We start from the raw sequence: 57,671 nt of genomic DNA on the forward strand, positions 1-57,671 counted from the left end.
CTTTGCCTTGTTCCAATACCGGTTCAACCGCCGCATGAATCTGGTCTGCCTCATCACCGGCACTCTGCGCCTGGCAGCAAGATCGGCACAGCGACCCCTGAGGACCCTACGACTGGCTGATTCTCCTGCGTAATCGGGAATTTGTTTAGTTGAAAGAAAAATATAAATCAATTTCAAAATGAATAAGTTTTGGTTTTTTACTGTCATTCCGTCACCAACCCCTCTATCTCTATAGTTATCAAAAAGATCCACCACTTTGAAAACTGTCACCAGACCGTCACCAGTGACGGTTTTTCCGTCACCTTTTTGCATCTGGCGGGGATTTTAGGGTACAAGAAGGGGAAGGCGAAGCCTTCCCCCCACACCAAACATCACATTGGTGACGATTTATCTGTCATCGGTGACGGTTTGGAAGCGTAAAACTGCCACCAGATCCTGGGCCTCCTGGGCCGTCAACATCAGTTGATACCCCAAACGCTTGCCTTTGTCGCGGACTTCTTCCAATCCCAACTTCCCCTTCTGTTGCAGGTAGGCGATGACCTGGTTGCTGGTGGATGACAAGCCCATCTGCTTCACCATCGTCCGCAAGGTGGACGGTTGCACGTGGACTTCCTGGCCCTTGGTGCGATAGCTGATGGACCCTACAGTGCATAGATCCCCGAAGCGTGGATCCGCCTTGATGTAGTGGCCTTCCTTCAAACATTCCCAAAGGTCCAAGGCTTCCCGTTCCACCACTGTCTGGGACAGGTTATACAATCGTCGTTCTTCATCCGTCACCGGCACGCGGATCCCGTAGCGATACTTGCCATAATCGGGATCTTGTTGTAATGCTGTGAAGACCGCCTGTAGTTCTGTCCGCACGTAGTGGCCCAGGCGTTCCTTGACCAAGTCGGGAAAGTTTCGCGTCCTGGTGGGCAGGGGCTTCAGTTCCATCACAAAAAACTGATTATTGGTTTCGTCCAGTTGCAATTCGTCGGCTTCCATTTCCATCGGCTTCAGGTTGTTTGTGGTCAGAATCACGGACAGGTTGCGATCCACCTGATGCTTCAATCCATACTTGTTGTTCACGACCAGTTTGTTGTTCCCACCGATCTGCTTCACGGCCTGATACAACTTCTTGCCGTCCGTCGATTGTTCGTCGATATACCAAAGCTTGCCCTTGAACGCTTCGGTGAAGTGTTCGTAGTCCGTGTCCCGGCTGTGCAAGGGTTCGTAGATACTACACACAGCCTCGGCGAAAACGTTCTTGCCCGTCCCACGTTCCTTGGAATACAGGATCAGCACGGGCAGGGGGATGTAGTTCGTGTAGCAATACATCGCCAGCCACTGCTTGATGAAGGTCGTGTGGGGACCGAACAACTGGACCAGCCAGGCATCGATGAAGGCGTTGTCTTCCTTGCCGGCACGCAGTGCTGGATTGCGACCGATCAACACATCCCCCTTCCACAGGTAGTCCGGGGTGTCGATGTCTGGGTTACCTTCCTGATTGAAGCGAAGTTGACTGATGGTGTGGGCTTCCCTGGCCAGTTCACCCAGCAGGGGTTCCCGGATCTGCGGTAGTTCATCGATGGCCCGTGGGCACACCTTGCCGATGGACACACTGTAGGGTTCGACATCCTGTTGGATGGTCACCCGTGCCAGCTTGTCTTCCAAGTAGAAGTAGTCGGCGTATTGGATACGCAGGCGATCCCGCACAAACAACCACGTGTCGTTTTTGGTGATGTTGTAGACGCCCTGCAAGGACGTTCCCCCGCTGGAGTTGGCCTTGCAGGAACTGCAGAAGACGATCGGCAAGCCTTGGGGGTTTAACTGGAATGTGGCGTTGGCCTTCCCAGGATTTCCGCGGTGCGGATCCTTCCCGCAACAGGGGCACAGGAAACGTTCAGCGTCTTCAGGATGTAATGAACCCAATGACGCAACCCGTCCATCTTCAAACTCCACCAGCGTCGCCTTGGGCAAGTAGACGGGTTTGGTTGTTTTTCCAAGCTTGTTGTTGTTCACCTTCACCGTGGCAAGGTCGCGGACTATCCGCTTGGCCTGGGTTTCCAGCAATGCTTGGTGGGCCAGGTTCAGCAGGTCATCCACCTTCAAAGGTTGGCCTTCCTGGAACACCGTGGGAAAGTCCAGCCTTCCAGGTAGAATGCATCTGGCACGGTCCCCAATGTTGTCGGAACCGGCAAAGTGGGTGTCTTGCAGGTAGTTATAGATCAGGTCGAACTGCTGGGGATCGGTGACCTCCCGGTCCAACAGGAAGAAGGCGTGGAACTTGTGTTTGTTGGTGTTGGGATCGTGCCCCCGCGAATGGTGTAGATAGTAGGTAGGCTTCCGATCCTTCCAGAAGGCACCTTCCCGAAGACGTAGCCGTAGACCATCCACGGTGGTGACTTCTTGACCTTCCTTGTTGTCGAAGTCGAAGGCCAGGATCTGGCAGGAAAGCCAGTTTGCTTTGTCGCGGATCCCGTCCTTGTAGATATGGGGACTGATCAGGCAAGGACCGCAGGTGTGCTGGTCCAGGGATGCCTGGGTCCACAGTAGGTCGATCGTTTGGAATGGGTCTTTGCCTTTGCTGTGGTGCTTGACCACGTCTGATTTCGTTTGTTTGTCTAATTTGTGCGGGGTATTCTTCAGAATATTATCATAAACACTTGACAATTTCGATTTTAATTCGTATAATTTCATATGGTAATCCTAACAATTTCATATAGATTTCTTTCAAGTAAGTAGTTTGGGGTATTAGCCTACCCCGATCCCAGATCGCAATGTCACTAATAGGTAAAATATTCATCGTGCTATTCCATCCGTCCCCCCTTTCCCTGCACGTGGTCAACCAGCAAGTTGACTTGTTGCCAGTTCAGGCCAAGTTTTCGTCCAATGGCACGCTTGGATGCCCCAAGCAACACGGCCATCTGGACGTGTGTTAGAAGAAGCTGATCGTTCAGCAAGGTTCTTGTGGGACGATGTGGATAAATGACGGTTTCTGATAACATAAAATATTTCCTTGATTGTGGCTTGATGCCATTTTATCAAATTATAATAACAAATTGTCATATTGTCAATAGCGGAAAATATAAAATGCAAAATATTATAATAAAACATCGAAAGCCCCATCTGCGTTCAATGGGGTTTCATCACCATAACCCCGAAACACCCACCAACGACGCATCACGGCACGCCCCCAGTTCCCAAGACAAGCCCTTCCGCGATCTGGCGGAATACGATCGGGCCTGCGAGCAATTCTATCGGGACCACGCCTTCAGCACCAGTCGGGATTGATCTGGGTCTGCCCCACCTCGGCGAATTGGGTAACTTTCGATGTCCCCAAGTGTCGGAAGTAGCACAGGCTGGGCACTTCCTCTCCTATTCCACATAACTTATCTACCTAATCCATATGCCTTTCCATCTTTGGCGTAATTTTTGCATTCTATAGGAACGTCGCGTCCAGCTTATTCAAATGATCAACACAACAGGGGGTCCAAATGAGAACCGTGGCAAAACTCTGTTTTTACACAACAACAATGTTATTTTTGACTGTTTGCTGTTCTTTCGCTCAATCGCAAGCTGGAAGTGTAGTGATTTGGGGTTCCAATACTTATGGACAATTAAATGTGCCTCATCCAAACAGAGATTTTATATCTATCAGCACAAGTGGTGCACACGTAATTGGCTTAAAATCAGATAACACTATTGTTGCTTGGGGCGAAAATTCGTGGGGTCGTGCTACTGCTCCCGCTGATAATGCAGACTTCGTAGCAATTTCTGCTGGGCATTGTCATAATTTGGCATTAAAATCTGATGGTAGTATTGTTGCGTGGGGATATAATGCATATGGGCAATGTAATGTCCCTGATCCTAATTCAGATTTTATTGCAGTAGCTGGCGGTGGTTATCATTCACTTGCTTTGAAGAGTGATGGATCAATTGTAGCATTTGGGCAAAATTATAGTGGATGCAATGATGTCCCAAATCCAAATTCAGGATTTGAGAAAATCTCGGCAGGATGGGCACATAGTGTGGGAAAGAAATTAGATGGTACAATAGTTGTTTGGGGTGACAACACATATGGTGAAAATAATATCCCAGATCCAAATAACTACATTTCAATGGCAGGTGGTGGAGGTCATTATTTAGCTTTACGTAATGATGGATCTATTGAGGCTTGGGGAAATAATGATTGTCTGCAGAGCATTGTCCCATCCCCAAACCAAAATTTCGTTGCATTAGATGCAGAGGGCCGTGGATCGATAGCATTAAAGCACGATGGGACAGTAATTTATTGGGGTTGTTATGAGGCACACCCAGATATGCCAACAGGTGTACCAGCCGAAGCCAATGGAGCTTTTCTTGTTACAACTGGACTGGAATGCAGTGCGGTTTTAGTGCCATTCCAAGGAGGTACTGTAGAGGCTAATTATACTCCTTCAACTATTGACCTGAAACCCGCCTATCCCAATCCCTTCAACCCTTCCACATCCATCGACTTCACCCTGGAGCAGACGGACAAGGTCAAGTTGATCATTCACAACATCAACGGTCAGCAGGTTGCTGTCTTGCAGGATGGATTGATGGAAAGGGGCTCCCACACCGTGGACTTCACTGCGTCTGGATTGGCCAGTGGTGTGTATACATACACGCTGGAGGTGGGTAGTTTCAAGCAAACCAAGTCGTTCACCTTGGTGAAATAGGTGTGATATACAAGAAAATCACCTATAATGAGTTCGTCTTAAGGGCGAAGCTGTATTTGTTCCAAAGATCTGGAATGTTGTTAGGTAAAGGAAGATTAGAAGATTGGGATGATGAGTACGATTTGATGGTGCAGAAATTGTTCGGTTCGACCAAGATTAACTTCGACTGGTTCTTGGATGTGTTTGAAGATATCTTAAGGATTAGGGATGAAGGCATACCTGAAAAACTTTTGATAAAAGTTCTACAAGAACGCAATGACAAATTTCGCCAACTAATGATAGATATTATTAAGGGAGATGCATAAATAAGGGGGCCAATCGGCCCCCTTCCCTTATCGCCTCCCCCTTGTCAGGATCCACACCAGCACATCCAGAACCGTCGACCAGAAATCGTTCTTATGCTTCACCATTGGTCGCATCCCCCGGATCTTGGTAGTCGTCCTTGACCACCGTGGCCAACGCATCCTGCCAGGTCTCCCGCACGGCTTTGATCTGGGCCAGTTCTTCCTGGGTGATCAGGCGATCCACACTCATCAAGACCTCTGCGTAGCGATAGGGCGGGCGTTGGATGTCCTTCAACTCGAACCGCGTCCTCACAGCCAAGTAGGGCACCTTGCTTCTGGCGAGCCGTTGCACGTAGCGGTGCCACTGCTTGATACTGGTGGGTGACAGAGGAAAGACCCACAGGGCAGGCTCCCCGTCTTCACCAGGGGCCAGCACCAGCAAGCGAACCTTGGGCTTGCACTTGCTACCAAAGCCGTTCAAAGGGCATTGGTCGCAGGCAGAGGCTTGTGGGACATCTACCGTGGGCTGGCCATTGACGGATGCACACACGGGCAGGGTGGAGCCTTCTTCGAAGACTGCACGGATGTGCTGGTGGGCGACGACAATCCCCGACAGGCTGTTGCCTTCCAATGGAACAAGCAGATCGTCGTCATCGATGGTCGGCCCAAGATCCAAGAACAACCTGTGTTGGCCACTGGGGCTGTGTTCGACGCGAACCCTGGGCAAGGGCATATGCACACCCTCGGTCATTCGATCCAGTTCGGCCTGCAGATCAAGGTCCAGTGCAGGCAGGTTTTCGGTGATGGTGGCTGGCGTATTCATATGGCTTCCTTCAGTTGTGTCACGAGTGCTTCCAGGCGGGCGTGTGATACACGGGCGTCGGATGCGGATCCTCGGCAGGTGTCTGCGAAGGGGCAAGTGCCACACTTCAACGGATCAGGTGACCTGGGGAAACATCCTGACTTGATCATCTTGGCCACGGCAGAAACATCGTCCTTCAAGGCCCGCAATTGCTCCAGGGATCGTGTGGTGCTGATGCGGGGATCGCCCCTCTCTTCCCCAGCAGACTTCCCATTAGTCGCCCGCTTGTAAGGGATGTGGTGACGCAGGAAGTAGACAGTCAGGCGATCAGGCAGGAGATGGGGTTGTTGCAGGCTCCCGTCCACCAGGAGCGTTCCAAACCGCAGGGCATAGGCGTAGATGGATAGCTGGTAGTCGATCGCCACAAAGGCGTCTGGTGGCGTTGTACGCCCTGTCTTGAAGTCCACCAATTCGATGGATCCATCCTGGTTCTCACGCACCTGGTCAATGGTGCCCGTCAGGGTCTGCCTGCCCATCTTCACCGTGAACTTGGCCTCGGCCATCAGCACCCGGCACGACCGATTGTAGTCCTTGGATCGATAACCCTCCAGCATCGCCACAGCGTCTGCCAGGAAGGCTTCCCGTTCTTCGACATCATCCTTCCAACGCACAGGCAGGTTGTTGTTCTGGCCGTGTGACACCTCGTGATCGAAGGCCTCCGCGTAGGCTTCGCGGACATCCATCTCCCACTCCCCCGCGTGCAGACGCCGGATCAGCTGATGGATCACGGTGCCGTGAATGGCGGAGGGATGCCGGAAGGTCTGGGTGCTTGGGTCGGTGGTCTTCAGCAAGTGTTGGTAGGGACAGCGTAGGTAGGAGTAGATGGTGGATTGTCGCAGGGGTTCCATCGTCACCCCCTCGCCCGGTCAAGAAAGTACTGCGTGACCCTGCGGTTCGTGTGCTCCGCACCAAAGGTCTCCTGCCTCGTCAGCACGTGGGTGAAGGCGTTGTAAAGATCCCACGCCCGGTTGCCCTCCAGTTCTTGGAAGACATCGGCAACCAGTGGGCGTGGGGTTTCCAGCTCGTGGAAGACACGCTGGATGCCTTGGATGGACAACTTCTGGCGGGTCATCGCCTGGAACTTCGGGGCCAGCAGGTGGACGTTGGTTGCCAGGGCCATCAGGCGTTCGACGGCCTGTTCCACTTCCTCATCGAAGATGTCGCCGTGGCTGTGGTTGTGCTTGAAGCGGAAGCCCCCCAACAGTTGATCAACAACCATCCCGTTGGAACAGATCAGACGCTGGAGATTGAAGGACAAGCCGAACCGCGTGGAGCCGTCGTAGGAGTTGGTGGCATCCAAGGTCAAAGCAACGATGTCCTCCGGTTGCACGTCGAAGGACTGCTGGGGAAGGATCCAGCGTTGGCGAAATCGCCTGCCGTCGAAAAGAACCTTGTCGGGAATGGCCTGCAGGGATCCAGCTTGTATCACACGCTCGGCGGTTTCGACGACCTCCCGGTTTTCCACCAGGTTGTAGTCTTCAGTGACAATCCCCGCTTCTTGGGCTTCCCCAGTTGGATCCAGCACAATGGCGTAGCGACTGGATTGCAGGCCTTGGGGCGTCAGCAGGGGATGCTTGGCAATGGGGGTGAAGGGATCCGTCACAGTCAGGGTTCGTGGTCGCATAGGAATGTCCTTTCCGGTTGAACAAGGGATGTGATCATCACCTGTTCTTATGCCAGAAAGGCGGAGGAAATCACGCTGTGGTCAGGGGTCGATTAAGCCTGTCAGGCGATCCACGACCTGCTTCAGGTGATATGGGGCGAGGTGGGCATACTTCTTCGTCATCTCGATGGACGCGTGCCCCAGCAACTTGCTGACGTTTTCGATGCCCACCCCATCCATCACCAAGTGGGACGCAAACGTGTGACGCCATCTATGCACATCACCGACCAAGCCCACTTTCTTCAGCGTCCGTTGCAAGGCCTGATAGATGCGATCCTCGTCCACCATCGCACCCTTGGGGCCACTGAACACATATGGATGCTTCGCAGACTTGGGCTGTCGTTGTAGAATGTCGATCGCTCGTTGGTTCAAGGGCACATTGCGGATCTGCTTGGTCTTGGGTCGCCAATCTGCTTTTGCACAAATGCTGATGCTGGGAGGATTTGTGTCCAGGTGGACATCGTCCCAGGTCAGGTGGATCAGTTCACCCTTGCGAAGGCCAGTGTGGTAGAGAAACTCGAACAGATCCCGCCAACCCGCTTCCGCTCTGCCTAAAATGCTCTTGACTTCGTCCTTCGTCCAGTATGGCTGGGTCTTGTCCTTGGGTCCCTTAAACGCCTTCAGCCGTACGGCTGGACTGGAAGGCAACCACCCTTCGGTTACCGCCTCATTGAACAAGGCTTTGGTGAACTGGATCTGACCGTTCAAGGTCTTGGGCTGTTGGGGCGATGTTCCACGCTGGATCGTGCGGGTTGACTTATTCTTGGCCGTGGCCTTTCCCGGTTCCTTCCGCAAGGCCGTGATGCATTCGTCCAGGTGTGCCTTGGTGATCTGGTCGATGGTTTTCACTGTGGGCAGGTGGGTGACAAAAAAATCCACAAGGTGCCTGGCGTAGATCCTATAGCGTCGGATCGTGGCAATTGATACGTGACCATCCAAGCCTTGCAGGAAAGCGTCCACCAGGGCCTTGAGGGACATCGCCGGGGGCTTGGGCTTCAGACCCGCCTGTTGGTTCTGCAGGTCGTTGAAAATCTTTGAAACCTGCTTTTCCGCCAGGTCCTTTCGCGGGCCAAGTGTCAAGCGTTTTCGTTTCCCATCGACGGTGAAGTCGGCGAAGTAAGTCCATTTTCCGCTGGGGAGCTGGCGTTTTCGCAGGGCGGGGACTTTGGTCAGTGGCATCGGCGTGTGCCCGTTTCTGTCAGGATCCTGGGCACATAATAGGCACACGTGCTGAAAAACAAAAGCGGATCGTCCTGAAGTTCAAGATGATCCGCTAATCTAACGGAGAGGGTGGGATTCGAACCCACGGTAGGTTTCCCTACACACGCTTTCCAAGCGTGCACCATCGGCCACTCGGTCACCCCTCCAACAATACAGACCCGGGCTCCTTTGGGCAGCCAAAAGTTTAGGGAACCGTCAGGGCTGATGCAATGGAAGCGGCCGCCCGGCGGGGCCAATCCTGTTGTCTGGTTGGGGCTGGGGTGATATGCTTGGTCCATGAAGGAAACTGCTGTAGCCCGCCCGGCGGCGGAGTTGCCGGCGGATTGGTTGCGTTGGCGCCACGCCCTGCTGGGCCGGGCCGATCCCCGCTCCATCCACGAGTTCCGCCGCTGCAGCCAACGCCTGCTGGCCACCCTCGACCTGATGGCGGCGGACGGGGAGCTGATCCGGCTTGTCCGGCGCGCCGCCCGGCGGGCGGCCCCCCTGCGCGACGCCCATGTGCTGCATCTGCTGGCCGCGGAGCTGCTCTCCGGCTGGCCCTCCCTGCCGGATTTCCAGCGATGGCTGCGCCCGGGCCGGAAGAAGGCGGCCGCCCTGACCGCCGCCCTGCGCCTGATCCCTCCCTGGCAGGTGGCGGACGGGCTGGATCCATCCCACCTCCTGTCGCCCGGCGCGGCGGCCCGATTGGAGCAATGGCGTGATCATTTGGCGCTCGGTTTGTCCACCGGCCTGCCCATGGAGATGGAGGCCCTGCACCAGCTGCGGCTTGCCCTCAAGCGCTGGCGCCATGCCCGCGACCGGCTCGCTGCCGCGGGCGCAGTCGTCACGCCGGCCCCGGACAGCGCGACCCGCCTCCAGAGCCTGCTGGGCGCCCTCCACGACGGCGATGTGCTGCAATCACGCCTGGATGCCTTCCTCGCCCGCCAGGGTGGCCCGGCACCCGACCTGAGGCCCATGACCAAGCGGCGGCAAAACTTGCTGGCGGAGGCCCGCGCCACCGCCGTCATCCTGGCGCGGGAACTGGCTGAGCCTGTCGTCGGCCCACCCGTGTCAGTGGAGAAGGAGGTTTTTATCGTGGAGTGGATCCTGCTGCGTCACGGTCCTGCCGGCAAGGCGGCGGCGGACCCGGGCGCCGATGACCGGGAGCGGCCCCTCACCCGCCCGGGCCTTCAGGTGGTGCGCCAAGTGTGCCGGAAAGCCGTGCGCCAGGGCTGGAGGGCGCCCCTCGTCCTCACCAGCCCCCTGGCCCGCGCCCTGCAGACGGCGGAAGCGGCGGTGGAGGCGCTGGGACCGGGCACGCGCCTGGAGCTGCTGGCGGAGCTGGAACCGGACGGGGGTCTGCCGGAGCTGGTGGCCGCCCTGGCCGGCATTTCGCGCCGGGAAAAGGCGGAGCGCCTGTGGCTGGTGGGGCACGAGCCCCAGCTCAGCCGCCTCGCCTCGCTCCTCATCTCGGGCACGGTCCACGCCGGCATCGAGCTGCGCAAGGGCGGACTCATCCGGCTGGCGGCGGAGGACCTGCAAGCCCGGAAGTGCGCGCGTCTCCTGGCCCACTGGGAGCCCCGCGGGCGGTCGCGCCGCGTCTGAGGTCTTATCGCCGGCGCGGCGTGTGGAAGTGGGTGGCGTGACCGTAGAAGACCTCGGCCGCCTCCATCACCGTCTCGGCGCAGGTGGGGTGCGGATGGATGCTGCGCGCCACGTCGGAGGCCAGCGCCGCCATCTCCACGGCCAGCACCCCCTCGGCGATCATCTCCCCCGCCCCCTTGCCGGCGATGCCCATGCCCAGGACGCGCTCCGTCTCCGGATCGATCAGCAGCTTGGTCAGGCCGTCGGTGCGGTCCATGGTGAGGGCGCGGCCACTGGCCTGCCAGGGGAAGCGGGCCACCGCCACCTTCCGTCCCTGCGCTTTCGCCTCCGTCTCCGTCAGCCCGCACCAGGCCAGCTCCGGATCGGTGTAGACCACGCTGGGCATGGCGGCCGGGTCATAGCCGGCGCCCTTCTGCCCCGCCATGTCCTCCACCGCGACGCGGGCCTCGGCGCTGGCCTTGTGGGCCAGCATGGGCTGGCCGGCCAGATCGCCGATGGCCCAGACGGCGGGATCGGCCGTGCGCCGGCGGGCGTCCACCTGGACGAAGCCGCCCGTGTCCAGTTCCACCCCCGTGTGCTCCAGGCCCAGGTCCTCGCTGTTGGGACGCCGGCCCACCGAGACGAGCAGCTGGTCGAAGCGCTCCTCGCTGGCCTGGCCCGCGGCATCCTCCAGCGTCACCTTGAGGCCGTTGCGGTTCTCCGTCACCTGGGTGACCCGTGTCCCCGTGCGCACGGCGGCGAAGCGCGGCAGCAGCCTCTTCTCCAGGACGCGCACCAGGTCGCGGTCGGCGCCAGGCAGGATCCCGGGCAGCATCTCCACCACCGAGACCTGGCTGCCCAGGCTGGCATAGACGCTGCCCAGCTCCAGCCCGATGATGCCGCCGCCCACCACCAGCAGGCGGCGCGGCACCCGGGGCAGCTCGAGGGCGCCCGTCGAGTCCCAGACCCGGGGCGAGACCGGCAGGAAGGGGAGGACCACCGGCCGCGATCCGGTGGCGAGCAGAAGGCGCTCGAAGCCCAGCTCCGTCTCGCCGCCCTCCTCCAGGCTGACGCGGACACGACCCGGCGCCACCACGCGGCCGCGGCCGCGCAGCTGCGTCACTCTGCGCTTGGCCCGCAGGTCGCCCAGGCCCTCGGTCAGGCCCGCCACCACCTCGTCCTTCCAGGCGCGCAGACGGTCCAGGTCCAGGCGCGGCTCGCTGAAGGTGAGTCCCCAGCGCTGCGCCTCGCGGGCTTCGTTGAGCAGGGCCGCCACGTGAAGCAGGGCCTTGGAGGGGATGCAGCCGACATAGAGGCAGACGCCGCCCGGATTGGCCTCGGGCGCCACCAGGGTCACCTCGAAGCCCAGGTCCGCCGCGTAGAAGGCGGCGGCGTAGCCGCCCGGGCCGGCGCCCAGGATCAGCAAAGGGGTGCGGGTGGTCTCGCTCATCTCAGGATCCCTTCACGCATGGTTGACGACCGTGCTGGGCGACCCGACGGGTCCGGGTCGATTGGAATGGCCCGCCACCTTCCCCCTCCTGCCTCTTCCATCCACGCCGACAGGTCTCTTCGTCTACATCACCAGCAGGATGGGGGACTCCAGCGCCTGGCAGATCCAACGCGTGAAGCGCGCCCCGTCCGCTCCGTCGATGATGCGGTGGTCGTAGGAGAAGGAGAGGGGGAGCATCAGGCGCGGCTCGAAGCATCCCTTCGCCTCATTCCAGACCGGTTCGCGCCGGGCCCGCGACACGCCCAGGATGGCCGCCTCGGGGTGGTTGACGATGGGCGTGAAGGCCGTGCCGCCGATGCCGCCCAGGTTGGTCAGCGTGATGCAGGCCCCCTGCAGCTCCTCGGGGCCGGTCTTGCGCTCGCGGGCGCGGGCGGACAGCTCTCCCAGCTCGCGGGCCAGCTCGAGCACGCCCTTGCCGTCGGCGTCCCGGATGACGGGCACGAGCAGGCCGCGCTCGGTGTCCACCGCCACCCCCACGTGGCAATAGTGCTTGCGGATGAGCCGCTCGCGGCCCAGGTCCAGGCTCGTATTGACTTGGGGAAAGGCCCGGAGCGCCTGGGCCAGCACGCGGATGAGCAGGGCCGTCATGGTGAGGCGCGGGGCGCCGGGGTCCTGCTTGTCCAGCGCCTTCTGCTGGCGCAGGCGGAAGGCCTCCAACTCCGTCACGTCGGCCTTGTCGAACTGGGTCACCCGCGGCGTCAGCAGCCAGGCCGAGGCCAGATGGCGGGCCGTCACGCGGCGCACGCCGGTCAGCGGCGCCTCCTCCACCTCGCCCCAGCGGCTGAAGTCGGGCAGCTCCACCTCCAGGATCCCGGCGGCGGCCGGGTGCCGCGAGCCGGCGGCCGATCCCACCTGCGCTTCGAGCAGGGCCTTGACGTGGGCCTTGACATCCTCGCGCGAGATGCGGCCGCCGGGGCCGCTGCCCGCCACCCGGCGGATCTCCACGCCCAGCTCGCGGGCCAGGCGGCGCACGGTGGGGGAGGCGGGCACGGGCGTGCCGGGATCCGGCTCCCTGGGGGCTTCCACGGAGGGGAGGGGGGGAGTCGATCCCGATAGCGATCCCGATCCCGATAGCGATCCCGATTCGATTTCACGTTCTGGGTTCGACTCCGCGGCGGCAGCGGATGGCGGCGCCGGAAGGGTTTCTGGTTGAGGCACGGTGGGCGCGACGGAGGCGGGGCTCTCCTCCTCCAGGCGCAGGATGGCCGCCCCCACTTCCAGGCGCTCACCTGGCTTGGCCAGCACGTCCGTCACACGGCCCGCCTTGCCGGCGGGCACCTCGATCACGGCCTTGTCCGTCTCCAGCTCCAGGACCGGCGTGTCGGCGCGGACCAGGTCGCCGGCCTTGACGAGGACGGCCGTGAGATCGCCCCCCGTGATGTTCTCGCCCAGGTCGGGCAGGGTGATGATGATCGCCATGGCTCCTCCGCTCAGGCGGTGAGGGGGTTGGGTTTGTCCGGGCGGATGCCCAGATCCCGGCGGGCGGCGGCCAACTCGGCCGGCTTGAACCGTCCGGCCCGGGCCAGTTCGCAGAGGGCCGTGTAGGCGATGTGGCGGGCGTCGACCTCGAAGAAGTCGCGCAGGGCGGCCCGCCCCTCGCTGCGGCCAAAACCCTCGGTGCCCAGCACGGCCATGGGCGCCGGCACCCAGCGGGCCACGCTGTCGGGCAGGGCGCGCAGGTAGTCGCTGGCCGCCACCACCGGGTCGCCGGAATCACCCAGCGCCTCCGTCAGGTAGGGCACGCGGGGCGGGTCGTCGGGATTGAGGCGGTTCCAGCGCTCGCAGTCCATGGCGTCCTGGCGTAGGGCTTTCCAGGAGGTGGCGCTCCACACCTCGGCGGCCACGCCAAAGCTCTCGCGCAGCAGGGCCTGCGCCTGGCGGGCCTCCCCCAGGATGGCGCCGCTGGCCAGCAGGCGCACTCGCGGCGCCTTGGCCCTCAACTTGCGCGGCACCGCCGAACCGCCGGCCTGGGCGGCGGCCGCGGCCTCGCGCCAAGCCTCCTCCGCCGTGCGGAAGCGGTAGAGGCCGCGCAGGATCCCCTCCCGGCAGCCCTCCGGCATGGGGGGCATCTCGATGTTCTCGTTCATCACCGTGATGTAGTGGAAGCCGTCCTCCGGCTCCTCGACGGTGCGGCGGATGCCGTCCTGGATGATGACGGCCAGCTCATAGGCGTAGGCCGGATCGTAGCAGCGCAGGTTGGGAATGGCCAGGGCCAGCACGTGGCTCTGCCCGTCCTGGTGTTGCAGGCCCTCCCCGGCCAGGGTGGTGCGCCCGCTGGTGCCGCCCACCATGAAGCCCCGGCAGCGCATGTCCCCCGCCAGCCAGGCCTGATCGCCGATGCGCTGGAAGCCGAACATGCTGTAGTAGATGTAGAAGGGGATGGTGGGCACGCCGTGGGTGGCGTAGGCCGTGCCGGCGGCGATGAAGCTGGCCATGGAGCCGGCCTCGGTGATCCCCTCCTCGAGGATCTGCCCGTCGCGCGCCTCGCGGTAGTAGAGCAGGCTGCCGGCGTCCACCGGCTCGTAGAGCTGGCCGACGTGGGAATAGATGCCGCTCTGGCGGAAGAGGGACTCCATGCCGAAGGTGCGGGCCTCGTCGGGCACGATGGGCACGATCAGGCGCCCCACGTCGGGGTCGCGCAGCAGCTTGGACAGAATGCGCACGAAGGCCATGGTCGTGCTCACCTCGCGGCCGGGCGTGCCCTCGAGGAATTCCTGGAAGACCTCGTCCCCCGGCGCCTTGAGGCGCGGCGCCCGCGGCAGGCGGCGGGGCACGGGGCCGCCCAGCTCCTGGCGGCGGCGCTTGAGGTACTGGATCTCCGGGCTGTCGGCGGGCGGACAGTAGAAGGGCGCGTCCTTGAGCTGGTCGTCGGGGATGGGAATGCCGAAGCGGGCGCGGAATTCCCGCAGCTCGTCCTCGTTCAGCTTCTTCTGCGAGTGGGTGATGTTCTTGCCCTCGCCCGCCTCGCCCAGGCCATAGCCTTTCACCGTCTGCGCCAGGATGACGGTGGGTTGCCCCTGGTGGGTGACGGCGGCCTGGTAGGCGGCGAAAACCTTCTCCGGGTCGTGCCCGCCGCGCTTCATGCGCCGCACCTGGTCGTCCGAGAGGTGTTCCACCAGCCTGAGCAGGCGGGGATCGGCCCCGAAGAAGTGGTTGCGGATGTAGGCGCCGTCCTCCGTCGAGTACTTCTGGGACTCGCCGTCCACCACCTCCTCCATGCGCCGCTGGAGGAGCTGGATCTCGTCGCGGGCGAGGAGGGGATCCCACTCGGCGCCCCAGATCACCTTGACCACATTCCAGCCGGCTCCACGGAAGGCCGCCTCCAGCTCCTGGATGATCTTGCCGTTGCCCCGCACCGGGCCGTCCAGACGCTGCAGGTTGCAGTTGATGACGAAGATGAGGTTGTCCAGCTGCTCCCGCGCCGCCAGGGTGATGGCGCCCAGGGCCTCCGGTTCGTCCGTCTCGCCGTCGCCCAGGAAGGCCCACACCTTGCGCCCGCTCACCGGCTTGAGGCCGCGGTCTTCCAGATAACGGTTGAAGCGGGCCTGGTAGATGGCGTTGATGGGACCCAGGCCCATGGAGACGGTGGGGAACTCCCAGAAATCGGGCATGAGCCAGGGATGGGGATAGGACGAGAGGCCGCCCCCCGGCCGCAGCTCATGGCGGAAATTGCGCAACTGCGTTTCGCTCAGGCGCCCCTCGAGAAAGGCGCGGGCGTAGATGCCGGGCGAGGCGTGGCCCTGGAAGAAGATCTGGTCCGCCGCGCCGTCCAGGTCGGCGCCGTGGAAGAAGTGGTTGAAGCCCACCTCGTAGAGTGTGGCGGCCGAGGCGTAGGTGGAGATGTGCCCGCCGATGCCGCTCTCCTCGCGGTTGGCGCGCACCACCATGGCCATGGCGTTCCAGCGGATGATGCTCTTGATGCGCCGCTCCAGTTCGCGGTTGCCCGGGTAGGGCGGCTGGGCCTCGGGCGGAATGGTGTTGACGTAGGGGGTGCGGGCGCTGAAGGGCAGGGCCACGCCCCGTCGCCGCGCGTGGGTCTGGAGGCCTTCCAGCAACTCCACCACGCGGGCCGCCCCCCCCTCCGCCAGCACGGCGTCCAGGGACTCCCGCCACTCTTGGTCTTCCATTTCACGGATGCGCTCGTCCATGCCCGCCTCGCTCGCTTGGATTCCGGCCGGACCCCCGGTCCTGGCCGCCTCAAGGTAGGGAAAGAATCGGCTCCGGGCAGTGGCGCCATTAATTTGCCGCTAATCTGAACGAATTCACCATTCCGCCCAGTGCCCACGTGATACTTTGATGGAATTCTGATCAATATTGCTGAAAACATGATGCTCGCCCGCAGGAAAAAGCAAGGGCCTCCCAGGGGAGGCCCAACGCATGTCGGTGGGGGTTGGGCATTTACTGCTTGACCGCCTCCAGGTGGATCTCGATGGTGACGTCATTGCCCACCACCAGGCCTCCCCCGTCCATCATGTTGCTCCAGCTCAGGCCATAATCCTGGCGGTTGATGGTGAGGCCGGTCTCGATGCCGATGCGCGTGCCGCCCCAGGGATCCTTGATGGGACCGCTCAGGGTGAAGGGCAGGTCGATTGACTTGGTGACGCCGTGCATGGTGTAGTCGCCGGTGGCCACCCACTGCTCGCCCTTCTTGGCGATCTTCCTGCTGGTGAAGGTGATGGTCGGGTACGTGTCCGTCTCGAAGAAGTCGGCGCTGCGCAGGTGCTCGTCACGCTTCTCGTTGGTCGTGCTGATGGAGGCGGCCTGGATGACGGCGCTGACGGAGGACTTGGCCAGGTCGGCGGCGTCCAGCTTGATGTCAACCTGGAAGTCCTCGAAGGAGCCGCGAACCTTGCTGATCATCATGTGGGACACGGTGAAGTTGACATCGCTGTGACTGCCGTCCAGCGTGTAGGAGTCGGCGGCGGGGGCGACGCCGACCAGGACGGCGATCAGGGCGAGGGCGGACAGGGCCTTCAAAATGCGCTTCATGGCGGTCTCCTTGTCTGTGGTTGATTGATCCAACGAATCAAGTTTGCACAAACGAACTTGGACTGGCAAGGTTCCTTGACCCCATCAAGTATTTATCTCCAAACAAGTCGCCACCAACTGGTGGACAACTGGAATCCAGGGTAGGAAGTGCTGGGTGGGCGTGGTAGGTTGCCGTCCCGAGGGCCATTCAACCCAAGGGACACCATGTCAACTGAATCCTCGTGCGCCGCCCGCCTTCTGTTGGAGAACGGGCGGCTTTTTCTGGGCCGCGCCGCCTCCCCGGGCGCCCCCGCGGTGGGGGAGCTGTGCTTCCACACCGGCATGACCGGATGGCAGGAGATGCTGAGCGACCCCTCCTACACGGGCCAGCTCCTTGTCCTCACCATGCCCCATGTGGGCAACACGGGCGTGTTGCCCGAGGATCTGGAGAGCGATGGGGTGCGCGCCGCCGGCCTGCTCTGCCGGAACCTTTGCCCCCAGCCTTCCGGGGCGCGGGGAGGTGAAGCCCTCTCCCCCTGGCTCAGGGAGCAGGGCGTGCCCGCGGCCGACAGCATCGACACCCGCACCCTGGTCCAGGTGGTGCGGGACGAGGGGGCGATGAACGCAGTCCTCGCCACGGGGCAGGAACCCTTGGCCGAGCTGCGCGAGCGCCTCGCCGCCGCGCCGGCCATGGCCGGCCTGGACCTGACCGGGGCCGCCGGCTGCCGGCGGGCCTGGGAGCTGCCGGCCGAGCAACCCTCCTTCCGCGTGGCCGTGCTGGACTGCGGGGTCAAGCACAGCATCCTGCGCGAGCTGTCAACCCGGGGCTGCGACCTGGGCATCTTCCCCCCGGCCAGCAGCGCCGCCGACCTGATGGCCTGGCGGCCGCACGGCGTCTTCGTCTCCAACGGCCCGGGCGACCCCGCCGCCGCGGCCGGACCCCTGGCCTGCCTGCGCGGCCTGCCCCCCGCGCTGCCGCTCTTCGGCATCTGCCTGGGCCACCAGCTGATGGCGCTGGCGGCCGGGGCCCGCACCCTGAAACTGCCCTTCGGACATCGCGGCGCCAACCACCCGGTGCAGCGCCTGGCCGACGGCGGGGTGTGGATCACCAGCCAGAACCACGGCTTCGCGGTTGCGCCGGACGGCTTGCCGCCAGAGGTGGAGATCACCCACCTCAGCCTCAACGACGGCACCGTGGAAGGCCTGCGCCGGCGCGACCGTCCCGCCTTCTCCGTGCAGTTCCACCCCGAGGCCTCGCCCGGCCCGCGCGAGGGGCGCGCCCTCTTCGACAAGTTCATCACGCTGCTCGAACGGCACAAAGGGGGAAGCCATGCCGGCGCGTACTGACATCCGGTCGATCCTGGTGCTGGGCGCCGGACCCATCGTCATCGGCCAGGCCTGCGAGTTCGACTACAGCGGCAGCCAGGCCTGCCGCGCCCTGCGCGAGGACGGCTACCGCGTCGTCCTCGTCAACAGCAACCCGGCCACCATCATGACCGAGCCGGAGCGGGCCGACGCCACCTACCTGGAGCCGGTGACACCGGCCGGCGTCGAGGCGGTCATCGCCCGCGAGCGACCCGACGCCCTCTTGCCCACGGTGGGCGGACAGACCGCCCTCGACTGCGCCATGGCCCTGCACCAGAGCGGCGCCCTGGCGCGCTGGGGCGTGGAGTTGATCGGCGCCACGGCGGAGGCCATCGCCCGGGCCGAGGATCGCGAGCTCTTCCGCGCCACGATGGAGGCGGCCGGCCTGCCCTGCGCCCGCGGGGGCTTCGCCCGCACCGAGGCGGACGGGGAGCGCCTGGCGGCGGAGATCGGCTATCCCCTCATCCTGCGGCCCTCCTACACCCTGGGCGGCGGCGGCGGCGCCGTCGTCTACAACGGCGAGGAGCTGGCGGAGACCCTCCCCCGCGCCCTGGCGGCCAGCCCCATCAGCCAGGTGCTGGTCGAGGAGTCCCTCCTGGGCTGGAAGGAATACGAGCTGGAGGTGGTGCGGGACCGCGCCGACAACGCCATCGTCGTCTGCTCCATCGAGAACATCGACCCCATGGGCGTGCACACGGGCGACAGCGTCACCGTGGCCCCGGCGATGACCCTCTCCGACCGCGAACTCCAGCGCATGCGCGACGCAGCCCTGGCCTGCCTGCGCGCCGTGGGCGTGGACACGGGCGGGAGCAACGTGCAGTTCGCGCTGGATCCGGCCAGCGGCCGCCAGGTCGTGATCGAGATGAACCCGCGGGTCAGCCGCTCCAGCGCCCTTGCCTCCAAGGCGACGGGCTTCCCCATCGCCAAGGTGGCGGCGCGCCTGGCGGTGGGCTGGACCCTGGACGAGCTGCCCAACGACATCACCGGCACGACCCTGGCCGCTTTCGAACCCGCCCTCGACTACGTGGTGGTGAAGGCGCCGCGCTTCAACTTCGACAAGTTCCCGGCCGCGCCGGGGGTGCTGGGCGTGCAGATGCAGTCGGTGGGCGAGGCGATGGCGATCGGCCGCTCCTTCCGCGAGGCGCTGCAGAAGGCACTTCGCAGCCTCGAGGAAGGACTGGACGGCCTGGAGCCGCGCCCGGCCCGCGGCCGGCCCCTGGACCTGGAGCGCCTGCGCTTCGCCACCCCCTTCCGCCTGCTCAAGCTGCGCGAGGCCTTCCGCGCCGGCATGGAGCTGGACGAGGCCCACCGCCTGACAGCGATCGACCCCTGGTTCCTGCGGGAGATCCTGGCCCTGGCCCGCCGCTCGCAGGAACTGGCCGGCCGCTCCCTGGCCGGCCTGGACGCGGCGGAATGGCTGGAGTTGAAGCGCGATGGATTCTCCGACGGCCAGATCGGCCGCCTGTGCGGATCCGGCGAGGACGAGGACGCCGCCCGGCTTCGGCGAGAGGAGCTGGGCATCCTCCCCTGCTGGCGGGCGGTGGACACCTGCGCCGGCGAGTTCCAGGCCCCCACGCCCTTCGTCTACGGCAGCTGGGGCGAGGAGGACGACGGGGCACCGCTGCGCCACTCGGCCGGCGCATCGCCCGTCATCGTCCTGGGCAGCGGTCCCAACCGCATCGGCCAAGGGATCGAGTTCGACGCCTGCTGCGTGCAAGCCGTGCAGGGCCTGCGGGCGGCAGGCATCCCGGTGGTGATGATCAACGCCAACCCCGAGACCGTCTCCACCGACCCGGACCTGGCCGACCGCCTCTACTTCGAGCCGCTCACCTTCGAGCATGTCCTCCACATCGCGCGGCGGGAGCAGGCGCGGGGCGTGCTGGTGCAGTTCGGCGGACAGACGCCGCTGCGCATCGCGGCGCGCCTGGAGGAGGCGGGCATCCCCGTGCTGGGCACCTCTCCCGCCGCCATCGCCCTGGCCGAGGATCGCGAGCGCTTCGGCGCCGTGCTGGCGGAGTTGGGCATCCGGGCGCCGGCCTGGGGCATCGCCCGCAGCGTGGCGGAGGCGAGGGTGGCGGCCGGGCGGGTGGGCTACCCCGTGCTGGTGCGGCCCAGCTGGGTGCTGGGCGGGCGCGGCATGCGCATCGTCTACGACGAGGCGGCGCTGGTCCGCTATGCGCTGGAGGCGCTTGAGCAGGAGAGCGGGCCGCTCCTGGTGGACGCCTTCCTCGAGGACGCCTTCGAATTCGACGTGGACGCCCTCTGCGATGGCCGCGAGCTGAGGATCGCGGGCATCCTGCAGCATGTGGAGGAGGCAGGCGTCCACAGCGGCGACTCGGCCTGTGTGCTGCCGCCCTACCGGCTGGCCCCCCCCGTGCGGGAGCGGATCGAGCGGTGGACGCGCGCCCTGGCCCTGCGCCTGGGGACGGTGGGCCTGATCAACGTGCAGTTCGCGCTCAGAGAGGACCGCCTCCATGTGCTGGAGGTCAACCCGCGCGCCAGCCGCACGGTGCCTTTCATCTCCAAGGTGCGCGGCATTCCCCTGGCCGCGGTGGCGGCGCGGCTCTGCCTGGGCGGCCGCCTGGCCGACGAGGCGATCGACTGGGAGCGCGCGCCCGGCCTGGTCGCCGTCAAGCAGCCGGTCTTCGCCTGGAACCGCTTTCCGCGCCAGGACATCTTCCTCTCCCCCGAGATGCGCTCGACGGGGGAGGTGATCGGCCTGGACCGCCACCTGGGCGGCGCCTGGGCCAAGGCCGCCGAGGCGGCCGGCCAGCCGCTGCCCCTGGCGGGAACCGTGCTCTTCTCCGTCAACGAGCACGACAAGGGGCGGGCCATCGAGCTGGCGCGCGACTTCGCCGAGTTGGGCTTCCACCTGCTGGCCACCGCGGGCACGGCGCAGGCCTTCAGGGAGAACGGCCTGGAGGCGGTGAGCGTGTTCAAGGTGGGCGAAGGCCGCCCCGACCTCACCGACGAGATGAAGAACGGCGGCGTGCAACTGGTGGTGAACACGCCGCTGGGGCGGCGCTCACGCTACGATGAGGAGGAAATCGGCCGCACCGCCGTGCGGCTGCGCCTGCCGCTCATCACCACCCTGTCGGGCGCCGCGGCGGCCCTGCGCGGCATCCGGGTGGGGCGCCAAGGGCGGCCGCAACCGCTCTGCCTGCAGGAGTTGCACACCCCGGTGTCAGGCATCATGCCTGACACCGGCGCTCACCGCAGATAGCTGGCGCCGTTGAGGTCGATGGTGCCGCCCGTCAGCCAGTCGGCGCGCCCGGAGACGACAAAACACACGGTCTGCGCGATCTCCTCGGCGCGGGCCACCCTGCCATGCGGGCTCTGGGCGCGGGTGGCGACACCGCGCTCCCCCTGCAGGGCCTCGCGCGCCATCTCCGTCTCCACGAAGCCGGGGGCCAGGTTCATCACATAGATGCCGTCCGGGGCCAGGGCCTGGGCCATGTACTGCCCCAGTCCATGCAGGCCGGCCTTGCTGGCGCCGTAGGCGGGGGCGGTGGGCTCGCCGCGGAAGGCGCCGCGGCTGCCGATGTTGACGATGTGGCCGCCGCCCGCCTCCGCCAGGAAAGGCCGCGCCGCGTGGATGAGCAAGGCGGGGGCCAGCAGGTTGACGGCCAGGATCTCCTTCCAGCGGGCCGCCCAGGTGGCGGCGTCCACTTCACGCACGGGATGGTCGCGGAAGATGCCGGCGTTGTTGACCAGGATGTCCAGCCCGCCCAGGGCCGCCGCCGCCCGCCCCGCCAGGCGGGCGGCCTCCTCCTCCACCGCGAGATCCGCCTGCAGCAGGGCATGGCCCGTCCCCGGGAGCGCGGCCAGCACCGCCTCCGCCTGTTCCCGGCTGGCGCCGTAGTGCAGGGCCACCCGCGCCCCGTCGGCGGCCAGCGCCAGGGCGATCTCCCGTCCGATGCCGCGCGACGCTCCCGTCACCAGGGCGCGCCGACCGGCCAGGGCTTGTCTCATCGCTCGTCCTCCTCTGCCAGGATCCGCTCCACCAACACCACGTCCAGCTATCGGCCGAACTTGCGTCCCACTTCGCGCATGACGCCCACTTGGCGGTAGCCGGCCCGGGCGAAGAGGGCCAGGCTGGGCGCGTTGGCCGCCTCGATGCGCCCCAGGATGACATGATGGCCGGCGCGCCGGGCGGCCTCCTCCAGGGCGGCCACCAGTACCCGCCCCGCCCCCCGACGACGGCGCCTCCCATCGACGAAGACGGAGGCCTCCACCGTGCCGCTGTAGGCGCCGCGGGGCGACCAGGCGGACAGGCTGGCCCAGCCGGCCACGCGCCCGTCCACGTCCGCCACCAGCACCGGGTGTCGTCCTGGACTGTGCCCGGCGAACCAGGCCAGGGCGGCCGTCCCGTCCCGCGGCTCCGTGTCGAAGGTGGCGGTGCCGCGGGACACCTCCTCGTTGTAGATGGCGGTGATGATCGCCAGATCGGTCTCGCGGGCGGCCCGCACCTGCATGTCTCCTCCCCGCTGTCCGCTCCCTGCGCCCCAACCCAATCTGACAAAGCGCCGCGGGAGAGGCAGGGCCCCGCTCGCCGGGCGAAGGGGGATGCTGCCACACACGACACGGGTGAAGGAAAAGTCACGTGATGATGCGGACAGGGGTCACGGGATTGAAGGGAATGGGGCAGGCCGCGCCCAACTCCCTGCCGCCCGCCTTGGGCAGGTTGCGCTCTACCGTCTGGAAGGCCTGCTCGACGGTGTCGGTGCCGGCCACCACGACCTGCACGTGTAGGTGGTCCTCTTCACCGGTGGAACAGGCACGGTGGGTCGCGAGGCTCTCCTGGCGGGCCTGGGCATTCGCCGCCTGGCCCGCCAGGACGACCTGCGCCAGGCCCTGCCCGCCCTGCGCTGGGCAGCCGGCGCGCCGCCGCGGGCCGGAAAATGGCTCAGGCGCCGCGGCGCCGGGCGAATCGGCTGCGAAAGAGGGCGCCCAGGTAGAGGCGGGCGTCGTCCACCCAGAGGTAGACCAGCGGCACCACGATGAGCGTGAAGAAGGTGCTGGCGACAAGGCCGCCCGCCATGGCGCGGCCCATGGGCGCATAGGGCATGCCCACCAGGGAGGCGTTGCCCACGGCCATGGGGATGAGGCCGCAGACGGTCGTCAGCGCCGTCATGATGACCGGTCGATAGCGCCGGCCCACTGCCTCCAGCAGCGCCTCCTCCCGCGGCACGCCTTCCCGCCGCAGGCGGGCCACCAAATCGATGAGCACGATGGCGTTGTTCACCACCACCCCCACCAGGATGATCAGGCCGATTCCCGCCATGATGTCGAAGGGTGTGCCGCTGAGGAGGAGGGTCCACCAGGCGCCGAAGAAGGCGAAGGGCACGCTGGCCAGGACCACCAGCGGCATGCTGAAGGACTCGAAGAGCATGCCCATGAGCAAGAAGACGAAGGCGAGGGCCAGCAGCAGGGCGAAGTTCTGCTGCTCCTCCTGTTCCTGGAAGCGGTCGAAGCCGCGGCCCAGGCCCCAGCTGTAGCCGGGCGGCAGGGCCAGGTCGGCCAGGGCGGAGCGCAGCCGGCCCTGGAAGGCATCGTCCCGGCCGCCCCTGTCGTAAACCTTGACGCGCATGAAGGTCTGGCCCTGGCTGCGCTTGACGTTGCCCATGCTGCGCCCGTGCCGCACGGTGGCCACCTGGCCCAGGGGGATCTTCCCCGTGGCGCCCGTCTGTTCCAGCTCCAGGATCTTGTGCAGCTGGTCGCGGTCCGTCTGGGCCAGGCGCAGTTGGATGGGCACGTCGCGGTCGGCCCGTTGCATCCAGCCGATCAGGTTTCCCGCCAGCGCCGTGCGCACGGTGCCGGCCACCTGGGAGGCGCTCAAGCCGTGGCGGGAGAGCTGGTCGCGGTCCAGGACCAGCACCAACTCCTCCTGGCCGCGCTCCGCGTCCAGCTCCGCGTCGATCACGCCCTCGACGAAGAGGAGGCGGCGCCGCACCTCCTCGGCCAGCTCCTTGAGGCGGTCCGTATCCGGTCCTCGCACGACGATGGTGGTGCCGGTCTCTTCGCTGAAGTCCCGCCAGCCCATGCGCAGTTCCACCCCCGGCACCTTGGGCAGCCGCTGGCGCAGGTCCTCCACCGCCTCGTCGCGGGTCAGCCAGTCCCGCCCGCCCAGGCCCAGGCGTCGCCCCAGCTCGTGGAGGGCGTGGGCGTACCAGCTCTGCCGGGCGTCCGTCTCCACCCAGACGTGGACCTGGCCCCAGGCCCGCGAGAAGCCGCTCGTCACGGTGCGGATGCGGTAGCGCTCCTCCTGGGCGTAGACGATCTCCTCCAGTCGGCGCACGAGGCTGTCCGCGTCGGTCAGCGTGTAGCTGGCCGGCATGTCGAGGATGACGCGGAAGTCGCCCACGTTGCCCTCGCCCTCCCCCTTCTTCTCCACCCGCTGCATGGGAATGGCGGTGGAGAAGAGGACGAGGAGGGCGACCAGGGTGGCGTCCCGCCGGTGGCGCAGGCAGAAGGCGAGCAGAGTGCGGGCATGCCGTCGCCCCATCAGGACCAGGCGAGGCTCCCGGTTGCTGATCTCCAGCGGCAGGCGGGCCGCCAGCTGCGGAATGAAGAGCAGGGCGACGAGCAGGGAGGCGACGAGGGCCGCCACCACGGGCATGCCGATGCGGGTCAGGAAGAAGGAGAGGGTGTTGTCGCCGCTCATCAACATGAGGGGCAGGAAGACGACGATGGTGGTGGAGGTGGCCACGATGACGGCCAGGCTGACCTCGGCCGTGCCGCGCACCACCGCCTCCCGCCTGGACAAGGGGTCGGCCCCCTTGGCTCCCTGCGCCGTGATGGCGATGCTCTCCATCACGACAATGGCGTTGTCCACCACCAGCCCGACGGAGATCATCATGCCCATCATCGTGATCACGTTGAGCGACCAACCCGCGAAGTAGATCACCGTCATGGTGATGAGCATGCAGAAGGGGATGGCCGCCGTGATGAGCAGGGTGGCGGACCAGCGGCGCAGGAAGAAGAAGAGCACACCCAGGGCGAAGAGGCCGCCCCACAGCGCGCTCTCCTTCAGGTTGTCGATGGATTCCCGGACGACGCGCCCCTGGCTGAACAACGTGCTGATGCGCAGCTCGCTCAGGGCGGGGTCGGCGGTGGCCCGGGCCAGCACCTCGTCCACCTGGCGGCAGAGCTGCTCCGTGTTGGCGGTGGACTCCCGGGAGACGCCCAGCATGAGCGCGCCCTTGCGGTCCACCCGTTGGACCCAGTCCGTGACCGGCACGTCCAGGTGGACGCGGGCCAGGTCGTCCAGGCGCAGGACCTGGCCGGCGCTGCGCACGGGCAGGGCGGCGATCTCCTCCAGATTCCGCCAGCGGGCGTCGGTGCGCAGGGCCAGACGCCGGTTCCCTTCAGAGACGGGACCCAGGGAGAGGGAGACGTTGTCCCGGGAGAGCGCTTGCATGAGGGTCCAGGCGTTCACGCCGTGGCGTCCCAGCGCCTCCAGGTCGAGGTCGATCAGCACCTCCTTCACGCCCCGGCCCCATAAATCGACCTTGGCCACGCCGTCCAGCCGTTCCAGCGGCTTCTGCAGCTTCTCCTCGACCAGGGCCCGCGCCTCCGACGGATCCAGCAGGGTGCTGATCCCCAGCCAGTAGACCTCCTCGTCGTCCATGCCCATGCGGCGCAGGACGACGCGCTCGATCTCCACCGACGATTCAGCCAGGCTTCGATCGATGCAGTCGCGCACCTGGCTCCAGGCCTGGTTCATGTCCGTGCCGTCGCGAAACTGCATCCACATCCAGCAGCCGTGGGCCTGGCTGTTGCTCTCCAGGTGCTTCAGGCCATGGACGGTGCGCAGGTTCTCCTCGAAGGGCCGGGCGATCAGCTCCTCGATCTCCTCGGGCGTGGAGTCCGGGTAGGGAACCCAGAAGCCCATGTAGGGCGACGAGAAGCCCTGGGGCATCATCTCGTAGGAGATGCGCTGCAGGGCGATGCCGCCCAGGGTCGCCAGCGCCGTGAAGAGCATGAGCACCGTGACGGGACGGCGCAGCGAGAGCTGCGGCAGCCAGCGGTGGAGATCCATCACGCCCCTCCGCCCGGCCCGCGCAGGACTGGCCGCAACCGGTCGAGGAGGCGCTCGACTCCCTCGTAGAGCACGGGGATGATGAAGAGGGTGAGCAGGGTGCTGGTGGAGAGGCCGACGATGACGGTGAGGGCCATGGGGCGGCGCAGTTCGGCGCCGTCGCCCAGCCCCAGGGCCAGGGGCAGCAGCCCCAGCACCGTGGTGAGCGTGGTCATGAGGATGGGCCGCAAGCGCTGGGCGCCCGCCTTGACCACGGCCTCGCGCCGCTCGAAGCCCTCGCGCCGGAAGAGCTTGATCGTGTCCACCAGCAGGATGGCGTTGTTGACGACGATCCCCACCAGGAGGATGGCGCCTAGGAAAACCAGGATGGAGACGGGCACCTGCAGCAGGGCCAGGACGGGCACCACGCCCAGGAAGGCGAGCGGCACGGCCGCCAGGATGACGAGGGGGTGGACGAGGCTCTCGAACTGGCTGGCCATCACCACGAACACCAGGAAGATGGCGAGGGCGAGGGCCAGGTAGAGGCTGTCCAGGCTGCGTTTCATCTCGGCGCTCTGGCCCGTGACCTCCCAGCGCTGACCCTCCGGCCAGGGCAGCCTGTCCAGCCTGGCGCGGATCAAGGGCAGGGCCCGGCCAAGGTCCAGCCCGCCCAGATTGGCGCGCAGCAGGGCCGTCCGCTCCTGCTCCAGGCGGCGGATCTCGCTGGGACCCTCGTTCAGGCCGACCTCGGCCACCGCCCCCAGCGGCACCGGCACGGGTCCGCCCGGATTGACCACCAGGGCGCGGATGTCCTCCAGCCCCAGCAGGTCCTCCGGCCGCAGCCGCACGCGGATGTCGATGCGCTGCTCCACGTCGCGGAACTCCGTCTCGACGCCGCCCAGCACCTTCTGACGCAGCAGGCGGGCCACCTCCTGCAGGTCGAGTCCCAGCCGGGCCAGCTCCTCGCGCCGGAAGCGCACATGGATCTCGGGATTGCCGCCGCCCGAGCTGGTGTGCAGATCGGTCAGGCCGGGCAGGTCGGCCAGGGCCTCCGCGGCGCGGCGGGCGCTCTCGCGCAGGTCGGCCAGGTCGTGCCCCATGATCTGCACCTCGATGGGCGTCTTGTAGCTGAAGAGGACGGGATGGCCGACCCGGCTCTTGACGTCGGGCAGATCGGCCAGCCGCGGCCGCAGGCGGGCCAGCACCGCCTCCTCCACCCGCCGCGGATCCCGGCTCTCCTTCAGGCGGACCGTCAGGCGGGCGACATGATCGCCCCCCTCCGTGTCGATGCCGCCCTGGGTGTCCGCCCCCGCCACCAGGGCGACCCCGGCCACCTCCGGCTGGGCGCCAAGGAAGGCCTCGATGCCGGCCAGCTGCGCGGCCGTCCGCTCCAGGGGCGTTCCCACGGGCAGCTCCGCCTCCACGTAGAACTCACCCTGATGCAATTGCGGGATCAGCTCCTGCCCCAGGCGCGGCGCCAGCAGGGCGGCGCAGAGCAGGAGGAGGAGGACGATGGCGAGAGGGCGACCCGGCCGCTCCAGGGCATGGCGCAGCAATCTAGAGTAGCGCTCGCCCAGGTTGCGCCGTCCCCCCACTTTTCCCAACAGGCCCCCCAGGCGATCCAACAGCCGCCCCAGCCGCCGGGCCAGCCAGGCCGCTCCGACGACCAGGATCCAGATCAGGAGGAGCAGCAGGCGGCGCGACAGCTCGAGGACCAGCGTCACCGGCAGGCGCAGCAGCAGCAGCAGCCAGGCCCCCAGCCAGCCGGGCAGGCGCCGCCAGGGCCGGACCGGCTCCCGCCTGCGCCACGCGGCCAGGGCGCGCGCCGAGTCGCGCAGCTGCCCCAGACTCTCCAAGCGGTGGATGAGCAGGCGGCGCAGCCCGGTATCCATCCGGTCGGTGGCCGGGTCCGCCCCGGCGCCTGGCTCCACCGTCGCGTCGCGGGCCCCCAGGGCGGCCAGCATGGGAATGAAGGTGAGGGCGAAGATGAGGGAGGCGGCCAGGGCGAAGACCACGACCAGGGCCAGATCCCCGAAGACCTGGCCGGCCACGCCCTCGACGAAAACCATGGGAAAGAAGACGGCCATGGTCGTGAGGGTGGAGGCGATCACCGCCTGGGCCACCTCGCCCGTGCCGCGGATGGCGGCCTGTCGGCGGTTGTCCCCTTCGGAGCGGCACCGGTGGATGGACTCCAGCACGACGATGGAGTTGTCCACCAGCATGCCGATGCCCAGGGCCAGCCCGCCCAGGCTCATCACGTTGAGGCTGAGGCCGCTCAGCTGCATGGGTCCGAAGGCCGAGATGATGGAGAGGGGGATGGTCAGGGCGATGATGGCGGTGGGAGCCACGCCTTGCAGGAAGAGAAAAAGGACCAGCACGGCGAGGAGGCCTCCCAGGATGGCGCTGCCGCGCAACTGGCGCAAGCTCCCCTCGATGAAGATGCTCTGGTCGGCCAGCAGCGCGGTGCTGACGCCCAAACCCGCCAGCTGATCCGCCAGGGATGTGGGCAGGGAAGGGCCCGGGCCGTGCCCTTGCGGCCGGGTGGCGGCGGTCTGGCCGCTGCTGTCGGCCTCTCCCGTGGCGGGCGGCTGGCCGGTTGGCCCGAAGAGCCTGGTGCGCAGGCGTTTGGCCACCTGCACGATGTTGGCATCCGCCTCCTTGTGGATCTCGATCTCCACGGCGGGCAGGCCGTTGACCCGGGTGAGGGTCACCGCATCCCGCCCGGCGCGCTGGATGCGCGCCAGGTCGCCCAGGGCGATGAAGGTCCCGTCGGCGGTGCGCAGGCGGGTGGCGGCGATCTCCTCGAGGCTGGCGAACTCCGAGAGGACGCGCACCACGTACTCGGAGCGGCCCTCCTTCAGGTTGCCGCCCGCCAGGTTGATGTTCTCCGCCGCGAGCTGGCGGCTGATCGAGCGGATGTCCAGGCCGCGCAGGGCCAGGTCCGACTCGTCCAGCTCGACGCGGATCTCCTCCTGCAGGCCGCCCTTCACCTTCACCGCGGCCACGCCGGACAGCTTCTCCAGCTCCAGTTTGACGCGGTCCTCGGCCAGCCGGCGCAAGCGACGCAGGGAGGCCTCGTCGCCGGCCTCGCTGCGCCAGGCCAGTCCGATGCGCAGAACCGGGTCCAGCGCCGGATCGTAGCGCAGGATGAGCGGCCGCTGCGCCCCCTCGGGCAGTCGCACCATTTCCAGCTTCTCGCGCAGGTCCTGGATGGCCAGATCCATGTCGCTGTCCCAGCCGAACTCCACCACCACATCGGACTGGCCGGCCCGCGACAGGCTGGCGATGGAGACCTTGCCGGCGACAATGCCCATCGCCTGCTCGATGGGCCGCGTCACGAACTGCTCGACCTCCTCGGGGGCGGCGCCCTCCACCACCGTGCGCAGCGTGATGCTGGGATAGCTGATGTCCGGCATGAGGGTGAGCGGCAGTCGCCGGCTGGAGATGAGGCCGAAGACCATCACGGCCAGCACCATCATCGTGACGGCGACCGGCCGCTCCGTGATGAAGGCGACTAGGCCGTGTCGCCGGACCGGATCCGGCAAGGCGGAGGGATGGGTCATGCGGGAGTCCTCGGCAGCGGGCTATTTCTTGGTGCCTGACGCGGCATCGGCGCCGTCCGCGGTCTCGACGGGGGGTGCCACCTCACGACCGTCCGCCTTGATGATGCGGATGGGGCTGCCCGTCTTGAGGGCGCTCTGCCCCACCGTCACCAGCCGCTCGCCGGGCGCGATGCCGGACAGCGCCTCCAGGCGCTCCTCGTCCTCGTAGCCCCGCACCAGGGTGCGGCGCTCGACCGTGCTGTCCTGCGCCACCCACACGTAGGTCAGATCCCGATCATAGACCAGGGCCCGCTTGGAGACCAGCACCGCCTCGTCCTTGGTGTCGGTGATGACCAGGAAGCGGGCGTACATGCCGGCCCGCAGGCGGCGGGAAGGATCCTCGATCCCAACCGTGACGCGCACGGTGCCGCTGGCGGGATCCACCACCGGGCTGATCCGCTTGATCCAGCCCACCACCGGCTCCGCCGCGGCCGCCACATCCAGGCGGACGGTCTGCCGCAGGCGCAGGCGGGTCAACTCGCGCTCCGGCACATCCAGCACCGCGATGAGGCGGCTGTCATCCACCAGGGTGAACAGCTGCGTGCCCGTGGCGACGAAATCCCCCTCCTGGACCAGGCGCCGGCCCACCACCCCCGAGATGGGAGCCGCCACCCGGCTGCGCGCCACGGTGAGACTAGCGCTTTCCCAGGACAGGCGTGCCCGACGGGCAGCAAAATCGGCATCGGCGAGGTCCTGGTCAGAGACAAGGCGGGAAGAGGCCAACTGGCGGATGCGGGCCAGGTCGGCCTCTGCTTTTTCCATCTCCAGGCGCATGCGGCGCTCATTCAACAGGATCTCCGCATCCTCCAGGACGAGGAGCGTGTCGCCGCTTCGTACCCGGGCGCCCTCCTCCACCAGAACGCGGCCCACGTGACCGGATACCAGGGGGAAGACCTTGATCTCCGCCTCCGAGCTCAGCATGCCGTTCAGTTGAAGCCGGGCGGTGATGGCGCCGGTGCCCACTGTCTCCACCTCCACCGGCACGGGCGTCGTGCTGGAGCTGTCCGCGGCACCCGGGCGCCCGGGTCGGCCGGCCTGCACCTGGCATCCCAGGTGCCCGGCCAGGGCCAGGATCATCAACCAGTGCACACCCGGCCGGCCGGAAGACCGGTGCCGGCACGTCGTCCTGTCCATCGCCATTCCCCCTCAAAGCTATGCCGCTGGTGGCCGCACCCGTCCGCCGACGCCGCGAAAGTGCCATAAACCAGAGAGGAAGAGAAAGGTTTCTCCCGACTCCCCACGAATCATGTCAGGTTGGCTTGCCGTGGAGTGTGGTGGGGCTTACATGATCTGGACTTCCTGTCGAATCCAGGCGGAAATCTTGTGCCGGGTCATGCCCATGAACTGGCCTGCTTCTTGCCAAGAGATGCATGGAGTTCAGGTTGGCGGGATGTCGCGCGGTTCCCCGGCGCAGCCCCTTCGGCGTCCTGGCGCCGCCGCCTCCCGCTTTGGCCCCAGGCCACCCGGCGCCCCCGGATCCTCCATCGGGGGCGCCTGCGTTGGAGGCCGCTCAGCCGAGGCGCTCGCGCACCTGGTAATCGGGTTCCTTCTGTCCCCGGGAGATCATTTCCCCCACCAGCCCCAGCGACACCAACTGCAGCCCCAGGATCATCAGGAGGATGCCCAGGAAGAGAAGGGGCCGGTTGGACAGGGCGCGACCCTCGAAGAGCTTCTGCCAACTCAGCCAGAGGTTGATCAGGGCGCCGGCCGCTCCAAAGAGCAGGCCGGGGGCGCCGAAGAAGTGCAGGGGCTTCTTGAAGTAGCGGGTGGTGACAACCACCGTCATCAGGTCCAGCAGGCCGCTGACCAGGCGACGGGCCCCGTACTTGCTGCGGCCGAAGGGACGGGCGTGGTGCTCGACCGCCATCTCGGTGACGCGGAATCCCTTGAGATGGGCGATGGCGGGCAGGAAGCGGTGCAGCTCGCCGTAGACGTGCAGGGCCTCCGTCACCTCGCGCCGATAGCCCTTGAAGCCGCAGTTGAAGTCATGCAGACGCAGCCCGGCGACCCGGCTCGTCACGGCATTGAACAGCTTGCTGGGAAGGGTCTTGCTCCACGGATCGCGCCGCACGCGCTTCCAGCCGGACACCAGGTCCCAGCCCTGGCCCAGGGTCTCGACGAATCGCGGGATCTCGCGTGGATCGTCCTGCAGGTCGGCGTCCATCGTGATGATGATGTTGCCCCGGGCGGCGCGGAAGCCGGCATCGAGGGCGTCGGCCTTGCCGAAGTTGCGCCGGAAGGAGATGATGCGAATGCGCGGATCCCGGCTGCGCAGCCGCTTGAGCACGTCGAGCGAGCCGTCCGTCGAGCCGTCGTCCACGGCGATGATCTCGCAGGGCAGGCCCAGGGGGGCGCAGGCCTGCAGGATGCCCGTGCAGAGCTGCTCGAGGGACTCGCACTCGTTGAACAGCGGCACCACGACGCTGATCTGCGCCACCATCACTTGCCTCCCTGTGTCACATGGACGCGTCGGCCCCGGTTCTGCAGGGTCAGGCGTCGCGCCCCGTCCGGTGTGCCGAGCCGCAGGCGCCCCGCCAGCCAGATGCCGTCCGTCCGCTCGAACTCGTCCAGCTCCATCACCCAGCCCTCGCGCTCGGCCCGTTCCACCAGCCCGACGCGGGGATGGACGCGCCAGGGGGCCGCCTGGACGAACTGACGATCGGCGGGCCGCCACACCGCTTCCGCCGGCGGCAGCCATTCGCCCCACAACCAGGGCGCCAGCGACTCGCGGCGGCACAGGCCGCCCGCCAGCAGGTGTCCGGGCAGCTGGGCGCCAATCAGGGCCAGGAGGGGGGCCAGGGCGGGATCCTTCAGGTCCACCTCGACGCCCGCTCCCCGGCTGTCGGCCAGCCAACCGGCGCCCAGGTCCAGCAGGCCACCCAGGTCCTCGTCCTCCAGCAGGCGGGCCGCCCGCGAGAGCCAGCCTCCCAGCGAGGCGCCGGGCGCGGCGCCCACCGCGTCCGGCCGGCAGCGCAGGACGGCCAGCTCTCCGCCAAAGGGACTGAGCAGGCTGAGCCGCGTGCTGTCGGCGTTCCACCAGAGGTCGAGCCGGAAGGGGATGCGCTGCCCGCCCTCCTCGTACACGCCGCGCCAGGACTGCTCAAGTCCCTCCAGCGCGGCGAAGTTGTCGCCGATCCAGGCGCGCATGTCCGCCTCGTCCAGGCGTTCCGGTCGCACCATGGTCCGGCGGCAGCCCAGCGTGCCGATCATCAGGCAGATCAGCAAGCCCTGGACGAGGTCCGGCCAGCGGCGCCGCGCCCTCACGGCTTGCCCCGCCGCGCTGGATGCCAGTGCTCCGCCAGACTGCCGGGGGCCGGCTTCCCTTCGCGCCGGGGCTGGCTGGCCGCGCCTGGCCGCTCCCGCTGCGACCCGCGCGTGGCCCGCGGATTCTCCTCCAGTGCTTTGAGGGACAGGGCGAGGCGTCCCCGGGCGAGGTCCACCTCCAGCACGGCGGCCCGCACCCGCTGCCCCACCTTGAGCAGGTCCATGGGATGGCGCACCCGTGTGTGGCTAAGCTGGGAGACGTGGATGAGCCCCTCCGTCTTCACGCCCACATCGACGAAAGCGCCGAAATCCACCAAGTTGCGCACCGTCCCCTCCACCACCATGCCGGCCTTCAAATCCTCCAGGCGCAGGATGCCGCCCCGCAGCAAGGGGGGGTCCAAGTCCTGGCGGGGGTCGCGCCCGGGCTTGCGCAGCTCGGCCAGGATGTCGACCAGGGTGGGCAGGCCCAGCTCCAACTCGCCGGCCAGGCGTTGCAGGCCCTCACTGTCGCCGAATTCCGCCTCGACCGAGGCGGCGAGGGCGGCGGGATCCTCCAGGGGCACCTGTTGCCGGGCAAAAAGACGGCGCACCGCCTCGTAGCTCTCGGGGTGCACGCCCGTGTTGTCCAGCGGATCCAGCCCGTCACGGATGCGCAGAAAGCCGGCGCATTGCCGGAAGGCGGCCGGGCCGATGCCGGCCACTTCGCGCAGCTGCTCGCGGCGGCGGAAGGACCCATGGGCCGTCCGCCACGCCACCACCGCCCGGCTGGTGCGGGAGTTCAAGCCCGAGACATGGCGCAGGAGGCTGCCCGAGGCGGTGTTGAGATCGACTCCCACGGCATTGACGCAGGATTCCACCACCGCGTCCAGGCGTTCGCCCAAGCGGCGCGGATCCACGTCATGCTGGTACTGGCCCACCCCCAGACTGCGGGGATCGATCTTGACCAGTTCGGCCAGGGGATCCTGCAGGCGCCGCGCGATGCTGATGTTGCCCCGCTGGGCGGCCTCCAGCCCGGGAAACTCGTCCCGGGCCTCCGGGCTGGCCGAGTAGACGCTGGCGCCGGCTTCGCTCACCACGGCATAGCGGATGGACAAGCGGTTCTCGGCGATCCACTCCGCCACCAGTTCCTCCGTCTCGCGGCTGGCTGTGCCGTTGCCGATGGCCACCACCTCCACGCCATGGCGCCGGGCCAGCTCAAGGAGGGTGGCGCGCGCTTCGGTCTGCTTGAGCAGCGGGGCATGGGGATGGATCACCTCGCCGGCCAGGAGGGCGCCCGTGGCGTCCACCACCGCCACCTTGCATCCGCTGCGGTAGCCGGGATCGATGCCCATCACCCGGCGCCCCGTCAGCGGCGGCTGCAACAACAATTGGCGCAGGTTGGCGGCGTAAAGGTCCAGGCTGTGCCCCTCCGCCTCCCGGGTCTTCTCCTCGCGCAGCTCCCGGGTGAGGGAGGGCAACAGCAGGCGCTCGAGACCGTCGGCCAAGGCGCCCAGGACCTCCTGCCGCCAGGCCGAGGCGGGCTTCTTGAGCAGGCGGGCGGCGATCCGGTCCAGGGGCGAGGCGGCTGTCCAATCGAGGGTCAGCTGCAGGGCGCCCAGCTTCTCCCCCCGGTTGAGGGCCAACACGCGGTGGGGGGGCAGGTCGCGCAACAGCTCGGCAAAGGCGGCATAGAGGCGGAACTTGGGTGCCTCCGGATGGGATTCGTCGCGCAGGCGGGAGCGCAGCACGGCGTGCCGTGCCCCGGCATGGCGCAGGTCGGTGCGCAAGGGCGCCTGCTCGGTCAGCCACTCCGCCAGGATGTCCCGGGCGCCGGCCAGGGCCTCTGCGGCGCCCGGCACTTCCGGTCCCCCGCAGAAGGCGGCCACCTGCGCGTCTCGACCGGCCTGGCGCAGCAAGCGCGCCTCCTCCAGGCCCAGGGTCCGGCCAGCCACCTCTTCGTCCGCCCCAGGGGTCCGGCAGAAGGCCTCCAGCCACCCGTCCAGTCCGGTGGCGTCAGCCAGCATCAAGCCGGCCAGCGGCGCCAGGCCGCGCCGCCGCGCCTCGCTGGCGCGGGTCTTGCGGCGGGGCCGGAAAGGCAGATAGAGGTCTTCCAGCTCCACCAGGCGTGTGCAGGCCTCCAGCGCCGCCCGCAGCTGGTCGTCCAGCAGGCCTTGCTCCGCGATGCTGCGCAGGATGACCTGCCGCCTGTCATCCAACCCGCGGAGGGACGCTTCAAGCTCCTGGATGCGGCGCAGCTCCTCCTCGTCAAGTCCCCCGGTCGCCTCCTTGCGGTAGCGGGTGATGAACGGGACGGTGTTGCCTTCAGCCAGGAGGGCCAGGGCCTGCTGCACCTGTTGGAGTTTCAGGCCAAGTTGATCGGCGATGTGGCCGATGATGTCCATGGGGATGTCCAAGTGCTTGTGGGTCCGCGCCTTCGAGGCATCGACCTGTTTCCGCCACAAGGTAGCAGATGGGAGCGCCCGGACGAGGGCCTGGTGAGCGCGGACAGGGCGTCAACCGGTCCCATGCCGGGAAGGCGGACGCTACGACGCCTGACCTGTCCGGCCCCGCTCCCATCACCGGCACCCCTTCGTCCATGGGGGCCTGCAGCTGTCGGACCTGCCCGCTGGGCTCTTCACTCCATCCCACTCGGCCCGCTCTGCGCAGCGCTCGGACACATGCCACCATGTCTCGCTGCGAAAAGTCCACGAATCCCATCTCGACCTGGGCGCGACGTCCAGCAAAGGCCCAGGCCCGATTGGCGGCAGAGGATTGTCATGCCGAATTCCGAAATGATGGTGTCTCCCTCCCACCACCCCCCTCCCGCCCGGGGCCAATGCTGGTTGCTCTCAAAAGATCCCTGAACACGCTGCCATTTTCGCGGAAAGGAGGAAGCCCGTGAGAAAAAGCTGTCGAAGGCCGCCCCTCCCCGCCCTTGCACCCCTCATCGTCAACAACTTCTGACTGGCACAGCCCCCTGTCCGGCATGGGCCAGCCGTGGCAGGACTTTGCCCCGGCTTCACCATGTTTCCAGCAGCCGATTGCGATGAGCCCAGGCAAATGGAGGAGTCGAGACCATGCGCTTCCTGAAAAAGCTGATCGGCCTGGACGGCCGCCCGGACGAGCTGCGCGACGGCATGCTGGAGCTGGTGGTTGAACAGGAAAGCAGGCCCGTCATCGCCGAGTTCTATTCCAACACGTGAAGCGGCTGTCGGACCGTGTCCGGTCTGCTTTACCAACTGCGCGACGACTTCCCCGACCGCCTGCGCCTGGCGCGGGCCAATGCCCAGACCAACGGCGGCACGGTCAGCCAGTTCAAGGTGCGTGGCACGCCCACCGTCCTTCTCTTCCACAAGGGGCGACTGCTCAAGCGCTGGAGCGGACAGGTCGACCTCGACGAGCTTTACGCCCAGGTGGAGGGGCTGGTGGCGGCGGGTGACAACGAAGCCAAGGGCGGGCGGTAGAGCCTGCGTCGGAAAATCTGCGAAAGGGCCTCAAGCTTTTTTCCCAGGTTCCGATAGTGGTCTCGAATCGAGGGCCGAAGCCTTTGGCCGAAGGCGACGGTGGCGATTCGCCCCGTGGTGGGCCAACCGCGGGATAGCGCGAAGACCTCCACGATTCGCGCGGCACTCTGGGCGCGGCAGTCGCGACTGTCGCGCCTAGATTTTGTCCGGGGCGGCTGGCGACAGCAGGACGACGGCCTGGGCGGCGATCCCCTCGCCCCGTCCGGTGAAGCCCAGTCCCTCCGTGGTCGTGCCCTTGACATTGACACACTCCACCGCCAGGTCCAGGGCGGCGGCGATGCGGACCCGCATTGCCCCGACGTGGGGCCGCACCTTGGGCCGCTCGCAGATGACGGTGGCATCCACGTTGACCGGCCGGAAGCCCGCGGCCCGCACCCGCTGTCCGACCTCCCGCAACAAGTCCCAGGAGTCCGCCCCCCGCCACTGCTCGTCCGCATCCGGGAAGTGGGAGCCGATGTCGCCCAGCGCCGCCCCCCCCAGCAGGGCGTCGGTGATGGCGTGCAGCAGCACGTCGGCGTCGCTGTGCCCGGCCAGGCCCCGCTCGCCGGGCAGGGGCACTCCACCCAGGACGAGGGGAGGCCCGTCGGCGAAGGCGTGGACATCAAAACCCTGGCCGACGCGAAGGCCGGGGCCGGAATCCTTGTCCTCACGCAGCCAGCATTCGGCCATGGCCAGATCCTCCCGGCGGGTGATCTTCAGGTTGCGCCGTCCGCCCTCGACCGCCAGCACCGTCCGCCCGGGCGCATGCCGCTCGGCCAGCGAGGCGTCGTCGGTCCCCGTGAAGCCCTCCCGCGCGGCCAGTCGATGCCACTCCAGCAAATCGGGCCAGCGGAAGAGCTGGGGCGTCTGCACGGCCACGACCCGCTCTCGATCCACCGTGCGCGCCACGCGGAGACAGCCGCCGCCGGCCTCCACTTCCTTCAGCGTATCGTCCGAGACGCGCAGGGGCACGGCACCCACCGCTTGATCCTCCCGGCGCAGGGCCTCCCACAGCCGATGATACAGGGCGGCGGTGGCCAGGGGACGAACACCGTCATGCACGAAGACGGCATCCAGATCGGCGGGCAGCGCCTCCAACGCGAGCCGCACGCTTTCCTGGCGTGTGGCACCGCCGGCCAGGCAGCGGGCTTGGAAGCCCGGGGCCAGGCACCGGTCCGCCCTCAGAACCTCCTCCATCACCTGCCGAGTGGGTTCCCCATGGGCGGGCGGATGGGTCAACAAGAGGGAGACAAGCTCCACCGCGGGATGGGCCTCCGCTCCGAAGTCCAGGGCGGCGGCGAGGGAGTGGGCCAGCACGGGGCGGCCGGCCAGGGGTTGGAACTGCTTGGGTCCATTGCCCCCCATGCGGCGGCCGCTGCCCCCCGCCGTCACCACGATGGCGACGCGGGCGGGTCTGCCCGGGGCGCCGCTCACCGGATGAGCATGGCGTCGCCATAGCTGAAGAAGCGGTACTTCTCCTTGATGGCGGCCTTGTAGGAGGCCATGATCTGGTCCCGCGTGGCGAAGGCCGAGACCAGCATGAGCAGGGTGCTGGAGGGCAGGTGGAAATTGGTGATGAGCCGGTCCACCACTTTGAATTCGTAGGGCGGGTAGATGAACTTGTCCGTCCAGCCCTTGTCCGGATTTATGCCGCCGTTGAAGCGCGCCACGGTCTCCAGGGTGCGGGCCACGGTGGTGCCCACCGCCCACACCTTGCCGCCCAGTTTGATGCGGTCGTTGACCGCGCGCGCCGTCTCGCGGGTCACGATGTAGTGCTCGCTGTCCATGCGATGGCGGGTGAGATCCTCCACGTTGACAGGCCGGAAGGTGCCCAGGCTGACATGGAGGGTGATGGGAACGACGGCCACGCCCTTCCTCTCCAGGCGGCCCAGCAGGCGTTTGGTGAAATGCAGTCCGGCCGTGGGGGCGGCCACCGCTCCCACCCTCTCCTCGTTGGCGAAAAGGGTCTGGTAGTTCTTCTCGTCCTTCTTGTCCGGCGTGCGCTTGATGTAGGGCGGCAAGGGCACGGTGCCGTACTTGTCGATGATCTTGTGGAAGTCCCCGTCATAATTGACGCGCACCACCCGGCCACCGGAGGTGGTGTTGTCGATGATGTCGCAGGTGATCCCCTCCTGGAGGGTGATGGTGTTGCCCATGCGCACCTTGCGCGCCGGCTTGACCATGATCTCCCACATGTTCTCGTTCAATTCGCGTAGCAGGAAGACTTCAATCTCGGCGTCGGTCTTCTCCTTGTAGCCCGTCATGCGGGCCTTGACCACGCGCGTGTCGTTGACCACCAGCACGTCGTGCTCGCCGAAGAACTCCACGATGTCCTTGAAGAGGCGGTGCTCCACTTGTCCGCTGGCGCGGTCCAGCACCAGCAGGCGGGACTTGTCGCGCTCCTTGAGCGGCTCCTGGGCGATCAGCTTCTCAGGCAGGGGGTACTTGAAGTCGGAGAGACGCATGGCTGCTTCCTTGCTTGGCTCCTCCCGCCCCGACACGGGCGGGCAAAGCGCGCCGGACGGCCTCCGGCAGGCGAACAACGGCGGATCAAGGTAAGGATTGCGAAGCGGCGTGAAGTGAATGGTCGATTTGTGGATCCTACAAGCCGTCACATACAGTGCTAAAGCATTTATCCCAAAGACTCCCCCAACAGCGAGCCGCCGACCGCCCGCGGCCGCCCATTCCGTCCGGGCCGGCCGTCTCAGAAGGGCAGGAGCGCCTCGCCGGACGAGGGGCGGGGGCCGAGACCCAGGTGGGTCCAGGCCTTGGGCGTGGCCACGCGACCGCGCGGCGTGCGCTGCAGGAATCCCTCCTTGACCAGGAAGGGCTCCAGCACTTCCTCCAAGGTGTCCTCCTCCTCGCCCAGGGCGACGGCCAGGGTGCCCAGGCCCGTCGGCCCGCCCTGGAAGTGCTCCATGAGGATGCCCAAGAAGCGCCGGTCCAGGCGGTCGAGACCGGCCTCGTCCACCTCGAGCCGCTCGAGGCCGTAGCGGGCGATGTCCAGCGTGACCCGTCCCTCCCCCTTCACTTGCGCGAAGTCCCGCAGGCGGCGCAGCAGGCGGTTGGCGATGCGGGGGGTTCCCCGGCAGCGGCCGGACAGCTCCAGGGCCGCTTCGGGCGCCAGGTCGATCTCGAGCAGGCGGGCGCTGCGGGCCAGGATGGTGGCCAGCTCCTCCTGCGAATAGTGCTCCAGGTGGACGACGATGCCGAAGCGGGCCATCAAGGGGCTGGAGAGCAGGCCGGCGCGGGTGGTGGCGCCCACCAAGGTGAAACGGGGCAGGCCCAGCTGCACGCTGCGGGCGGCGGCGCCTCGATCGAGCAGGATGTCCAGGCGGAAGTCCTCCATCGCCGGGTAGAGGTACTCCTCCACCACCTTGCCCAGGCGGTGGACCTCGTCGACGAAGAGGATGTCGCGGTCGTTCAGGTTGGTGAGGAGGCCGGCCAGGTCGGCCGGCTTCTCAAGGACGGGACCGCTCGTCACACGGATCTGGCTGCCCAGTTCGCGGGCCAGGATGTGGGCGAGGGTGGTTTTGCCCAGGCCGGGCGGACCATGGAAGAGGCAATGGTCGAGGGCCTCGCCGCGCTGGCGGGCCGCCTCGATGAAGACGCGCAGGTTTTCCCGGTGCCGCTCCTGGCCCACGAAATCGTCCAGGCGCTCCGGGCGCAGGGCGCCCTCCTGGTGGTCCTCCGGGGCGAGGGCGGTGGAGATGATGCGGGAGTCATCCTCGAAGTCGGCCATGCCATGCCTCTATTTTTGCAGCACCAGCCGCAGCCAGGCCTCCACCGCCGGCTCGCCCTCGCCGCCACCTGACTGCCAGCGCGCCAGGGCCTTGCCCAGCTCCAGTTCAGCCGGGGCCGGCTTGAACCCAAGGGCGAGGAGGGCCTCCAGGGCCTGCCGCCGCGGCTCATCGGCCCCGGCCGGGGAAGCGGGCAGGGCGACTATGCCCCCGGCCCCGGCGGGACCGTGGCGCTTCTCGAAGCGATCCTTCAATTCCAGCAGAAGGCGCTCGGCGATCTTGCGTCCGATCCCCGGCACGCGGGTGAGCCGCTCCACCTGGCCGCTGCGCACGACTTCCAGCAGATCCTGCTCCTCCAGGCCGGACAGGACGGCGAGGGCGACCTTGGGACCCACCCCGGCCACGGAGATCAGGTCGCGGAAGAGTTCGCGCTCACCCTTGCTGTGGAAGGCGACCAGGGCAAGCAGATCCTCGCGCACCAACAAATGGACCCAGAGGCGCGCTTCGGCGCCCCGCTCCAGGCGGCGGCTGGTGTTGAGGCTGCAGGCCAGGTCCCAGCCCACGCCGCCCGCCTCCAGCACCACCTGGGTGGGGGTCAGCTGCTCGACCCGGCCGCGCAGGTACTCGTACATGTCAGCGTCCCGCCGGCAGCGGACGGCCGGCGCGGTTGAGGTGGCAGATGGCGGCGGCCAGGGCGTCGCTGGCGTCCAGGGGGCGGGGGGGCTGGCCCAGTCCGAGCACCTGGGTGATCATGAAGTTGACCTGGGTCTTGTCGGCGCCGCCGTGGCCGGTGACGGCCCGCTTGATCTGCATGGGCGTGTACTCGGCGACGGGCAGCCCCCGCTGGCCGGCGGCCAGGATGGCCGCGGCGCGGGCATGGGCGAGCTTGACCAGGGAGAGCACATTGGGACCTTTGAAGACCTGCTCGATGGACAGGGCGTCGGGGGAATGGAGGGCCACCAGTTCGGACACGCGCCGAAACAACTGGACCAGGCGGTCCGGGAAGTCCCCCGCCGTGGTGATGACCCCGTAATCAATGCTGCGCAGGCGGCCGCCGATGCCGTCCACCAGGCCGTAGCCCGTGCGGGCCAGGCCCGGGTCGATGCCCAGCACGCGCATGCCGGCGCCTATTCGAGGCCGGCCATCACGGCCTCGTCGGCGTCGAAGTTGGTGGTGACCTCCTGGACATCGTCCAGGTCCTCCAGGGCGTCGATCAGCTTCATGATGCGACGGGCGTCCTCCGCCTCCACCTTGCACAGGGTCTTGGCCTTGAGGGTGGGGCTGTACTCCTTGACCTCGAGTCTCTGGTCCAGGACGGCCTGGCGCACGGCCTCCATGGCGTCCACCGCCGAGTAGATCTCCCACACGTCCTCGCCGTCCTCGATGCTCTCGGCGCCGGCGTCCATCACCATCATCATCAGGTCGTCCTCGCTGGTGGCGCCTTTGGCCACGCTCACAAAGCCCACCCGCTCGAAATTCCAGGAGACCGCGCCGTTCTCGGCCATGTTGCCGTTGTTGCGGGAGAAGGCGTGGCGCACCTCGCCCACCGTGCGGTTGCGGTTGTCGGTCATGCACTCGACGATGAAGGCCACGCCGCCGGGGCCGTAACCCTCGTAGGTGATCTCCTCGTAGTGCACGCCGTCAGCCTCGCCCGTGCCCTTGGCGATGGCCCGCTCGATGTTGGCGGAGGGCATGTTGCTGGCCCGGGCCTTGATCAAGGCCAGACGCAGGCGCGGATTGGCGTCCTCGTCCCCGCCCCCGATGCGCGACGCGACGGTTATCTCCTTGATCAGCTTGGAGAAAATCTTGCCGCGCTTGGCATCCAGGGCACCTTTCTTCCGCTTGATGGTGGACCATTTGGAATGTCCGGACATGCTTCCTCCTTCACGCGCCCTCGCTTTCCCGGCAGGCCTGAGAGTAGCGAAATCGGCCTCCGTGAACAAGCTGGCTGTGATACAGGGATGGTCCGCCCGGCGTCGGCCCTTCAGCTGGGCAGCCCCTGCTGGCGGGAGTGCAGCCAGCCCAGGGCCTGGCTGACAACGGACAGCAGGTCGAAGAACTCGACCTGGGTCAGGCGGAGGACGAAGGTGTCCCCGTGGATGTAGACACGGCCGTCCCGGGCGTGGCGCTCGAAGTCGCGGGCGACAGTCAGCATCAGCTCGGAGAGCCGTCCGAGGGAGCGCTGGGTCAGGGGCAGCATGACCTGGCCAAGTCCCAGCACCAGGCGGCGATCGTCGAAAAAGATGATCTGGTTCGCGCCCGAGGCATGGGATATGACCTGTCGAGTTTCCACGGCCGCCCCGCATTTGCTCCCCCGGCCCCGCTAGTCCTCCCTGGCCGGCGGCGGCGTCGGGTCTCATATCGACAGGCGCGAAAAAGTCTTGATCCCCTTCGCCCCCTATTCCAGGCGCAGGGGCAGCTCGGCGCGCAGGCTCCAGCGCGGATCGGCCAGGCGGGCCGGTTCCCGCTCCAGGACGCTGACCAGGTCGCCGCCGCCCAGCGCCTGCACGGCAGGGCCGAGGGCCGCTCCCGGCAGGAGGTCGCGCGGCCGCAGGCTCCCCTCCATCAGCAAGGTCAGCAAGGATTTCTGCCGGGGATAGTGGCGCACGGGCAGGTCCCGGCCTCCCAGCTCGGCCTGGAGGGAACCCAGGCAATCCTGGAGGTTGCCCAAGTGGTCGGCCAGGCCCAGCTCCACGGCGCGACGGCCCGCCCAAACTCGTCCACCGGCCAGTGGCGCCAACTGCTCCTCGCTGAAGGGACGGTGCGCCAGCACGCGGGAGCGGAACTCGCCGTAAATGAGCGCCATGCGGCTCTCCATGGCGGCCAGGGTGGCAGCCTCCACCGGGTGTCCCAGGTTGCCCAGGCGGGCGGCGGGCAGCGGTGCGACGACCTGGGGATTGAGGCCCAGGCGCTTGGCGCCGGCGGACAAGTCCGGCAGCAGGCCCACCACGCCGATGGATCCCACCACGCTGAAGGGGCTGATCCACAGCTGACGCCCCGGCACGGCCAGATAATAGCCGCCAGAGGCGGCCACCGGTCCGGCGGACACCCAGAGGGGCTTGCGCTCCCCCAGCTTCACCAGCTCCTGGTAGATCTCCTCGGCGGCCAGGGCGCTGCCGCCGGGCGATTCCACGCGCAGGACGACGGCCTGCACGGCGTCCGCCTCGGCCAGGGCGCGGATCGCCTCGATCATGGCGCGGGACTGGATCTGGACCTGGGCGCTCTCGGAGATCCCGGGCACGATGCTCCCCTCCGCCCAAAGGACGGCGATGTGGTTGTCCACGTCAGGGGTGAGGTCGCGGCCGGGGGTGGGCATCATCCGGCGCGAGGAGATCCAGCTGCTCAGGGAAAGCCGGCGCGCGCCAGGGAATCGTTCCTCCAGCCGATCCTCCCAGGCCGGGCGGCTGAGCAGCGTGTCGGCCAGACCCAACTCGACCGCTTCCTGGGGCGTCAGCCAGAGGCGCTCCGGCCGGACCAGCTCCGCGTGCAGCAGGGCGGCGTCCACTCCGCGCCGGCTGCCCACCCAGCGCAGCTCCTCGGCCAGCAGATCGTCCACCAGCCCGCCCAGGTTCTGCCGCACGGGGGCGCTCATCTCCTGCCGGGCGTACTGTTCGCCGAAGCCCTTGGCCTCGCCCTGATGGAGGACGTGGACCTTGATGCCCAGTTTGGCCAAGCCATCGGCCATGTAGGTCAGGCTGACGCGGGGTCCGGGCAGGACGAGTCCGCCCGAGACGGAGGGGCTGAGCGCCACCTCGTCCGCCAGACAGGCCGCCAGATAGGAGGTGCCGATGCCCAGCTCGCTGTGGGCGAGCACGGGCTTGCCCTGGCGGCGGAACTCCGCCACGGCGGCATCCAGTTCGGACAGGTATTCGCGGGGCAATTCGAGGTGGCGGTCGATGAGGAGGGCCTGGATCTCGGGCCGCGACGCCGCCTGGCGGATCGCCTCGGTCACCCGGCTGAGGGTGACCGGCGTGCCCAGGTTGGCGTCCATGGGGCTGATCTGATGCCCTGGCAGGGAACCGCTCCAGTCCAGGACGAGGAGGGCCTGGGACGGCACCTCCAGCTCGCCGCGGCCGGCCAGGCGCACCAGCCCCCAGATGCCGCCCACCAGCAGGCCCAAGGCCAGCAGCAGGCCGATGAAGATGCCCAGGATCACGCGCTTCATGCCATCCCCCTTGATTGATCCACTCCCGGCCGCGCCACCTGCTCCGCCTCCAGCACGGCGCGGACCTCCTCCAGTTCGGCCAGCGCCTTCTCCCAGCGCGGATAAAGCCCCTTGACGATCTCACGGACCCGGGCGTACTCGGTGGAGGCCTGTTTCATTTTCTCTGAATCGTTCCAGATCTCCTCGCGGGCCAGGGCCTGCTCCAGCTCCAACAGGCGGGCCTCGCGGCGGGCAATCTCCGCCTCCAACTCCTCCGCCCGGCCGGCCGCCTCGCGCAGCAGGCGGCCCCGGCGGATCTTCTCCTCGGTGGCCGCCTTGCGCTCCTCGCGGCCGCGCGGACGGGCGGCCGGGCTTCCCTCGGAGGCCGCCTGCGTCGCGCGCGCGCCCGCCCGGCGCGCCGTCTCCCCCGCCTCCTGCCGCTCCAGCTCGTCGCGCCAAGCGACAAACTCGCTGTAGCTGCCGGGCCGGTCCAGCAGGCGGCCCTGGCGCAGCTCCAGCACCCGCGTGACGACCCTGTCCAGGAAGTAGCGGTCGTGGCTGACCACCAGGACCGTCCCGGCGAAGGAGGAGAGGGCCTGCTGCAGCATGTCCTTGGCCTTGAGGTCCAGGTGGTTGGTCGGTTCGTCGAGCACGAGGAAATTGCACTTGTCAAGCAGGATGCCCGCCACCGCCAGGCGGCTCTTCTCGCCGCCGGACAGGACCTCGACCCGCTTGAAGACGGAGTCGCCGCCGAAGAGGAAGGCCCCCAGCAGGCTGCGCAGCTCCGTCTGGCCCAGACCCTGGTTGTGGCTGGCCAGCTCCTCCAGGACCGTGCGGCGGGAGTCCATCTGGTCCTCCACCTCCTGGGTGTAGACGTCCAGCTGGACCTTGTGTCCCAAGCGGACCTGGCCGGCGGAGGGTTGCTGCAGCCCGGAGATGATGCGGGCCAGGGTGGACTTGCCCGCCCCGTTCGGCCCCGTCAGAGCCACGCGTTCGCCCCGCTTGAGGAGCAGGTCCAGGTCGCGGAAGACAGGTCCCTGGCCGTAGTCCATGGCCAGGCCCCTCAACTCCAGCACCACGTCGCCTGATCGCTCGCAGGCCGGGAAGCGGAAGTGGACGCCCCGCTCCTCCCGCTCCACCTCGGGCAATGCCAGCTTCTCCAGCTGCTTGACGCGGCTCTGCACCTGGCGGGCCTTGGTGGACTTGTAGCGGAATCGCTCGATGAAGTGCTGCATCTCCTCGATCCGCCCCTTCATCCGCTCCGCCTCGGCGGCGCGCCGGGCCTGCTGCTCCTCCTTCAGTTCGCGGTAGCGGCTGTAGTTGCCCTGGTAGAGGGTGAGCCGGCCGCGGGCGATCTCGGCCACCTGCGTCACCGTGCGGTCAAGGAAGAAGCGGTCGTGGCTGATGGTGATGACCGTGCCGTCGTAGGAGCGCAGGAAGCGCTCCAGCCATTCGAGGGCGTCCGTGTCCAGGTGGTTGGTGGGTTCGTCCAGCAGCAGCAGGTCGGGGGCGGCGAGGAGGAGGCGGGCCATGGCGGCGCGCATCTGCCATCCGCCGCTGAACTGGCTGAGGGGCCGCTCGGCGTCCAGGGGAGTGAAGCCCAGGCCCTGCAGGATGCGGCGCGCCTCGGAATCCAGGCGCCAGCCGTCCGCGTGCTCGAAGCGCTCCTGCAGATGGCCCAGGTGGGCGAGCAGGGCGGGCTGATCCTCGTCATCATCCCCCAGGCCGGCCAGGGCCAGGCGGGTCTCGGCGATCTCCCGCTCAACTTGGCGGACGTCGCCGGCCGCCTCCAGCACCAGTTCCAGCAGCGGCAGGTCCGAGGAGAAACTGAAGGTCTGCGAGAGGTAGCCGACACGCATGCGGGGCGCCAGGTGCAGCTGCCCCTCGTCCGCTTCCCGCTCGCCGGCCAGGATGCGCATGAGGGTGGTCTTGCCCACCCCGTTGTCCCCCACCAGGCCGATGCGCTGGCCGGGCAGGATGCGCCAGCTGAGGTCCTCGAAGAGCACCTTGTCGGGGAAACGGACGGCGAGGCGGGTCAACTGGATCATCGCCCCGCCACTCCCTGCCGCCCCTGGTCAAAGCGGCGGGAGTCAGGCCCGCCGCAGCCGGACGCCATCCCGGCCGGCAAGGGCCCCGGCCGGAATTCCGCCCCGCGACAAGGTGCCATCCAGGTCATGCTCCGTACTCCGTCCCTGTTTCTGATCGACATGGTCTGGTTCAAGGCAAGGTGAGGGCCACCACCCGGTAGCAGCGGCGCTCCTGGACCGGCGCCTCCTGCCACACCGTCCCCGTCGTCTCGCCCAGGCTTTGCCAGAGCTGGGGCCAGGGCTCGTCGGCGGCCTCCACCCGATAGGCCCAGGCGCCGGGGACAGCCGCCCACTCCAGGCGCAGGCCTGCCGCCGTCCACGTCGCCGTCGTCACCGGCGCGGCCAGGGTCTGCAACTGGCGCAGGCCCAGATCCTGCCAATCAGAGCTGCCGGGCGCCAGGGCGAAAGCGAGCCGCTCGGCGGGTCGGCCCGGGTCCAGGCCCTCCAACTCGATCCACAGACTGTCGCCGTCGTTCCAGGCGGGGGCCAGCTCCCGCAGTTCCAGCGCCACCACGCCCTGCTCCTGGCCAGGCCGCCAGTCGCCGGCGCCGGGGCTTGTCCCGCAGCGCGCCCGCACCAGGCCCGGGGCGGGAACGGCACCGTCGGCGTGGCGGGCCAGCAAGGCGAGGTGCCGCAGGGCCCCGTTCCAGTTGGCCAGACCCTTCGTCTCCAGGATCCAGTCGTCGGGATCCAGCTGGACGGCGCTGGGCGCCTGCCCCGTCACCACCACATGGCCCTGCAGGCGCAGGTGGTTGCGCACCTGGCGATCCAGGCTCCCGCCCGCCGTGATGCGCCAGGGCAGCCACAGGTCGAAGGGCGGCTCCGCCTGGTTCTGCCGCACACGCAGCTCGCAGACGGGCAATCCGCCCACAGTGCGCGCCCGCCAGTCCCATCGATAGTTGGGGCGGTTCGTACCGTAGAGGTAGCCGTTCCACAGCCCCGTCAGATCGCGCCCGGTGTAGGCGGCGGCATGGGCCGTGAAGTCGGCCACGTGGGCCGAGCCATAGGAGAAGGGCCCCTGCGCCCAGTCGTGCAGCAGGGGGAGGAAAGCGCTGTCCCCCACTTGGCCGCGCAGCATGTGCAGCAGCCAGGCACCCTTGCGGTAGACCGTGTTGGCGTTGAAAGTGGAGGGCGGATCATAGATGGGGCCGCTGGGATCAGTGACAAAGCAGCGGGTGGTCATGTGCTGGACGAGGGCGGCGTGCCCGCCCAGGTGTTCCTTCCACAGCGCCTCCGCGTAGGTGGCGAAGCCCTCGTTGAGCCAGATGTCCTCCCAGGCGGCGCAGGTGACCTGGTCGCCGTACCACTGATGGGCCAGCTCGTGGGCCACGATGTAGTCGTAGGCATGGTCGCCACGGATGAGCACTTGGCCGTAGCTCGTGTTGCACTGGTGCTCCATGGCGCCGCCCCAGGTGAAGATGCTGTGGCCGTACTTCTCGTCGAGGAAGGGGTACTCGCCGAAGCGCGAGGCGAAGAAGCCGATCATGGGCACGGTCACGTTGAAGTCCTCGGTGGCGTTGGCCAGATGCTCGGGCCACACGTAGTGCACGACCGGCATGGGGCTGCCGTCCAGCCCCATGTACTGGTCGTGGATGGCGACGAAGTTGGTGACCGTCATGCACAGGAGATAGGTGGCGATGGGGTGCCGTTCCCGCCAGCGCCAGGTGAGCTGCGTCCCCAGCGTGTCCACCACCTCCAACGTGCCGTTGGAGGTGGCCGTGAAACCCAGCGGCACGGTGATGCGCACCTGGGCCGAGTCGGCCTTGTCCGCGGGGTCGTCCTTGGTGGGCCACCACGACGGGGCGCCGTTGGGTTCGCTCAAGGTGGAGAGGATGGGCACCCCGCCGTGGCTGCCCAGACTGTAGGAGCCGAAGCCGACGCTGGCGGGGTTGCCCGCGTAATGAATGGTCAAGCAGACCTGGGCGCCGCTGTCCAGGGGCTGGGGCAAGTGGCAGAGCAGAAGATCGCCGGCGTGGCTGTAGGAGGTGGCGCCCTCCACTTGGGAGACAGCCAGGTTGTCGTGCAGGTCGAAGGCCACCTCCTGCAGTCCGGCCTCCCGGCTGCGCAGGCAGAGGGTGGCCTCGCCCGCCAGAAAACCCGTGACAAGATCGGGCGCCAGGGCGAGGTCGACCCAGGCCAGATCGATGCGGTCGTCCAAGCGGGCGGTCCGCTCCGGCCGGAGCCGGCCCTGCCAGGCCGCCAGATGGGACTTCATCCAGGATTCCTCGTCAAATCCGTCCGGCGGGGCGGCGGAGGACGCGGCCGCGGACAGGGCCGCCAGGGCCAACAGGATGAACTGGAAGATCCGCATGATCACCTCCGCGGTTGGGGGCTGCCCCGGGGCCTGCCCCCGAAAAGAATGCTATTCTTGCCCATCATGGAGCGCAGCCTGTGCATCCCCTCGGACCCGGCGGCCATCGATCTGGTCGAGGCCTTCCTCAGCGCCATCGCCAGCGACCTGGGCCTCACCGACGATCAGGCCGGGGATCTCATCATCGCCGGCACGGAGGCGGCCAACAACGCCATCCTCCATGGCAACCAGCAGCGCCGGGACCTGAGCGTCCGCCTCCATGCGCGCGTCGCCCCCTGCCGGCAAGGCCGCTATCTGGAACTCAGCGTCAGCGACGAGGGCCACGGCCTGCCCGACACGCCTCAGGCTGATCCCACCGAGCCGGAACACCTGCTGGACATCTCCGGCCGCGGCCTGCTCATCATCCGCCACTTGATGGACGAGGTGCGGGTGGAGACTAGTGAACGCGGCATGCGCATCGTCCTGGTGAAGACCATCACCTGAGCCGGACGGCCGCCGTCCTCAACGATCCACGTGATCCACGATCCCGACGATGGTGGCATCCACCGGTGTCAATGCGTGCGGCAAGGGCAGGGCCGCCTCCTTGGAAGCCACGAAGTAGACCCATTGGCCGCGGGCGGACCCCATCAGGTCCACCGCCGCCAGGAGGGCGCCCTCGGGGCGGCCATCTCCGTCCACGGGCTGGATCACCAGGAGGGCAGCCTGTTCCAGCCCGGGCGCCTTGCGCGTGGCCCAGACCCTGCCCACCACTCTCGCCAGATTCATGGCTCTCCCATCGTCGCCATCAGGATCGCTACCGTTACAGTTACCGCTATCGCTATCGCTATCGGGATCGGGATCGGGATCGGGATCGGGATCGGGATCGATATCGATATCGATATCGAAAACTAATCTTTCATCTCCCGCCCGCCGCCATGGCCGGGCCGTCCAAGTCCACGCGGTCGACGATGGCCATGATCACGGTGTCCACCGGCGTGCCGTCGGTGGAGATGGTCAGGCGCGCGCTGGAGCCGGCGGCCATCAGCACCACCTCGCCCACGCCGGCCCCCACGCTGTCCACCGCCACGGTGTGGGCCTCCTTCTCCCGGTAGTCGAAATCCAGGTGACGCACCACCAGGAACTTCATGCCGGTCAGCTTGGGGTCCTTGCGCGTGGCCCAGACCGTGCCGATCACCCTGCCCAGCTGCATGGCCGCTCCTATTGGTTGAGGACGAGGGCGAAGATGAGGGGCGCCACGATGGTGGCGTCCGACTCGATGATGAAGCGCGGCGTGTCCAGCCCCAGCTTGCCCCAGGTGATCTTCTCGTTGGGCACGGCGCCGCTGTAGCTGCCATAGCTGGTGGTGGAGTCGCTGATCTGGCAGAAGTAGCCCCAGAGCGGCGTGCTCTCCTCCGCCATGTCCTGTTCGAGCATGGGCACGACGCAGATGGGGAAGTCCCCGGCGATGCCGCCGCCGATCTGGAAGAAGCCCACGCTGTGCTCGTAGGCGGTGCGGCGGTACCAGTCGGCCAGGAAAGTCATGTACTCGATGCCGGTCCGCACGGTGTGGACCCGCTTGACGTCGCCCTTCATGCAGTGGGCCGCGTAGATGTTGCCCAGGGTGCTGTCCTCCCAGCCCGGCACGATGATGGGGAGGTCGCGTTCGGCGGCGGCCACCAGCCAGCTGTCCCGCGGGTCGATCTGGTAGCGGTCGGCCAGCATGCCGCTGCGGATGAGGCGGTACATGAACTCGTGCGGGAAGTGGCTGCGCCCCTCGCGGTCGGCGCCCTGCCACTCCTCCAGCACGGCCCGCTCGAGGACGCGGATCGCCTCCTCCTCGGGAATGCAGGTGTCCGTCACGCGGTTGAGGTGCCGTTCAAGCAGGGCCTGCTCGTCGGCGGGAGCCAGGTCCCGGTAGTGAGGCACCCGCACATAGTGACGGTGCGCCACCAGGTTGAAGAGGTCCTCCTCAAGGTTCGCCCCGGTGCAGGAAATGATGTCCACCTTGCCCTGGCGGATCATCCCGGCCAGGCTGAGCCCCAGCTCGGCCGTGCTCATGGCGCCGGCCAGGGAGACCAGCATGCGCCCGCCCTGATCGAGGTGGGCCGTGTAGCCGTCGGCGGCGTCGATGAGGGCCGCCGCGTTGAAGTGGCGGAAGTGGTGGCGCAGATGGGCCGAGACGGGACCGAGGGTCATGATGCTTCTCCTGCTGGTTGCCGGTCAGGAATGTGCCACAGCCCACCGCCCGCTGCAAGCTGTGACCGAGCGGCAGCCCCGCCATGAACGGCGCGGGGGCGGGACCGGGTTCAGGCCATGTCGCCCAGGAAGGAGACTCCCGCGTCCGCAGCCGCCAGTCCGAACCACTCCCGCAGGGTGGCGCCCACGTCGGCGAAGGAGGCGCGCCGGCCCAGGGGCCGGCCTGGCCGAGCGGCCCGATAGGCAAGGAGGGGCACGTACTCCCGGCTGTGGTCGGTGGAGCTGCCGGTGGGATCGTTGCCGTGGTCGGCGGTGATGATCAGCAGGTCTGCTTCACCCAAGCGCCCCAGCAGGTCGGGGAGGCGGCGGTCGAAGGCCTCGAGCCCGCCCCGGAAGCCCGCCGGATCCAGGCGGTGGCCCCACAGCATGTCGAAGTCCACCAGGTTGAGCAGGATGAGTTGCCGCCGGTCGCCGCCCTGGTCCAGCAGCTCCTCCAGGCGGTCCAGCCCCTCATCGTTGCCCTTGGCGCCGAGGGCGCGCTCGATGCCCACTCCGGCGAAGAGGTCCCGGATCTTGCCGATGGAGACCACCTCCACCCCGGCCGCGGCCATCGCGTCGATGGCGGTGGGCGCCCAGGGCGGCAGGCTGAAGTCGCGGCGGTTGGGCGTGCGGGCGAAGGAGCCGGCGGAGCCGAGGAAGGGACGGGCGATCACCCGGGCCACCGCGTGCTCGCCCTGCAAGAGGTCGCGGGCGATGCGACACGCCGCCAGCAGGCGCTCCAGCCCGAAAGCCTCCTCATGGGCCGCCACCTGGAAGACGCTGTCGGCGCTGGTGTAGAGGATGGGCCGACCGGTGGCGAGGTGCTCGGCGCCCAAGCGCTCGATGATCTCCGTGCCCGAGGCGACGCAGTTCCCCAGGACGCCGGGCAGGCCGGCCGCCCGGCACCAGGCGGAGACCAGTTCCCCCGGGAAACCCTGAGGGTAAGTGGGCAGCGCCGTGGACGTCACCAGGCCCATCAGCTCCCAGTGCCCCAGGGTGGAATCCTTGCCCATGGACTTCTCCGCCATCCGCCCCCAGGAGGCGAGGGGCGCGGCCACCGGTGGCACGCCTTGCAGCTCGAGGATCTTGCCCAGTCCCAGCGCCTGCAGGTTGGGCAGGGCCAGTCCGCCCTGATGGCGGGCCAGATTCCCCAGGGTGTTGGCTCCCGCATCGCCGAAGAGGGCGGCATCCGGCAATTCACCGGCACCCACCCCGTCCAGGACGAGCAGGATGAATCTCTTCCGACTCATCAGCTCCATTCCAGTCCCGCCAACATCTTGCCAATAAACCCATTAGATCTTGGAATCAACATCTGATAACCGATGTAACCCACAAAGGTCGACCAACTGAATCGATGTCTGTCAACTCAACCTCTCTTGTAAGCAAACTTGTTGAATTGCAATGGGAAGACCTCGCTGATCGAAAAAAAGGGCCTGTCTCCAGGCCCGAACACTCGAACGATAAGGGCCGGATCAGCCGAGAATGTCCTTCTCGTTGTCCTTGGTCACGTAGACGATCTCCTTCTTGACCTTGAAGGTGCCCTTCTCGGTCTTCTCCATCGTCACCTTGAGCACCGGCCGATCATGCGCATCCGCCTTGGCGACGAACTTCTGGACCTTGGCCATCTCCGCTTCCTCCAGTTATGCCAGTCGCCCCGCGCCAGGAACCCGACCTCGGGGGAATCCGGACAAAAGGGGAGCCAAAGAGTAGGGTTCGTCCAGCGAAGATGCAAGGCCGCCCAAAGCAAAGCCGCCGACCTGCGCCCGAGCAGGCCGGACGCTTGTCATCGGCTGTCCTCAGGCAGCGACGGACCGGGCGGCAGGTAGGGCCGGGGCGCCCAGGCGGCCTGCAGGACCGTCGATGGCGCCTGGTCGACCTCGGCGGCGCTCTGGGCCGCCACCTGGAAGAGCAGGTCGGCCGTCACCCGGAAGAAGCGGCCCGGCATGAGACCGGCAATGGGCAGCGTGGCCTGCGGCTCAAGCGTGAACAAGAGGCGCGTGCCATCGTCCGGCCGTTGCCAGGGATCCTCCACCTGGTGCAGCCACCACCCGCTGACGGTCATGCCCGGCCGCAGCGCCTCCCACTGCCAGCTGAGCTGGAGGGTGGGCATCTGCAGGCTGGCGCTCAAGGTCAGATCCAACCAGCTGCTCGAATAGTAGCGGAAGGCGAGGGTCGCCGAGCCGGCGCCCAGGTTGCCGGCCGCGTCCACGGCGCGGGCGCGGATCCACAGGCTGTCGCCCGGCCAGGGTTGGGGGGGCAGGCTGATGCCCGTGATGGCCGGCTGTCCCAAGGTGGAAAGCTGGGTGCGCGTGTAGCGCACGGCGGCATCATTGAAGCTGGAGAAGGGGGCGGGGGCCAGGGCGATCTCGTAAGTGAGGAAGGTGCTGTCCGGATTCTGGGCCGGCCAGGAGAGGATGATGTTCCCCGTGGCGGGCAACCCGGCCAGGGCCAGCCCGGTGAAGAGGGCCGGCGCCGTGCCGTCCACGCCCACCCGCCAGTCGTCGCCGATGCCACAGGTGTCGTCCGACCCCGAACACCCATAGATGGCGTGCTGGTTGTCGTGGGCGCGGAACTCCAGCCGCTTGATGCCCGTCCCCGAGACTGGAACGACCACGGTGACCGTCGTGTCGGCGGAGAAGCCACTCTGGACAGCGGACATCCACGACTCCGTCCCGTCGTAGGAACCGTTCCCGTTCTGGTCCACCCGCACCTGCAGGCTTGACAGGTCCACCAGATGATGCTCGTCCCAGACACGCACCTGGACCGGACCGCCGCCCGGCTGGACCCAGAAACGGCTGTGGCCGGCCGGGTAGCGGGCTTGGAAGAGGGGCGGCTCCAGATCGTCGGGCATGCCCGTCGCCACATTGCTCAAGTTGGAGATCCGCCCTTCCTGGTCGCGCCCGCGCAGGGCCAGGGCATAGGTGGTCTGGTAATCCAGGCCGCCCACCCAGACCGAGTTCAAGGGCGCCCAGCAGAAGGCCTCGAACTCCTCCTGATCGAAGACCAGGGCGTCGGGAGTGATCACGCCCGACGGATCGGCCAGCAGCTCGTAGGTCTCGAAGTTTGAACTCCAAAGCGGTGTCCAGGTCAGGCGCAGGGCGTCCACCGCCACTTCCGCCACCGCCAGGTTGGCCGGATCGGTGGGCGCCGCCGTGGGCAAGCTGGCGGCCAGGCTGTCCTCGGCCTGGGCCAAGGCTGCGAACATGGGCGCGAAGTAGGTGCGGCTGCGGCTGAAATTTTCCCAGGTGACCGGTGTGCCGCTGCTGGTCTGGTACCAGAAACTGAAACCACGGGTGTGGCTGATGGTGGGCAGCTCGTCGAACTCCGCGTGGATCCACGCCTCGTCCGTGTGGCAATCGGGAAAGCCGGCGGGATGGGAATCCACCTCCTGGCAGCTGTTGGGCCAGCCCCAGAGGTCGGGGGAGATGCTGAGCGTGATTTCCTGCCCCGCCTGGCCCCCGTCCACGCGGATGGTGTTGAGGGACTGGGTGGACACATAGTCGGCCAGGGCCACCGCGTTGTGGGTGAAGCCGAAGCTGTTGGCGGCGTGGACGGGGTGGAGCAGGTTGTTGAGCAGGCCGGTGGGGCCATTGCCCGTGTCGTAGATGGGGGCGTGGTTGAGGCGCCGGGTGCGCCCGCCCGAGAGGACCGCGCTCTTCAGGTCCCGGTGGGAGAGGTCGTCGTAGGTGTGCACCTGGATGGTGCGCTCCAAAAGGTCCTGGCCGCGCCAGTGGAGCACGGTCCGCTCATGGATGGTGGCGAAGGGGGTCAGGCAATTGCGGGAGGGATCGGAGAGGGAGGCGCCGTTGGTGTAGGCGCCGGGATTGCCCGTGTAGGCCACCTCGCGGCCGGCGCCGTTGATCATGAGCAGGCCGGCCCCATGTTGCAGGAACACCTCCGTGGCGATGTAGGGGCTGGGATAGTCGTCGTTGGGGTGGGGGGCCTGGACCATCCAATGGGGCCGTGGCGCGTCGATGGCGAAGACGAAGATGCCCCAGCCATGGTGGAAGGATCCTGCCACGTCATCCGCCGTGCCGGTGTTGTTGGCATCGAAATAGCTGAGGTCCAGCAGCTCCCGCAGGACGTGGAAACTGCGGCCCGTCTCCGTGTCCTGGAAGAGGACCAGCTCGTAGTCGACGGTGGGTTCCTCCTGAAGGCGGGCCAGGGCACCCTCGCCCCGCCCCTGCAGCAGGCTGTCCGCCAGGTCGGCGAAGAGCTGCAGCACGGCGTTGCCGTGGGCATTGTCCAGCAGCACCTCGAAGGAGCCGAAACCGGTGGTCTGGGGATCCAGGGTGCTGGGCGCGTAGACGTTGTAGCCCGGCCGGGCGATCCCCTCCGAGATGTGGGAGATCCAGTTGTCGTAAGCGCAGGCTGCCTCCACGCCTCCCATGAAATTGCGGAAGGATCCTGTCTCCACCGGAAGCTGCCCCAGGGCCGGGCCCGCCAGGGTCAGCACCAGCAAGAAAAGACGGAAGCTGTGAGTCATGGCATGCACCCCAGGCCTGTGGCGGTTGATGGAGGATGGCGGGCGGTTCGCCTGTTGACAAGCAAACATGCGGAGTGCGGTGGATCAAGCCAAAGGCAGGGGCTCCGCTCCTTTTTCCCAGGGCAGGCGGAAGCTGCGGCGGTGGATGGGCAGGCGGCCCCTCTCCCGCAGAAGGGCCAGATGGACGGAAGTCCCGTATCCCTTGTGGCGGGCGAAACCCCAGCCTGGGAAGAGGAGGTCCAGGCGGCGCAGCTCGCGATCCCGCTCCTCCTTGGCCAGGATGCCCGCCGCCGCCACGCAGGCGCTCAAGCCGTCCCCTTTGACGATGGCCCGTCCCGGACGCGGGTGGAAGGGATAGTCCCGCCCGTCCACCAGCAGGAAACCGGGCTCCCGGTCCAGGGCGGACACGGCCCGCCGCATGGCCAGGAAGGTGGCGGGCAGGATGCCCAGCCGGTCGATCTCCTCCACCTCGGCGCGGCCGGTGGCCCAGGCCGCTGCCCGCCCGCGGATGAGACCCTCCAGACGCGCCCGCTCCGGCTCACTCACTTTTTTCGAGTCGTTCAGGCCGGCGGGTCGGCAATCCCCTCCCAAGATGACGGCGCCGGCCACGACGGGTCCGGCCAGGGGACCGCGGCCCGCCTCATCCACCCCGCACAGGCCGGCCGCCACGACCGTCGATCCCATCTTACGGCACAGGTCCTCGTCATGGACCCACAAGGCCGGGAAGGAATCCCTCCGCCTCGCAGGTGGCTTCATGGTGTCTCCTCCCCATCAGCGCCCATGGACCAACCCCCTGGTGTCCGGAACCGCCATCAGCCCAGCAGCGCCAGCAAGCCCGCCCGGCAGGCGGGAGCCCCCCCGTTGGCGGGATGGCGCACGGCCTGGTGCGCGATGCCCAGATCCCCCAGCAGGCCTTCCGCCTTCCGCCCCACCGCCACCACCTGCTCGATGGGGAAAAGGGACAACATGATAGGCAGGATGTGGGCGCAGGCGGCCAGCTCGGCGGGCGTGGGGGTGCGGTTGCTGGCCGGCCGGTCGGCATGAAAGGGATGAAGGGGAAAGGCATTCCAGACAAAGGGCACAACAGGCAACTCCTCGATGATGCCCCAGAGGATCGTGCCCGAGGCTTCGCTCTCCCCCCGCGGGTGGCTGCTCGTCCAGCGGTAGCCCTTGTCCGGCCCGAAGAGGCCGTGGCGGGCCAGTCCGCGGGTCAGGAGCCGCTCCCCCATGAAGGGTACGCCCGTCCAGTGGCAACCGTGGATGCCGGGCGCCTCGCCCACCAGGGCGGCGACGGGACGACGCGCCATCATCTCCCCCAGATAGCTGCGCAGATTGGCCCGGCGAAGGGCATCGCGCTCCTGGTCGCCGCTGGCGTATGGATGAAAGCAGTGGGGCAGGCCGGGCAGCGCGGCCAGCAGCGCCACGACAGCGTCCAGGGGGTCGGACACGCGTCCTCCAAATTGTCCGATGGAAAGGTAGGGGTCGGCGGCGGGAGTGGCCTGTCCGCCCGATGTGGACGAGGCACCGACAGACGGCGGGAGGGCGCGCAGCTCCAGGCGGCCCCACCAGCGCCCCGGCATTGAGATATTGGCGGCCAGTCAAGGGAAGGATCATGCGCGACGAGTTGATCGACCAGATGGAGCGCGTGCAGCGGGAGCATTTCTGGTTCCGGGCCCGCGCCGCCATCCTCCACCGCCTGCTGCGGCCCTGGCTGCGGACCGGGTTGCGGGTGCTGGATGCCGGCTGCGGCACCGGCCTGCTGCTGGCCGGGCTGCCGGCGGGATTGCGCCTGGCCGGGCTGGACAGCAGCCCGCGGGCCCTGGCGCATGCCGCCGCCCGCCTGCCCGGGGCCGACCTGCGGCTGGGGGCCCTGCCCGGCCCGCTCCCTTTTCCACCCGGCGGCCAGGACCTCATCCTGCTCACCGACGTGCTGGAGCACATTGCCGACGATGGCGCCGCCCTGGCCGCCCTGGCCGCCCTGCTCGCCCCCGGCGGCCGCCTCCTGCTCACCGTTCCCGCCCACCCCGCCCTCTGGACGCGCCATGACGAGGAGCACGGCCACCAGCGCCGCTACACGCGCCGGACCCTGCGCCGGGTCATCGACCAGGCCGGCCTGCGTGTGGAGCGGCTCACCGGCTTCAACTGCCTCCTCCTCCCCGCCGTCCTGGCCGTGCGCCTGCTCAAGCGCCTGACCGGCCGCGAC

The 57,671-nt window shown here is 67.4% G+C and carries 45 protein-coding genes and 1 tRNA gene (1 of these 46 running past the window's edge); 8 read left to right on the forward strand and 38 right to left on the reverse strand.

What is annotated here, in order from left to right; all coding sequences use genetic code 11:
* Both Q8O14_13515 and Q8O14_13520 read right to left on the reverse strand, forming a co-directional pair.
* Nucleotides 1-312: hypothetical protein (locus Q8O14_13515; protein ID MDP2361744.1), on the reverse strand; the 312-nt coding region annotated here is incomplete at its 3' end.
* 75 nt (nt 313-387) lie between these two features.
* Nucleotides 388-2,679: a DUF5906 domain-containing protein gene (locus Q8O14_13520; protein MDP2361745.1), complete on the reverse strand. Its 2,292-nt coding sequence runs from the start codon at nt 2,677-2,679 to the stop codon at nt 388-390.
* Between the two features lie 797 nt (nt 2,680-3,476).
* On the opposite strand from Q8O14_13520, the gene Q8O14_13525 reads away from it, so the two are divergent.
* Nucleotides 3,477-4,682: a T9SS type A sorting domain-containing protein gene (locus tag Q8O14_13525; GenBank protein MDP2361746.1), complete on the forward strand. Its 1,206-nt coding sequence runs from the start codon at nt 3,477-3,479 to the stop codon at nt 4,680-4,682.
* A 396-nt stretch (nt 4,683-5,078) separates the two neighbouring features.
* Here Q8O14_13525 and Q8O14_13530 read toward each other — a convergent pair whose 3' ends face one another.
* The 5 genes from Q8O14_13530 to Q8O14_13550 form a co-directional block, all read right to left on the reverse strand.
* Nucleotides 5,079-5,789 (reverse strand): hypothetical protein, encoded by a 711-nt coding sequence (locus Q8O14_13530; protein MDP2361747.1) that lies wholly within the window; start codon nt 5,787-5,789, stop codon nt 5,079-5,081.
* Entirely contained in the window at nt 5,786-6,676 is an 891-nt protein-coding gene (locus tag Q8O14_13535; GenBank protein ID MDP2361748.1) for a PD-(D/E)XK nuclease family protein, read from the reverse strand. Before Q8O14_13535 ends, Q8O14_13530 begins: the two co-directional genes overlap by 4 nt.
* A 2-nt stretch (nt 6,677-6,678) precedes the next feature.
* Nucleotides 6,679-7,452 (reverse strand): DUF932 domain-containing protein, encoded by a 774-nt coding sequence (locus Q8O14_13540; protein MDP2361749.1) that lies wholly within the window; start codon nt 7,450-7,452, stop codon nt 6,679-6,681.
* 81 nt (nt 7,453-7,533) lie between these two features.
* A complete protein-coding gene (locus Q8O14_13545) occupies nt 7,534-8,670 on the reverse strand; it encodes a tyrosine-type recombinase/integrase (GenBank protein MDP2361750.1) in 1,137 nt (378 codons plus the stop codon).
* A gap of 103 nt (nt 8,671-8,773) precedes the next feature.
* Nucleotides 8,774-8,858 (reverse strand) — tRNA-Ser (locus Q8O14_13550).
* A 130-nt stretch (nt 8,859-8,988) separates the two neighbouring features.
* Between Q8O14_13550 and Q8O14_13555 the strand changes: the two genes are divergently transcribed.
* The gene (locus Q8O14_13555) at nt 8,989-10,296 is read left to right on the forward strand and encodes a CHAD domain-containing protein (GenBank protein ID MDP2361751.1); all 1,308 of its coding nucleotides are present in this window, start codon (nt 8,989-8,991) and stop codon (nt 10,294-10,296) included.
* A gap of 4 nt (nt 10,297-10,300) precedes the next feature.
* Here Q8O14_13555 and lpdA read toward each other — a convergent pair whose 3' ends face one another.
* The 4 genes from lpdA to Q8O14_13575 form a co-directional block, all read right to left on the reverse strand.
* Nucleotides 10,301-11,725 carry a dihydrolipoyl dehydrogenase gene (lpdA, locus tag Q8O14_13560; GenBank protein ID MDP2361752.1) on the reverse strand — a complete coding sequence of 475 codons (1,425 nt, stop codon included), beginning with the start codon at nt 11,723-11,725 and terminating at the stop codon, nt 10,301-10,303.
* Between the two features lie 123 nt (nt 11,726-11,848).
* Complete coding sequence (locus tag Q8O14_13565; protein ID MDP2361753.1) at nt 11,849-13,204, reverse strand: 2-oxo acid dehydrogenase subunit E2; 1,356 nt, start codon at nt 13,202-13,204, stop codon at nt 11,849-11,851.
* 11 nt (nt 13,205-13,215) lie between these two features.
* Nucleotides 13,216-15,933: a pyruvate dehydrogenase (acetyl-transferring), homodimeric type gene (gene aceE / locus Q8O14_13570; protein ID MDP2361754.1), complete on the reverse strand. Its 2,718-nt coding sequence runs from the start codon at nt 15,931-15,933 to the stop codon at nt 13,216-13,218.
* A 250-nt stretch (nt 15,934-16,183) separates the two neighbouring features.
* Nucleotides 16,184-16,774 (reverse strand): YceI family protein, encoded by a 591-nt coding sequence (locus Q8O14_13575; GenBank protein ID MDP2361755.1) that lies wholly within the window; start codon nt 16,772-16,774, stop codon nt 16,184-16,186.
* Between the two features lie 204 nt (nt 16,775-16,978).
* Between Q8O14_13575 and carA the strand changes: the two genes are divergently transcribed.
* Nucleotides 16,979-18,100, forward strand: a complete 1,122-nt coding sequence (gene carA, locus Q8O14_13580; GenBank protein ID MDP2361756.1) for a glutamine-hydrolyzing carbamoyl-phosphate synthase small subunit — start codon at nt 16,979-16,981, stop codon at nt 18,098-18,100.
* Entirely contained in the window at nt 18,084-21,341 is a 3,258-nt protein-coding gene (gene carB, locus Q8O14_13585) for a carbamoyl-phosphate synthase large subunit (protein ID MDP2361757.1), read from the forward strand. The genes carA and carB overlap by 17 nt, the downstream gene beginning before the upstream one ends.
* On the opposite strand, the gene Q8O14_13590 is transcribed toward carB, so the two are convergent.
* The 9 genes from Q8O14_13590 to Q8O14_13630 form a co-directional block, all read right to left on the reverse strand.
* Entirely contained in the window at nt 21,329-22,090 is a 762-nt protein-coding gene (locus Q8O14_13590) for an SDR family oxidoreductase (GenBank protein MDP2361758.1), read from the reverse strand. The genes carB and Q8O14_13590 overlap by 13 nt on opposite strands.
* Nucleotides 22,091-22,137: 47 nt before the next feature.
* Nucleotides 22,138-22,593, reverse strand: coding sequence for an N-acetyltransferase family protein (locus Q8O14_13595; protein ID MDP2361759.1), 456 nt, complete (start codon nt 22,591-22,593; stop codon nt 22,138-22,140).
* A 124-nt stretch (nt 22,594-22,717) separates the two neighbouring features.
* On the reverse strand, nt 22,718-22,852 hold the full coding sequence (locus Q8O14_13600; GenBank protein ID MDP2361760.1) for a hypothetical protein: 135 nt from the start codon (nt 22,850-22,852) through the stop codon (nt 22,718-22,720).
* A 172-nt stretch (nt 22,853-23,024) separates the two neighbouring features.
* Entirely contained in the window at nt 23,025-26,159 is a 3,135-nt protein-coding gene (locus Q8O14_13605; protein ID MDP2361761.1) for an efflux RND transporter permease subunit, read from the reverse strand.
* On the reverse strand, nt 26,159-29,701 hold the full coding sequence (locus Q8O14_13610; protein ID MDP2361762.1) for an efflux RND transporter permease subunit: 3,543 nt from the start codon (nt 29,699-29,701) through the stop codon (nt 26,159-26,161). Before Q8O14_13610 ends, Q8O14_13605 begins: the two co-directional genes overlap by 1 nt.
* A 21-nt stretch (nt 29,702-29,722) precedes the next feature.
* A complete protein-coding gene (locus Q8O14_13615; protein MDP2361763.1) occupies nt 29,723-30,874 on the reverse strand; it encodes an efflux RND transporter periplasmic adaptor subunit in 1,152 nt (383 codons plus the stop codon).
* 376 nt (nt 30,875-31,250) lie between these two features.
* Nucleotides 31,251-32,180, reverse strand: a complete 930-nt coding sequence (locus tag Q8O14_13620; GenBank protein ID MDP2361764.1) for a glycosyltransferase family 2 protein — start codon at nt 32,178-32,180, stop codon at nt 31,251-31,253.
* Entirely contained in the window at nt 32,180-33,004 is an 825-nt protein-coding gene (locus Q8O14_13625) for a hypothetical protein (GenBank protein MDP2361765.1), read from the reverse strand. The genes Q8O14_13620 and Q8O14_13625 overlap by 1 nt, the downstream gene beginning before the upstream one ends.
* Nucleotides 33,001-35,385 (reverse strand): Tex family protein, encoded by a 2,385-nt coding sequence (locus Q8O14_13630; protein MDP2361766.1) that lies wholly within the window; start codon nt 35,383-35,385, stop codon nt 33,001-33,003. The genes Q8O14_13625 and Q8O14_13630 overlap by 4 nt, the downstream gene beginning before the upstream one ends.
* Before the next feature lie 675 nt (nt 35,386-36,060).
* Here Q8O14_13630 and Q8O14_13635 point away from each other — a divergent pair.
* Complete coding sequence (locus Q8O14_13635; protein MDP2361767.1) at nt 36,061-36,186, forward strand: hypothetical protein; 126 nt, start codon at nt 36,061-36,063, stop codon at nt 36,184-36,186.
* Nucleotides 36,187-36,201: 15 nt separating this feature from the next.
* Nucleotides 36,202-36,447 (forward strand): thioredoxin family protein, encoded by a 246-nt coding sequence (locus Q8O14_13640; GenBank protein ID MDP2361768.1) that lies wholly within the window; start codon nt 36,202-36,204, stop codon nt 36,445-36,447.
* 195 nt (nt 36,448-36,642) lie between these two features.
* Here Q8O14_13640 and ispF read toward each other — a convergent pair whose 3' ends face one another.
* The 10 genes from ispF to Q8O14_13690 form a co-directional block, all read right to left on the reverse strand.
* Nucleotides 36,643-37,920, reverse strand: a complete 1,278-nt coding sequence (gene ispF / locus Q8O14_13645; GenBank protein MDP2361769.1) for a 2-C-methyl-D-erythritol 2,4-cyclodiphosphate synthase — start codon at nt 37,918-37,920, stop codon at nt 36,643-36,645.
* Nucleotides 37,917-38,951: a tRNA preQ1(34) S-adenosylmethionine ribosyltransferase-isomerase QueA gene (gene queA, locus Q8O14_13650; GenBank protein MDP2361770.1), complete on the reverse strand. Its 1,035-nt coding sequence runs from the start codon at nt 38,949-38,951 to the stop codon at nt 37,917-37,919. The genes ispF and queA overlap by 4 nt, the downstream gene beginning before the upstream one ends.
* A 239-nt stretch (nt 38,952-39,190) precedes the next feature.
* The gene (ruvB, locus tag Q8O14_13655) at nt 39,191-40,228 is read right to left on the reverse strand and encodes a Holliday junction branch migration DNA helicase RuvB (protein MDP2361771.1); all 1,038 of its coding nucleotides are present in this window, start codon (nt 40,226-40,228) and stop codon (nt 39,191-39,193) included.
* A 9-nt stretch (nt 40,229-40,237) separates the two neighbouring features.
* Nucleotides 40,238-40,858 (reverse strand): Holliday junction branch migration protein RuvA, encoded by a 621-nt coding sequence (gene ruvA, locus Q8O14_13660; GenBank protein MDP2361772.1) that lies wholly within the window; start codon nt 40,856-40,858, stop codon nt 40,238-40,240.
* A gap of 1 nt (nt 40,859) precedes the next feature.
* Entirely contained in the window at nt 40,860-41,345 is a 486-nt protein-coding gene (gene ruvC / locus Q8O14_13665; GenBank protein MDP2361773.1) for a crossover junction endodeoxyribonuclease RuvC, read from the reverse strand.
* An 8-nt stretch (nt 41,346-41,353) separates the two neighbouring features.
* Nucleotides 41,354-42,100, reverse strand: a complete 747-nt coding sequence (locus tag Q8O14_13670; protein ID MDP2361774.1) for a YebC/PmpR family DNA-binding transcriptional regulator — start codon at nt 42,098-42,100, stop codon at nt 41,354-41,356.
* A gap of 110 nt (nt 42,101-42,210) precedes the next feature.
* Nucleotides 42,211-42,519, reverse strand: a complete 309-nt coding sequence (locus tag Q8O14_13675) for a hypothetical protein (protein MDP2361775.1) — start codon at nt 42,517-42,519, stop codon at nt 42,211-42,213.
* 105 nt (nt 42,520-42,624) lie between these two features.
* The gene (locus Q8O14_13680) at nt 42,625-44,391 is read right to left on the reverse strand and encodes a S49 family peptidase (protein MDP2361776.1); all 1,767 of its coding nucleotides are present in this window, start codon (nt 44,389-44,391) and stop codon (nt 42,625-42,627) included.
* A complete protein-coding gene (locus Q8O14_13685) occupies nt 44,388-46,418 on the reverse strand; it encodes an ATP-binding cassette domain-containing protein (GenBank protein ID MDP2361777.1) in 2,031 nt (676 codons plus the stop codon). Before Q8O14_13685 ends, Q8O14_13680 begins: the two co-directional genes overlap by 4 nt.
* Before the next feature lie 169 nt (nt 46,419-46,587).
* Nucleotides 46,588-48,768, reverse strand: coding sequence for a M1 family metallopeptidase (locus tag Q8O14_13690; GenBank protein MDP2361778.1), 2,181 nt, complete (start codon nt 48,766-48,768; stop codon nt 46,588-46,590).
* A gap of 66 nt (nt 48,769-48,834) precedes the next feature.
* Here Q8O14_13690 and Q8O14_13695 point away from each other — a divergent pair, with 66 nt between their 5' ends.
* Entirely contained in the window at nt 48,835-49,251 is a 417-nt protein-coding gene (locus Q8O14_13695) for an ATP-binding protein (protein MDP2361779.1), read from the forward strand.
* An 18-nt stretch (nt 49,252-49,269) separates the two neighbouring features.
* On the opposite strand, the gene Q8O14_13700 is transcribed toward Q8O14_13695, so the two are convergent.
* The 8 genes from Q8O14_13700 to Q8O14_13735 all read right to left on the reverse strand — a co-directional run bounded on the left by Q8O14_13700 (nt 49,270) and on the right by Q8O14_13735 (nt 56,916).
* Complete coding sequence (locus Q8O14_13700) at nt 49,270-49,533, reverse strand: EutN/CcmL family microcompartment protein (protein MDP2361780.1); 264 nt, start codon at nt 49,531-49,533, stop codon at nt 49,270-49,272.
* Between the two features lie 130 nt (nt 49,534-49,663).
* Complete coding sequence (locus Q8O14_13705) at nt 49,664-49,957, reverse strand: EutN/CcmL family microcompartment protein (GenBank protein MDP2361781.1); 294 nt, start codon at nt 49,955-49,957, stop codon at nt 49,664-49,666.
* Nucleotides 49,958-49,965: 8 nt separating this feature from the next.
* Nucleotides 49,966-50,943 (reverse strand): deoxyhypusine synthase family protein, encoded by a 978-nt coding sequence (locus tag Q8O14_13710; GenBank protein ID MDP2361782.1) that lies wholly within the window; start codon nt 50,941-50,943, stop codon nt 49,966-49,968.
* A 110-nt stretch (nt 50,944-51,053) separates the two neighbouring features.
* Nucleotides 51,054-52,232, reverse strand: coding sequence for a phosphopentomutase (locus Q8O14_13715; protein MDP2361783.1), 1,179 nt, complete (start codon nt 52,230-52,232; stop codon nt 51,054-51,056).
* A gap of 222 nt (nt 52,233-52,454) precedes the next feature.
* Nucleotides 52,455-52,607, reverse strand: coding sequence for a hypothetical protein (locus Q8O14_13720; protein ID MDP2361784.1), 153 nt, complete (start codon nt 52,605-52,607; stop codon nt 52,455-52,457).
* A 158-nt stretch (nt 52,608-52,765) separates the two neighbouring features.
* Nucleotides 52,766-55,468 (reverse strand): hypothetical protein, encoded by a 2,703-nt coding sequence (locus tag Q8O14_13725; GenBank protein MDP2361785.1) that lies wholly within the window; start codon nt 55,466-55,468, stop codon nt 52,766-52,768.
* Nucleotides 55,469-55,552: 84 nt separating this feature from the next.
* Nucleotides 55,553-56,152, reverse strand: a complete 600-nt coding sequence (locus Q8O14_13730; GenBank protein ID MDP2361786.1) for a ribonuclease HII — start codon at nt 56,150-56,152, stop codon at nt 55,553-55,555.
* 128 nt (nt 56,153-56,280) lie between these two features.
* A complete protein-coding gene (locus tag Q8O14_13735) occupies nt 56,281-56,916 on the reverse strand; it encodes a uracil-DNA glycosylase (protein MDP2361787.1) in 636 nt (211 codons plus the stop codon).
* A gap of 164 nt (nt 56,917-57,080) precedes the next feature.
* Here Q8O14_13735 and Q8O14_13740 point away from each other — a divergent pair, with 164 nt between their 5' ends.
* Nucleotides 57,081-57,671, forward strand: the 5' portion of a protein-coding gene (locus Q8O14_13740; GenBank protein MDP2361788.1) for a methyltransferase domain-containing protein. The gene runs 174 nt beyond the window's last position; the window shows 591 of its 765 coding nt (coding positions 1-591); it begins with the start codon at nt 57,081-57,083; its stop codon lies off the right edge, out of view.

It is taken from the genome of bacterium, assembly GCA_030685015.1.
Lineage (GTDB): Bacteria > CAIWAD01 > CAIWAD01 > CAIWAD01 > CAIWAD01 > CAIWAD01.

Coding starts and splice junctions, on each gene's coding strand:
- Q8O14_13695 (MDP2361779.1), top strand. CDS start 48,835: ATGGAGCGCAGCCTGTGCATCCCCTCGGACCCGGCGGCCATCGATCTG.
- Q8O14_13725 (MDP2361785.1), bottom strand. CDS start 55,468: ATGACTCACAGCTTCCGTCTTTTCTTGCTGGTGCTGACCCTGGCGGGC.
- lpdA (MDP2361752.1), bottom strand. CDS start 11,725: ATGAGCGAGACCACCCGCACCCCTTTGCTGATCCTGGGCGCCGGCCCG.
- Q8O14_13575 (MDP2361755.1), bottom strand. CDS start 16,774: ATGAAGCGCATTTTGAAGGCCCTGTCCGCCCTCGCCCTGATCGCCGTC.
- Q8O14_13535 (MDP2361748.1), bottom strand. CDS start 6,676: ATGGAACCCCTGCGACAATCCACCATCTACTCCTACCTACGCTGTCCC.
- Q8O14_13715 (MDP2361783.1), bottom strand. CDS start 52,232: ATGAGTCGGAAGAGATTCATCCTGCTCGTCCTGGACGGGGTGGGTGCC.
- Q8O14_13540 (MDP2361749.1), bottom strand. CDS start 7,452: ATGCGACCACGAACCCTGACTGTGACGGATCCCTTCACCCCCATTGCC.
- Q8O14_13730 (MDP2361786.1), bottom strand. CDS start 56,152: ATGGGATCGACGGTCGTGGCGGCCGGCCTGTGCGGGGTGGATGAGGCG.
- Q8O14_13590 (MDP2361758.1), bottom strand. CDS start 22,090: ATGAGACAAGCCCTGGCCGGTCGGCGCGCCCTGGTGACGGGAGCGTCG.
- Q8O14_13555 (MDP2361751.1), top strand. CDS start 8,989: ATGAAGGAAACTGCTGTAGCCCGCCCGGCGGCGGAGTTGCCGGCGGAT.
- aceE (MDP2361754.1), bottom strand. CDS start 15,933: ATGGACGAGCGCATCCGTGAAATGGAAGACCAAGAGTGGCGGGAGTCC.
- Q8O14_13530 (MDP2361747.1), bottom strand. CDS start 5,789: ATGAATACGCCAGCCACCATCACCGAAAACCTGCCTGCACTGGACCTT.
- queA (MDP2361770.1), bottom strand. CDS start 38,951: ATGCGTCTCTCCGACTTCAAGTACCCCCTGCCTGAGAAGCTGATCGCC.
- ruvA (MDP2361772.1), bottom strand. CDS start 40,858: ATGTACGAGTACCTGCGCGGCCGGGTCGAGCAGCTGACCCCCACCCAG.
- carA (MDP2361756.1), top strand. CDS start 16,979: ATGTCAACTGAATCCTCGTGCGCCGCCCGCCTTCTGTTGGAGAACGGG.
- Q8O14_13710 (MDP2361782.1), bottom strand. CDS start 50,943: ATGACCCTCGGTCCCGTCTCGGCCCATCTGCGCCACCACTTCCGCCAC.
- ruvC (MDP2361773.1), bottom strand. CDS start 41,345: ATGCGCGTGCTGGGCATCGACCCGGGCCTGGCCCGCACGGGCTACGGC.
- Q8O14_13525 (MDP2361746.1), top strand. CDS start 3,477: ATGAGAACCGTGGCAAAACTCTGTTTTTACACAACAACAATGTTATTT.
- Q8O14_13610 (MDP2361762.1), bottom strand. CDS start 29,701: ATGACCCATCCCTCCGCCTTGCCGGATCCGGTCCGGCGACACGGCCTA.
- Q8O14_13635 (MDP2361767.1), top strand. CDS start 36,061: ATGCGCTTCCTGAAAAAGCTGATCGGCCTGGACGGCCGCCCGGACGAG.
- carB (MDP2361757.1), top strand. CDS start 18,084: ATGCCGGCGCGTACTGACATCCGGTCGATCCTGGTGCTGGGCGCCGGA.
- Q8O14_13680 (MDP2361776.1), bottom strand. CDS start 44,391: ATGAAGCGCGTGATCCTGGGCATCTTCATCGGCCTGCTGCTGGCCTTG.
- Q8O14_13620 (MDP2361764.1), bottom strand. CDS start 32,180: ATGGTGGCGCAGATCAGCGTCGTGGTGCCGCTGTTCAACGAGTGCGAG.
- Q8O14_13700 (MDP2361780.1), bottom strand. CDS start 49,533: ATGAATCTGGCGAGAGTGGTGGGCAGGGTCTGGGCCACGCGCAAGGCG.
- Q8O14_13705 (MDP2361781.1), bottom strand. CDS start 49,957: ATGCAGCTGGGCAGGGTGATCGGCACGGTCTGGGCCACGCGCAAGGAC.
- Q8O14_13630 (MDP2361766.1), bottom strand. CDS start 35,385: ATGGACATCATCGGCCACATCGCCGATCAACTTGGCCTGAAACTCCAA.
- Q8O14_13545 (MDP2361750.1), bottom strand. CDS start 8,670: ATGCCACTGACCAAAGTCCCCGCCCTGCGAAAACGCCAGCTCCCCAGC.
- Q8O14_13565 (MDP2361753.1), bottom strand. CDS start 13,204: ATGGCGATCATCATCACCCTGCCCGACCTGGGCGAGAACATCACGGGG.
- Q8O14_13615 (MDP2361763.1), bottom strand. CDS start 30,874: ATGGACAGGACGACGTGCCGGCACCGGTCTTCCGGCCGGCCGGGTGTG.
- Q8O14_13605 (MDP2361761.1), bottom strand. CDS start 26,159: ATGGATCTCCACCGCTGGCTGCCGCAGCTCTCGCTGCGCCGTCCCGTC.
- Q8O14_13595 (MDP2361759.1), bottom strand. CDS start 22,593: ATGCAGGTGCGGGCCGCCCGCGAGACCGATCTGGCGATCATCACCGCC.
- Q8O14_13685 (MDP2361777.1), bottom strand. CDS start 46,418: ATGATCCAGTTGACCCGCCTCGCCGTCCGTTTCCCCGACAAGGTGCTC.
- Q8O14_13720 (MDP2361784.1), bottom strand. CDS start 52,607: ATGGCCAAGGTCCAGAAGTTCGTCGCCAAGGCGGATGCGCATGATCGG.
- ruvB (MDP2361771.1), bottom strand. CDS start 40,228: ATGGCCGACTTCGAGGATGACTCCCGCATCATCTCCACCGCCCTCGCC.
- Q8O14_13670 (MDP2361774.1), bottom strand. CDS start 42,100: ATGTCCGGACATTCCAAATGGTCCACCATCAAGCGGAAGAAAGGTGCC.
- Q8O14_13690 (MDP2361778.1), bottom strand. CDS start 48,768: ATGCGGATCTTCCAGTTCATCCTGTTGGCCCTGGCGGCCCTGTCCGCG.
- Q8O14_13520 (MDP2361745.1), bottom strand. CDS start 2,679: ATGAAATTATACGAATTAAAATCGAAATTGTCAAGTGTTTATGATAAT.